The organism is Bifidobacterium hominis (assembly GCF_040095915.1).
GTDB classification, from domain to species: domain Bacteria; phylum Actinomycetota; class Actinomycetes; order Actinomycetales; family Bifidobacteriaceae; genus Bifidobacterium; species Bifidobacterium hominis.
Map to the genome: position 1 here is coordinate 1 of NZ_JBBMFR010000008.1, position 57,671 is coordinate 57,671.

The 57,671-nt window shown below is 55.4% G+C and carries 43 protein-coding genes, 4 tRNA genes and 3 pseudogenes (1 of these 50 running past the window's edge); 41 read left to right on the forward strand and 9 right to left on the reverse strand.

What is annotated here, in order from left to right; genetic code table 11:
- Both WMO36_RS06565 and WMO36_RS06570 read left to right on the forward strand, forming a co-directional pair.
- Positions 1–275: pseudogene (locus WMO36_RS06565) on the forward strand (carbohydrate ABC transporter permease); the annotation flags it as partial.
- Between the two features lie 38 nt (positions 276–313).
- Positions 314–2,383 (forward strand): beta-galactosidase, encoded by a 2,070-nt coding sequence (locus WMO36_RS06570; protein ID WP_316103564.1) that lies wholly within the window; start codon positions 314–316, stop codon positions 2,381–2,383.
- Positions 2,384–2,481: 98 nt separating this feature from the next.
- Here the strand turns inward: WMO36_RS06570 and WMO36_RS06575 are convergent, their stop codons facing one another.
- Positions 2,482–4,041 (reverse strand): alpha-N-arabinofuranosidase, encoded by a 1,560-nt coding sequence (locus WMO36_RS06575; protein WP_302147009.1) that lies wholly within the window; start codon positions 4,039–4,041, stop codon positions 2,482–2,484.
- A 277-nt stretch (positions 4,042–4,318) separates the two neighbouring features.
- Between WMO36_RS06575 and WMO36_RS06580 the strand changes: the two are divergent.
- Both WMO36_RS06580 and WMO36_RS06585 read left to right on the forward strand, forming a co-directional pair.
- Positions 4,319–5,676, forward strand: a pseudogene (locus WMO36_RS06580) (ABC transporter substrate-binding protein).
- Between the two features lie 199 nt (positions 5,677–5,875).
- Positions 5,876–7,303: an ABC transporter substrate-binding protein gene (locus tag WMO36_RS06585; protein ID WP_144164814.1), complete on the forward strand. Its 1,428-nt coding sequence runs from the start codon at positions 5,876–5,878 to the stop codon at positions 7,301–7,303.
- Between the two features lie 112 nt (positions 7,304–7,415).
- On the opposite strand, the gene WMO36_RS06590 is transcribed toward WMO36_RS06585, so the two are convergent.
- Together WMO36_RS06590 and coaBC are read right to left on the reverse strand one after the other, a co-directional pair.
- The gene (locus WMO36_RS06590; protein ID WP_099570853.1) at positions 7,416–8,189 is read right to left on the reverse strand and encodes a type III pantothenate kinase; all 774 of its coding nucleotides are present in this window, start codon (positions 8,187–8,189) and stop codon (positions 7,416–7,418) included.
- A gap of 58 nt (positions 8,190–8,247) precedes the next feature.
- Positions 8,248–9,531, reverse strand: a complete 1,284-nt coding sequence (gene coaBC / locus WMO36_RS06595) for a bifunctional phosphopantothenoylcysteine decarboxylase/phosphopantothenate--cysteine ligase CoaBC (RefSeq protein ID WP_302147007.1) — start codon at positions 9,529–9,531, stop codon at positions 8,248–8,250.
- Between the two features lie 201 nt (positions 9,532–9,732).
- Between coaBC and WMO36_RS06600 the strand changes: the two genes are divergently transcribed.
- The 11 genes from WMO36_RS06600 (at position 9,733) to WMO36_RS06650 (ending at position 24,019) form a co-directional block, all read left to right on the forward strand.
- Positions 9,733–11,388 carry an ABC transporter substrate-binding protein gene (locus WMO36_RS06600; protein ID WP_302147006.1) on the forward strand — a complete coding sequence of 552 codons (1,656 nt, stop codon included), beginning with the start codon at positions 9,733–9,735 and terminating at the stop codon, positions 11,386–11,388.
- Positions 11,389–11,577: 189 nt separating this feature from the next.
- Positions 11,578–12,558, forward strand: a complete 981-nt coding sequence (locus WMO36_RS06605; RefSeq protein ID WP_302147004.1) for an ABC transporter permease — start codon at positions 11,578–11,580, stop codon at positions 12,556–12,558.
- Entirely contained in the window at positions 12,555–13,475 is a 921-nt protein-coding gene (locus tag WMO36_RS06610; RefSeq protein WP_099570849.1) for an ABC transporter permease, read from the forward strand. The genes WMO36_RS06605 and WMO36_RS06610 overlap by 4 nt, the downstream gene beginning before the upstream one ends.
- On the forward strand, positions 13,472–14,257 hold the full coding sequence (locus WMO36_RS06615; protein WP_302147002.1) for an ABC transporter ATP-binding protein: 786 nt from the start codon (positions 13,472–13,474) through the stop codon (positions 14,255–14,257). The genes WMO36_RS06610 and WMO36_RS06615 overlap by 4 nt, the downstream gene beginning before the upstream one ends.
- A 38-nt stretch (positions 14,258–14,295) precedes the next feature.
- Positions 14,296–15,048 carry an ABC transporter ATP-binding protein gene (locus WMO36_RS06620; RefSeq protein WP_099571163.1) on the forward strand — a complete coding sequence of 251 codons (753 nt, stop codon included), beginning with the start codon at positions 14,296–14,298 and terminating at the stop codon, positions 15,046–15,048.
- A 438-nt stretch (positions 15,049–15,486) separates the two neighbouring features.
- Complete coding sequence (locus WMO36_RS06625) at positions 15,487–16,497, forward strand: cystathionine beta-synthase (protein WP_349077182.1); 1,011 nt, start codon at positions 15,487–15,489, stop codon at positions 16,495–16,497.
- A 78-nt stretch (positions 16,498–16,575) separates the two neighbouring features.
- Positions 16,576–17,757 carry a cystathionine gamma-synthase gene (locus WMO36_RS06630; protein ID WP_349077183.1) on the forward strand — a complete coding sequence of 394 codons (1,182 nt, stop codon included), beginning with the start codon at positions 16,576–16,578 and terminating at the stop codon, positions 17,755–17,757.
- 217 nt (positions 17,758–17,974) lie between these two features.
- On the forward strand, positions 17,975–20,770 hold the full coding sequence (locus tag WMO36_RS06635; protein ID WP_349077184.1) for an ABC transporter ATP-binding protein/permease: 2,796 nt from the start codon (positions 17,975–17,977) through the stop codon (positions 20,768–20,770).
- A gap of 26 nt (positions 20,771–20,796) precedes the next feature.
- The gene (recQ, locus tag WMO36_RS06640; RefSeq protein ID WP_271724565.1) at positions 20,797–22,722 is read left to right on the forward strand and encodes a DNA helicase RecQ; all 1,926 of its coding nucleotides are present in this window, start codon (positions 20,797–20,799) and stop codon (positions 22,720–22,722) included.
- Between the two features lie 166 nt (positions 22,723–22,888).
- The gene (locus WMO36_RS06645; protein WP_022245363.1) at positions 22,889–23,374 is read left to right on the forward strand and encodes an S-ribosylhomocysteine lyase; all 486 of its coding nucleotides are present in this window, start codon (positions 22,889–22,891) and stop codon (positions 23,372–23,374) included.
- Positions 23,375–23,482: 108 nt separating this feature from the next.
- Positions 23,483–24,019 carry a GNAT family N-acetyltransferase gene (locus WMO36_RS06650; protein WP_099570843.1) on the forward strand — a complete coding sequence of 179 codons (537 nt, stop codon included), beginning with the start codon at positions 23,483–23,485 and terminating at the stop codon, positions 24,017–24,019.
- Between the two features lie 197 nt (positions 24,020–24,216).
- On the opposite strand, the gene WMO36_RS06655 is transcribed toward WMO36_RS06650, so the two are convergent.
- Positions 24,217–25,644: an amino acid permease gene (locus WMO36_RS06655; RefSeq protein ID WP_349077185.1), complete on the reverse strand. Its 1,428-nt coding sequence runs from the start codon at positions 25,642–25,644 to the stop codon at positions 24,217–24,219.
- Positions 25,645–25,887: 243 nt separating this feature from the next.
- Here WMO36_RS06655 and alr point away from each other — a divergent pair, with 243 nt between their 5' ends.
- The 5 genes from alr to WMO36_RS06680 all read left to right on the forward strand — a co-directional run bounded on the left by alr (position 25,888) and on the right by WMO36_RS06680 (position 33,346).
- Complete coding sequence (gene alr / locus WMO36_RS06660) at positions 25,888–27,246, forward strand: alanine racemase (RefSeq protein WP_099571162.1); 1,359 nt, start codon at positions 25,888–25,890, stop codon at positions 27,244–27,246.
- Positions 27,247–27,352: 106 nt separating this feature from the next.
- Entirely contained in the window at positions 27,353–29,437 is a 2,085-nt protein-coding gene (dnaG, locus tag WMO36_RS06665) for a DNA primase (protein ID WP_099570841.1), read from the forward strand.
- Between the two features lie 385 nt (positions 29,438–29,822).
- Positions 29,823–31,019 (forward strand): anion transporter, encoded by a 1,197-nt coding sequence (locus WMO36_RS06670; RefSeq protein ID WP_099570840.1) that lies wholly within the window; start codon positions 29,823–29,825, stop codon positions 31,017–31,019.
- Positions 31,020–31,166: 147 nt separating this feature from the next.
- Positions 31,167–31,243: transfer RNA gene (locus tag WMO36_RS06675), tRNA-Arg, on the forward strand.
- Positions 31,244–31,333: 90 nt separating this feature from the next.
- Positions 31,334–33,346 carry an elongation factor G gene (locus WMO36_RS06680; protein ID WP_099570839.1) on the forward strand — a complete coding sequence of 671 codons (2,013 nt, stop codon included), beginning with the start codon at positions 31,334–31,336 and terminating at the stop codon, positions 33,344–33,346.
- Between the two features lie 279 nt (positions 33,347–33,625).
- Here WMO36_RS06680 and WMO36_RS06685 read toward each other — a convergent pair.
- The 4 genes from WMO36_RS06685 to WMO36_RS06700 form a co-directional block, all read right to left on the reverse strand.
- A tRNA-Gly gene (locus WMO36_RS06685) sits at positions 33,626–33,701 on the reverse strand.
- A 33-nt stretch (positions 33,702–33,734) separates the two neighbouring features.
- Positions 33,735–33,807 (reverse strand) — tRNA-Val (locus WMO36_RS06690).
- 45 nt (positions 33,808–33,852) lie between these two features.
- Positions 33,853–33,924: transfer RNA gene (locus tag WMO36_RS06695), tRNA-Val, on the reverse strand.
- 85 nt (positions 33,925–34,009) lie between these two features.
- Positions 34,010–34,618 carry a GNAT family N-acetyltransferase gene (locus tag WMO36_RS06700; RefSeq protein WP_233432610.1) on the reverse strand — a complete coding sequence of 203 codons (609 nt, stop codon included), beginning with the start codon at positions 34,616–34,618 and terminating at the stop codon, positions 34,010–34,012.
- A gap of 274 nt (positions 34,619–34,892) precedes the next feature.
- Between WMO36_RS06700 and WMO36_RS06705 the strand changes: the two genes are divergently transcribed.
- The 15 genes and pseudogenes from WMO36_RS06705 (at position 34,893) to WMO36_RS06775 (ending at position 49,425) form a co-directional block, all read left to right on the forward strand.
- The gene (locus WMO36_RS06705; protein ID WP_099570837.1) at positions 34,893–35,549 is read left to right on the forward strand and encodes an amino acid ABC transporter permease; all 657 of its coding nucleotides are present in this window, start codon (positions 34,893–34,895) and stop codon (positions 35,547–35,549) included.
- Positions 35,536–36,210, forward strand: coding sequence for an amino acid ABC transporter permease (locus tag WMO36_RS06710; RefSeq protein WP_033501376.1), 675 nt, complete (start codon positions 35,536–35,538; stop codon positions 36,208–36,210). Before WMO36_RS06705 ends, WMO36_RS06710 begins: the two co-directional genes overlap by 14 nt.
- The gene (locus tag WMO36_RS06715) at positions 36,203–37,039 is read left to right on the forward strand and encodes an amino acid ABC transporter ATP-binding protein (RefSeq protein ID WP_099570835.1); all 837 of its coding nucleotides are present in this window, start codon (positions 36,203–36,205) and stop codon (positions 37,037–37,039) included. Before WMO36_RS06710 ends, WMO36_RS06715 begins: the two co-directional genes overlap by 8 nt.
- Before the next feature lie 81 nt (positions 37,040–37,120).
- The gene (locus tag WMO36_RS06720) at positions 37,121–38,026 is read left to right on the forward strand and encodes a cysteine ABC transporter substrate-binding protein (protein ID WP_099595499.1); all 906 of its coding nucleotides are present in this window, start codon (positions 37,121–37,123) and stop codon (positions 38,024–38,026) included.
- 239 nt (positions 38,027–38,265) lie between these two features.
- Complete coding sequence (locus WMO36_RS06725; RefSeq protein ID WP_144164852.1) at positions 38,266–39,276, forward strand: ketopantoate reductase family protein; 1,011 nt, start codon at positions 38,266–38,268, stop codon at positions 39,274–39,276.
- An 88-nt stretch (positions 39,277–39,364) separates the two neighbouring features.
- Positions 39,365–40,237 (forward strand): MetQ/NlpA family ABC transporter substrate-binding protein, encoded by an 873-nt coding sequence (locus WMO36_RS06730; protein WP_294451429.1) that lies wholly within the window; start codon positions 39,365–39,367, stop codon positions 40,235–40,237.
- A gap of 129 nt (positions 40,238–40,366) precedes the next feature.
- Positions 40,367–41,428 (forward strand): methionine ABC transporter ATP-binding protein, encoded by a 1,062-nt coding sequence (locus WMO36_RS06735; RefSeq protein WP_195942827.1) that lies wholly within the window; start codon positions 40,367–40,369, stop codon positions 41,426–41,428.
- Positions 41,429–41,433: 5 nt separating this feature from the next.
- Positions 41,434–42,093, forward strand: coding sequence for a methionine ABC transporter permease (locus tag WMO36_RS06740; RefSeq protein WP_294450256.1), 660 nt, complete (start codon positions 41,434–41,436; stop codon positions 42,091–42,093).
- A 62-nt stretch (positions 42,094–42,155) separates the two neighbouring features.
- Positions 42,156–43,334 (forward strand): pyridoxal phosphate-dependent aminotransferase, encoded by a 1,179-nt coding sequence (locus tag WMO36_RS06745; RefSeq protein ID WP_294450258.1) that lies wholly within the window; start codon positions 42,156–42,158, stop codon positions 43,332–43,334.
- A gap of 301 nt (positions 43,335–43,635) precedes the next feature.
- Positions 43,636–44,136 (forward strand): annotated as a pseudogene (locus WMO36_RS06750) (PLP-dependent transferase); the annotation flags it as partial.
- Between the two features lie 187 nt (positions 44,137–44,323).
- Positions 44,324–44,584 carry a mycoredoxin gene (locus tag WMO36_RS06755; protein ID WP_302146992.1) on the forward strand — a complete coding sequence of 87 codons (261 nt, stop codon included), beginning with the start codon at positions 44,324–44,326 and terminating at the stop codon, positions 44,582–44,584.
- Between the two features lie 255 nt (positions 44,585–44,839).
- Positions 44,840–45,739, forward strand: a complete 900-nt coding sequence (locus WMO36_RS06760) for an SPFH domain-containing protein (RefSeq protein ID WP_080788323.1) — start codon at positions 44,840–44,842, stop codon at positions 45,737–45,739.
- 316 nt (positions 45,740–46,055) lie between these two features.
- The gene (locus tag WMO36_RS06765; RefSeq protein WP_294450269.1) at positions 46,056–46,790 is read left to right on the forward strand and encodes an ABC transporter ATP-binding protein; all 735 of its coding nucleotides are present in this window, start codon (positions 46,056–46,058) and stop codon (positions 46,788–46,790) included.
- Positions 46,791–46,813: 23 nt separating this feature from the next.
- Positions 46,814–47,950, forward strand: a complete 1,137-nt coding sequence (locus tag WMO36_RS06770) for a COG1361 S-layer family protein (protein ID WP_302146990.1) — start codon at positions 46,814–46,816, stop codon at positions 47,948–47,950.
- A 2-nt stretch (positions 47,951–47,952) separates the two neighbouring features.
- Entirely contained in the window at positions 47,953–49,425 is a 1,473-nt protein-coding gene (locus tag WMO36_RS06775; protein WP_349077186.1) for an ABC transporter permease, read from the forward strand.
- 88 nt (positions 49,426–49,513) lie between these two features.
- Here WMO36_RS06775 and WMO36_RS06780 read toward each other — a convergent pair whose 3' ends face one another.
- Positions 49,514–51,430 carry a 1-deoxy-D-xylulose-5-phosphate synthase gene (locus WMO36_RS06780; protein ID WP_349077187.1) on the reverse strand — a complete coding sequence of 639 codons (1,917 nt, stop codon included), beginning with the start codon at positions 51,428–51,430 and terminating at the stop codon, positions 49,514–49,516.
- Between the two features lie 171 nt (positions 51,431–51,601).
- Here WMO36_RS06780 and WMO36_RS06785 point away from each other — a divergent pair, with 171 nt between their 5' ends.
- From WMO36_RS06785 to WMO36_RS06810, 6 genes are all read left to right on the forward strand, one after another.
- Positions 51,602–52,591, forward strand: a complete 990-nt coding sequence (locus tag WMO36_RS06785) for a zinc-binding dehydrogenase (RefSeq protein WP_349077188.1) — start codon at positions 51,602–51,604, stop codon at positions 52,589–52,591.
- 63 nt (positions 52,592–52,654) lie between these two features.
- On the forward strand, positions 52,655–53,152 hold the full coding sequence (purE, locus tag WMO36_RS06790) for a 5-(carboxyamino)imidazole ribonucleotide mutase (protein ID WP_003836415.1): 498 nt from the start codon (positions 52,655–52,657) through the stop codon (positions 53,150–53,152).
- Positions 53,136–54,305, forward strand: a complete 1,170-nt coding sequence (purK, locus tag WMO36_RS06795; protein WP_099570823.1) for a 5-(carboxyamino)imidazole ribonucleotide synthase — start codon at positions 53,136–53,138, stop codon at positions 54,303–54,305. The genes purE and purK overlap by 17 nt, the downstream gene beginning before the upstream one ends.
- Positions 54,306–54,385: 80 nt before the next feature.
- Positions 54,386–54,784 carry a Fur family transcriptional regulator gene (locus WMO36_RS06800; RefSeq protein WP_180753649.1) on the forward strand — a complete coding sequence of 133 codons (399 nt, stop codon included), beginning with the start codon at positions 54,386–54,388 and terminating at the stop codon, positions 54,782–54,784.
- A 323-nt stretch (positions 54,785–55,107) separates the two neighbouring features.
- Complete coding sequence (locus tag WMO36_RS06805; protein ID WP_271724575.1) at positions 55,108–57,183, forward strand: LTA synthase family protein; 2,076 nt, start codon at positions 55,108–55,110, stop codon at positions 57,181–57,183.
- Positions 57,184–57,268: 85 nt separating this feature from the next.
- On the forward strand, positions 57,269–57,671 hold the 5' portion of the coding sequence (locus tag WMO36_RS06810) for a PfkB family carbohydrate kinase (protein ID WP_099570822.1). 695 nt of this gene lie beyond the right edge of the window; the window shows 403 of its 1,098 coding nt (coding positions 1–403); its start codon is at positions 57,269–57,271; the stop codon falls past the right edge of the window.

Below are 57,671 nucleotides of genomic sequence, written 5' to 3' on the forward strand. Positions count from 1 at the left end.
TGGCTCCGGGCATCGTTACGACGGCCCTGTTCACGATCGTGGCGACGTGGAACAACTACTTCCTGCCGTTGATCATGTTGAAAAATTCGAACTGGTATCCGTTGACAATCGGCCTGAACCAGTGGAAGGACCAGGCGAGCACCGCTGGCGGCCAGGCGATCCAGAATCTGGTGATCACGGGCTCGTTGATCACGATCATCCCGCTGGTCATCGCGTTCCTGTGCCTGCAGAAGTACTGGCAGTCCGGCCTCTCCGCAGGCGCGGTCAAGGAATGAATTTGTTAGGATAGTTGATGAAAAACAAAGGAGTGGATATGACTCAACGTAGATCCTATCGTTGGCCGCAGCCGTTGGCTGGGCAGCAAGCCCGCATCTGGTACGGCGGGGACTACAATCCCGACCAGTGGCCGGAAGAGGTGTGGGACGATGACGTTCGTCTGATGAAGAAGGCTGGCGTGAACCTCGTGTCCGTGGGCATCTTCTCGTGGGCGAAGATCGAGACGAGCGAGGGCGTGTACGATTTCGACTGGCTCGACCGCATCATCAACAAGCTGGGCGAGGCCGGTATCGCAGTGGACTTGGCGTCCGCCACCGCGTCGCCGCCGATGTGGCTCACCCAGGCGCATCCCGAGGTACTGTGGAAGGACTACCGCGGCGACGTGTGCCAGCCGGGCGCCCGCCAGCATTGGAGGCCGACCAGTCCGGTGTTCCGCGAGTACGCGCTGAAGCTGTGCCGTGCGATGGCCGAGCATTACAAGGGCAACCCGTACGTGGTCGCATGGCATGTGAGCAACGAGTACGGCTGCCACAACCGCTTCGACTATTCCGAGGACGCCGAACGCGCGTTTCGGAAATGGTGCGAGGAACGCTACGGCACCATCGACGCGGTGAACGACGCGTGGGGCACGGCGTTCTGGGCGCAGCGCATGAACGACTTCACGGAAATCGTGCCGCCGCGTTTCATCGGCGACGGCAACTTCATGAACCCGGGCAAGCTGCTTGACTTCAAGCGCTTCAGCTCCGACGCGCTGAAGGCGTTCTACGTCGCCGAGCGTGACGCGCTTGCCGAGATCACTCCGGACCTGCCGTTGACCACGAACTTCATGGTGTCCGCGTCGGGTTCGGTATTGGACTACGACGATTGGGGCCGTGAGGTCGATTTCGTATCGAACGACCATTACTTCATTCCGGGCGAGGCCCATCTGGACGAGCTCGCGTTCTCTGCGAGCCTGGTCGACGGCATCGCGCGCAAGGATCCGTGGTTCCTGATGGAGCATTCCACCAGCGCGGTCAACTGGCGTCCGGTCAACTACCGCAAGGAGCCGGGCCAGCTGGTGCGCGATTCCCTGGCGCATGTGGCCATGGGCGCGGACGCGGTGTGCTACTTCCAGTGGCGCCAGTCCAAGGCAGGCGCGGAGAAGTTCCATTCCGCGATGGTGCCCCACACCGGCGAGGATTCGGCCGTGTTCCGTGACGTGTGCGAGCTGGGCGCGGATCTGAACGCGCTGGCCGACAACGGACTGCTTGGCACGAAGCTGGCGAAGTCCAAAGTCGCCGTGGTGTTCGACTACGAGTCCGAGTGGGCCAGCGAGCACACCGCCACGCCGACCCAGAAGGTCCACCACGTCGACGAGCCGCTGCAGTGGTTCCGTGCTCTGGCCGACCATGGCGTGACCGCCGACGTGGTGCCGGTGCGCGGTGCCTGGGACGATTATGAGATGGTCGTGTTGCCGAGCGTGTACCTGCTTTCCGAGGAAACGACCCGCAGGGTGCGTGACTACGTCGTCAATGGCGGCCGTCTGGTCGTGACCTACTACACGGGCATTTCGGACGAGAAGGACCACGTGTGGCTCGGCGGCTATCCCGGATCGATTCGTGACGTGGTCGGCGTGCGCGTGGAGGAATTCATGCCCATGGGCGACGATTTCCCGGGCGTGCCGGATCATCTCGAGCTCAGCAACGGTACGGTGGCGCATGACATCGTTGACGTGATCGGCTCGGTCGACGGGTCGGCCACCGTACTGGAAACGTTCAAGGATGATCCGTGGACCGGCATGGACGGCGCTCCGGCGATCGTCGCGAACACGTTCGGCGAGGGTCGCAGCGTGTATGTGGGCGCACGCCTCGGCCGCGATGGCATCGCCAAGAGCCTGCCGGAGATTCTCGAATCGCTCGGCATGGCCGAAACCGGCGAAAACGACAGTCGCGTGCTGCGGGTCGAACGTGAGGGATCGGACGGTTCGAGGTTCGTGTTCTCGTTCAACCGCACGCATGAGACGGTCCGGGTCCCGGTGGAAGGCGAAGTCGTGGTCTCCTCGTTCGCTGAAGTGAGTGGCGAAACCATTTCGATCAAACCAAACGGCGTGATCGTCACTAAGCAGTAAGCAGACAGCAAGCAAATAATCGCAACATTATGGGTGCCGGCAGGTTGATGATTGTCAATCTGCCGACACCCATTTAATTTATACTATTCGAATAAAAACTAGGCGTGGAATTCCACTGCAGCCCAACTGATTGCTGGCAAAGTGCAGTGAACTGATCCATTGTCGATTGTTGCATGAAGCTCTTGGGGTGTCACTGCGGTTGGGTCGTCTGCGGAATTACGCTGATATGGATTGTCGTCATGCAGAATAATGGCCTTGTCTATATGGAAGTCGGATATGTCGAAATACGGCAGTTGAGACAGAGAAGCCGTAACCTTATGTGCGTCGGATGCGTCGCGATTCACCATAAGCAGAAGACCGGAATGATTCGTTTCGTCCCAAGTGATTACTGAATCAAGGGCATTGACCAAGCCGAAAGATTCAGTCTCTACGTTGGGAGAGTCGATGACTGGACTGTAGGCAATGCCATGGGCGTGTTGTGCGGCTTCGGCAAACGGATAGAAGACAGTTTGACGCCATGCGGGACCGTTCTTTTCGGCCATGATTGGCGCAATCACATTGACCAACTGCGCGCGCGAGGCAGAACGCACTCGGTCGCAGTGCTTAAGCAGAGTGATCATCAGCGACCCTTCTACCACTGCATCGGCTGCATTGTAGATATCTTCGAGCAGACGCGGTGCTTTCGGCCATGACTCATGATGAAGATCCTTGCCTGATTGGGCTTTCCATTCAGCTTCCTGCTGATTCCAGACGTCGGAATACCAGACGCCCCACTCATCAAATGACAGTGCTATATCATGATCGCCTGTGTGGGCATTTTTGGCTTCGTCTGCACATGCCGCCACGGTGGAGATGAACGTTTGCATGTCTTGTGAACTTGCCAGATAATCTTGCAACGATTTTGCTCCACGTTCGTAGTAGTAGGCATGGCAGGAGACGAAATCGAGATTGTCGTACGCTTTGGTAAGCACGCTGCGTTCCCAGGATCCAAACGTTGGCATATGGGCGCTGGAGGAGCCGCAGGCCACGAGTTCCAAGCCTGATTCCGCGAGTTTCATGGCGTGTGCGACTCGGTCCACGGCTGCGGCATACTCGTCAGGGCTCATATGTCCCACCTGCCAAGGGCCATCCATTTCATTGCCGATGCACCACATTTTGATGTCCATTGGTTCGGTGATTCCGTTACGTACGCGGCGATTGGCAAGCTCGGTGCCGGGCGCTCCGTTGACGTATTCCAACTCTTCCAGTGCGGCCTTCAATCCTCGGGTGCCCATATTGACGGCAAGCATGATTTCGGTACCGGTCTTCTTGCTCCATCGGTAGAAATCGTCGATACCGACTTCATTGGTTTCGGTGCTGTGCCATGCGAGATCTCGTCGTATTGGGCGTTGCCCCCGTGGCCCTGTGCCATCCTCCCAATTGTAGGCAGAGACGAAATTGCCGCCGGGGTAACGCACGCAGGTCACACCAAGTTCTTTGACTAGATTGATGACGTCTTGGCGGAATCCGTTTTCGTCGGCTGTGGGGTGACTTGGCTCATAAATGCCTCCGTAGACACAACGTCCAAGATGTTCTACAAATGATCCGAAAATGCGGGGTGGTATATCGGCAATTGCGCTGTTTTTTTGCACTGTGATTGTGCTGGTTCCGGAAGTCATGCCGTTCCTTTCGATGAGTGGTCTGATGAAATGTTTGCGTTGCGCGAGCTTCGACGGATATGCATCGTCCAGCATGCAATCATATCGTGTTTGCGTAGCTAAACAAAATATGCTAGGTAACTAAAAAAATACTGGAAAATCAACGATTTGCCTATTTGTTTGCGTAAACATAACTTTTGTGTTATCCTCATGATTGTCGGAAGGGTCAATGAATGATTCATAGCCGATAATGTTGGTCGATGTAGAAGGTCGGCCATATTTAAAGGAAGGAAGAACGATGAAGTTCACTGCATCCAAGAAAACAATCGCTCTGGTTGCTGCTGCTGCGATGCTGACTGGTGTCGCAGCCTGCGGGAGTTCCTCGAATTCGAGTTCTTCGGGGTGACAGAGGGTGGTAAGACTGAAATTACGGTATGGTCTTGGGATTCCACTTTGCCGCGTACCGTGAAGGATTTTGAAAAGGCCAATCCGGACATCACTGTTAAGGTGACCAATGCCGGCACGAACAGCACCGAATACACGGCTTTGAACAATGCGCTTTCTGCAGGTAAAGGTGCGCCAGATTTGGTGCAGATTGAGTATTATGCACTTCCCGAATATCAGGTTCGTGGAGAGATTGAAGACCTGAGTCAGTTTGGTGCGGACAAGTTCTCGGATTTCTATACGCCGGGCACGTGGGCTTCTGTGAAACTTAATGGCGGTGTGTATGCACTGCCGATGGATTCCGGACCGATGGCATGGTTCTATAACAAGGATGTGTTTGATAAGGCCGGGGTCGATCCGACTCGGGTGAGGACGTGGGATGAGTTCTACGATGCTGCCAAGAAGGTTCGCGCAACAGGGTCCTACATTACGTCCGATTCTGGTGATGCTGGCTTCTTCGATTCCATGACATGGCTGGCGGGTGCGACGCCGTTCTCCACTGGTTCCGATGGACAGTCCGTCACCATCAACCTCAGCAATGATTCCAAGGTCAAGACTTTTGTTGATTTCTGGCAGAAGATGATTGATGATGATCTTATTGATACCAAGACCGCAGGCTGGAGTGATGATTGGAACAAGAGTTTGAATGACGGCTCTATCGCTTCGCTGCTGACCGGTGCTTGGATGCCGTACAACTTGCTTTCCGGTGCTCCTGACGGTGAGGGGAAGTGGCGTGTTGCTCAGATGCCGACTCCGGATGGATCTGAAACCAATTCCGAGAACGGTGGTTCTTCGCTTGCGATGGTCAAGACGGATGACAAGGCCAAGGCCGAAGCTGCATACAAGTTCGCTGAATATGCGTGCCACAATGCCGAAGGCATCAAGACTCGCGTCGATGGCGGCGCATTCCCTGCCGATAACGACACTCTCGCTTCTGATGACTTCCTGAACATGACCTCTCTGACTGATTCCGATGGCAATGCGCACGAATACTTCGGTGGTCAGAAGTTCAATGAGGAGCTCGCCAAGGCTGCGGCCAATGTTTCGACTGGCTACAAGTTCCTGCCGTTCGAGGTTTATGCGCGTGGCGTATATAGCGATGATGCCGGTGGTGCATATACCGACAAGTCCGTCACCCTTGCTGAAGGTGTTCAGGCTTGGGAAAAGAATATCAAGGATTATGCATCTCAGCAGGGCTACACCGTGAAGTAGCTGCATGATTCCATAGTGGAATCGGTAAATATGAGCGTCTGTGGATTGAGGGATTGTCAATCGGCGGACGCTTTTTTGAGCTATAAGTGGATTGCGTGGCTGAATCGAAGAGATTGGAGGATTGTACGCTGGCTTTCGGGTGACTGACGTACACTCGAATGCGTATGTGTGTACGCACGTTTTCGTGTGGGAACATCAAATGGGAGGAATCGGCTTGAAACTGGTGAAACGAATCATCGCCATCTGCTGTGCGGCCATTATGGCAGTCAGTGCGGCCGCTTGCGGAGCCAACGTCGATTCCCGAACCGAAATCACCGTATGGTCGTGGGAGCCGAGCATGAGGCAAGTCATCGACGGCTTCGAAAAGGAAAATCCCGACATCCACGTTATTTGGAAGAACACAAGCGGTTACGACAATCTCAACAGTGCCATTCAAGACGGCTACGGCATTCCCGACGTGGTGCAATTGGAGTACTATGCGTTGCGCCAGTACGCGGTAAGCAGCCAGCTGGTGGCGATCACTGGGCGTACGGAAGGCTACGGCGATTTCTACACGCCCGGTACATGGGCTTCGGTACAGCTGAACGGCCGCGTGTACGGCTTGCCCATGGATTCCGGTCCAATGGCGTTCTTCTACAATGACAGCGTGTTTGAACAGGTGGGTGTCGACGCGTCCAAAATTCGCACATGGGACGACTATTACGAAGCCGCCAAAAAGCTCAAGGAGATCGGCGTGTATATCACCGCCGATTCCGGCGACGCCAGCTTTTACGACACTATGATCTGGCTTGCCGGAGGGCGCCCGTTCTCCACGTCGAACGACGGCAAAAACGTGACGATCAACCTCACCGACGACGAGGGCACCCGAACCTTTACTGAATTCTGGCAGAAAATGATCGATGAAGGTTTGGTCGCCACCAATCTGACCACATGGTCCGATGAATGGAAGGAAGCCGTAGGAGAGGGGAAGATCGCCTCCGTGTTCTCCGGCGCCTGGTTGCCGTCGTTGCTCATGTCGAACCTTCCTGGAACCGCAGGATTGTGGCGTGTGGCGCAGATGCCGACACCAGATGGCAGTGCCACCACGTCGGAAAACGGCGGATCTGCGCTGGCCGTGCTGCAACGCTCTCGCAAGCCCGAAGCGTCATATCGTTTCATTGAATACGCATGCCATAAAGCGGAAGGTATCAAAGCCCGCGTGGATGGCGGCGCATTCCCCGCCGACAACAACACGTTGTCTGATCCGGAATTCCTGCACAAAACCACCGTGACCGACGAGCGTGGCATCGAAATACCGTATTTCGGCGGTCAGGAATACAATCGTGTGCTTTCCGAAGCTGCGGAAAACGTGTCGACCGGCTACCAGTATCTGCCATTCGAAGTGTATGCGCGAAGTGACTTCCGCACTACCGTAGGCAAGGCCTACAAATGGTCGAGCCGGTTGCGCAAAGAGCAGGACAGGCTGAATATCATCGCGGCCGGTGGCAAAGTGTCCGACAAATCCGCCATCGGCGACGCGTTGAAGGAAACTGATTCCGCTGATCGTCTCAAATTGAAAAGCGGCATCGCGCTGTGGCAGAAGGATTTGAAGGAATACGGAGCCAATCAGGGCTTTACTATTCAGTAAATAGTTAATTATTTGCTATAGTTGTAAAAATAATGATGGCTGTCTTGTTTTTTTTTGAATTCAAGACAGCCATTATTATTATTATGTATTGAGATTGTATGTTGACGAAAAGTTATTGTCGTACGTTGCGTTCGTAAATATGCAGCATGCCTTTGAAAATCAGATCAGGGTCGTAAATGTCGATCATGTCGGTATCGTCGGCGAACACGCGGCTTAATCCGCCCGTCGCAACCACGCGGAAATCCTCGTCGATTTCGCGATGGAATTGCGTGATCGTACGTTCGATGCCTCCGAGGAAGTTGTAGTACAAGCCGGCTTGCATGGCTGGTTTGGTGCTTTTTGCCAGAATCGACGAGGGGCGCGTGATCTCCACTTCCGGCAACTGGGCCGTGGCGTCCCACAAGGCGGCCGCGCCTGTGCGAATGCCGGTGGTGATGAGCCCGCAAATCACTGAAGCGTCGGCTGTTACGTAATTGAATGTGGTGGCCGTGCCGAAATCCGCCACCAGAATCGGCCCGCCATACTCGTAGTAGGCTCCCGCACAGTCGGCAATGCAGTCCGCGCCCATATTCTGCGGATTGTCCATGCGAATATTGATGCCGGTTTTGACTCCCGGTCCAACAATCATCGGATCGATATTGAGGAATTTCACAATGCTGGCACGGAACGAATGCATGACCTTCGGCACCACCGACGTGATGATCACGTCGTCCACGTCGCCCGGCGTGTAGCCGCTCAACCGCAGGAATTGCGTGATCATCAGGCCATATTCGTCTGACGTGTGGTTCGCTTTCGTGGTGATGCGGTATGTGCCGGCGATATGCCCGTCATCGAGAAAGCCGATCACCACATTGGTGTTGCCGATGTCGACTGCGACCAGAAGCATGTCGAATTCTCCTTACGATTGCTGTATTGACGCTATTTCCTGTGACGTTGGTTGATAGTTACGATGCTTGCGATTCAGCGGATTCGGTATTGCGTAACGCTGCCAATTCGGTGAGGATGCGTTCCGCCAATTCCTGCTTGCTCATCTTGTTCCAATGCTCGATGATAGGCTCATCGGGGGTTGCGCCGGGCTTCAATACCGTCACCACATTCGTATCCACTGCGAAGCCGGCGCCGGGAGTGTTGAGATTGTTGGCCACCAGCATGGAACAATGCTTGGATGTGAGTTTTTTCGCTGCGTTCGATTCAAGATCCTGCGTTTCCATGGCGAAACCGCACAAGGTCTGGTCGGCGGTCTTATGCTCGCCTGCCCACGCGAGAATATCGGGATTCGATGTGAGCTGCAGATCGATATTGATGCGCCCGTTCTTCTTGATTTTCTCCGAAGACTGCTCAATCGGGCGGAAATCGCCGACGGCAGCGGCCATAATCGTCAGATCGGCCTGCGTGAAATGCTCTTGCACCGCGTTGAACATTTGCTGCGCGGTGGTGACGTGAACCGTATCAATGCCGCGGGGAGCGCTCAATGTGACAGGGCCGGATACCAGCGTCACATCCGCGCCCATATCGCGTGCCTGCTCGGCGATCGCATAGCCCATTTTTCCAGTGGAATGATTGGTGAGGTAGCGCACGGGATCAAGCGGCTCCTGTGTGGGACCGGCGGTGACGAGCACATGCAATCCGTGCAATGGCAACGTTTCTGCGGGCTGGTTCGCACGCAGCAGATCAGCTACGGCAGCTTCGATCGCAGCAGGCTCCTCCATGCGTCCTTTGCCGACATCCTGGCAGGCAAGCATACCGGATCCCGGCTCCACAATGGTCCATCCAAGTTCACGGCAGGTATTGAGATTGCGTTGCGTCACGGCATTCTCATACATGTGCACGTTCATGGCAGGGCATAGGATTTTCGGCCCTTCGCTATAGGCAAGCACGGTACTTGTCAGCTGGTCGTCGGCAATGCCGCATGCGATTTTCGCAATGATATCGGCGCTCGCGGGAGCGATGACGAGCATGTTCGCCCATTTCGCATCATCCACGTGATTGATATGCAGCGGATCGGATGGCGTATGAGCAACATCGCCGTCATTGCGCTGTGCTGCGAACATGGACGTGCGCGTCTGCGTATGCGTGAGCGAGCTGAACGTCAACGGGGTGACGAACTCCTGCGCGGCCGCGGTCATGGTCACGCGAACCTCATGTCCCTGCTTGCTCCAGTCGGAGGCGAGATGGCAGGCCTTGAATGCGGCGATGCTGCCGGTCACGCCGAGAAGAATATGCGCCATAGCCGATATTGTCCTTCCATTGACGTTGGCAAGACTTACGAAAACTGCGTCAAGTATATATCGAACCGGCTGAAGCATGCGGCATTGCGGCATTGCCGTCAGATGAATCCTGCGGGCATGGCGGATTGTAGAATCAGACTTTGGTGATCGACCCGTACAGGCGGTCAACCAGAACAAACACATAATCAAACAGGAGCAATCATGTCGCAATCTTCAGGTGCGTACGGCGAAGCCGACGCAACCGAACAGAAGAACGAACAACACAACAATCAGCCCGCAAACTCGGCAAGCACCGACGCAACTTTGAACGCGCGTGCCAAATCACCGAAATCCAAGGGGCCCAACAAGTGGATCATCGCCATCATTGCAGTGATCGCAGTGGTCGCCATCATTGTGGGCGTCGTCGTATTCCGCAACAACAGCGTATCCAGCGATACCGCGGAAAATGGCACCTCCAACACCGTGACCATTGGACTGAAACTCGCCCCCGTAAGCCTCGACATTCGCCACCAGTCCGGATCGGCGATCGAACAGGTGCTGATCGGCAATGTGTACGAAGGACTGCTGTCACGCGATTCCGACAACAAAGTGCATCCGGGACTGGCGAAAAGCTGGGATATTTCCAACGACGGCACAACGTATACGTTCCATCTCAACGAGAACATGAACTTCTCCAACGGAGACACGTTGGACGCCGAAGATGTGGCCTGGTCCATTAACCAGCTCAAAGAACAGCAGTATTACAACGCCAATCAGGTCGAAAGCCTCGAAAAAGCCGAAGCGGTCGATAGCGACACCGTGAAGCTCACGCTCAGCACCCCCGATTCCAACCTGCTGTGGTACCTGACCGGACGCCCCGGCCTGGTGTTCGATAAGGACGCCGAATACAACGCGAAAACCGAAGCCGTCGGATCGGGCCCGTACACGGTGGAATCCTTCGATTCCGCCAGCAAAATGGTGCTCAAAGCCAACCCGAAGTATTGGGGAAGCGCACACCAGGCCGCAACCGAAAACGTGATCATCAAATTCCTCACCGACGATAACGCAGCCGTCAACGCGCTGAAAAGCGGCGAAGTCGACGTGCTTTCCCCGGTGAACGCCACGCTCGCCAAATCGCTTGACGCCAACACGTATCAGGTGTCCGCGGCGGACGGCAGCGACAAATACGTGCTCGCCTTCAACTGCGCGAACAGCAAGCTTGCCGACAAGCGCGTGCGTCAGGCAATCCGTTACGGCATCAACCATGAGGAAATCATCGCTTCGCGCGGTAACGTCGACTATGCGCTCGGCGGGCCGATCCCATCCGTGGACCCGGGCTATGAGGACTTGACCGACCTGTACCCGTACGATGTGAACAAAGCCAAGGAACTCATGGCTGAAGCCGGCTATTCCACCGATAATCCGCTGAAACTCACCCTCACCTACGCCAACACGTACGGCACGGAACTCGGCGATCAGCTGCGTAGCCAGCTCGCCAAAATCGGCATTGATCTCAGCATCAACTACGTGGAATTCTCCACATGGCTGCAAGACGTGCATGCCAACGGCGACTATGAACTCTCGTTGGTGGACCACGCCGAAAGCCACGACTTCTACAAGTGGACCACGCCCGACTACTACTTCCATTACGACGGCAAGCAAGCCCAAGAACTGTATGCCAAGGCGCTCGCCGCCACCGATGAGGAATCCAGTGCAAACTACCTGAAGCAGGCTGCGAAAGCAGTAAGCGAGGATGCCCCCGCCGACTGGCTGTTCGGATATCGCGTGACGGTGGCATACCACAAGAACGTGCAGGGATTCCCCAGCAAGCTGAGCCAGACGGTGCTGCCATTGTGGCAGATCACCAAGGCGCGGTGAATCGACGAAAAACGATGGAAAATCGGCGGAAAACAAGTGATGAAAACTGATGTGTGGCGGTGTTTGCAGCGGCATCGTTGCGGCACCGCCACACATTGGCACGATATTGTTGGATAGGGTATTGACGGTGAATAGGTGCGTATCGCTGCAAACGCACGGATCGAGCGATAGACCAATGGTGGTTCAACTATGAGATTTGTAGTCAAACGGCTGGGACTGTTCGTCGCGGCCCTGTTCGGTCTATCGCTTTTGGTGTTCGTGCTACTGCGCATGCTGCCGGGCGATGTGGCTGCGGTGATCGCAGGTACGAACGCGACCCCCGAACGTATCGCGTCGCTACGTGCCGAACTTGGTTTGGACAAGTCGTACGTGGCACAATACGGCGATTGGATGCTGGGGTTGCTGCACGGCGATCTTGGTGTTTCCGCCATTGGCGGCAAGTCGGTGTCGGCGCAGGTAGCGTCTCGCGCTTCGGTAACGTTTCCGCTGATTATCGTGAGTTTGCTGATCGCATTGGCGATTGGCCTGCCGCTTGGTTGCGCTGCTGTGCTGACTCGTAATGCCCGCTTGCGTGGGCTTTGTCACGGTATTGCGATTCTTGCCGGTGCCATTCCCGCATTATGGGGCGGATTGCTGTTGATTCTGCTGTTCTCACGCGGTTCAGGACTGTTGGGATTGCTGCCGGCGCAAGGTTTTCCCGATACTGGCTGGGGTGCGCCCTTGCGGGCGTTGGCTTCTTTGATACTTCCGGCGCTCGCCACCGGCGTTACCGCAGGCGCGTCCATTATGCGTTACACGCGTGCCGCCGTGGGGGACAAGGCCTCGTCTCAGGCGGTTGACATGGCCATGGCATGCGGCATGACCCGCAAACGGGCGGTATTGCGCGTCGCTTTGCGTCTTGCCACACCGCAATTGGTGTCGGTGATCGGTTTGACGTTCGCCCAGATGGTCACCGGTGTAATGGTGGTTGAGAATCTGTTCGCGCTTCCGGGGCTTGGCACCATGCTGGTCACCGATGTTGGCAATCGAGATCTGATTGCAGTGCAGAGCGAATTGTTCCTGTTGGCTACGTTCTTCCTCTTGCTTGGATTAGTGGTTGATGTGGTGCATCGTGCGCTTGATCCGCGTCTGAAAGATGCCGGATTGGTGTCGGGGGAGGTGCTTGCATGATGAAACAATCTGCTGAGAAAACTACTTCGAAAAACGCTGTGAAAACCGTGATTCCCTCCATATGGCGTACCGCTGGTGGCAAGTATTCGCTGATCATGCTTGCGATATGGCTGGTTGTGTCGGCTATTTCGCTGGTGTGGACGCCATATTCGCTGCTTGATACTGACGGATTCAACACGTGGACTTCGCCGTCCGGCGCTCACATGTTGGGTACTGATGGTGTTGGCGCTGATGTGTTGAGCTGGCTGATGGCCGGTTCCCGTACGAATCTTGCGATCGCGCTGCTTACCGTGGTGGTTGCCGCGGCCATCGGCCTGCTGTTGGTGGCGGCCATGGTGTCTCGCCATGGCGCATTGGCTTCCACGTCGGTGGTTGTGGTGGATGCGTTGATTTCCATTCCAACAGTGCTGATCGCCTTGATGCTCTCCGTGCCGTTCGGCGCGTCGGCAGCGGTGATCATCGCAGCATGCGGACTTGCATACGGGCTGAATTTGGCGCGTATTCTACGCCCCGCGGCCATGCTCGCCGCGCGTTCTGACTATGTGGAATCGGCTTTGTGGTCGGGCGCGAGTTCGTTACGCGTGTTTTTCACGCATATTGTGCCGAATACGGTTCCGGTGTTATGCGTTCAGCTGTCGATGAGTGCGGGCACGTCGCTCTTGGCGGAGGCTGGATTGACGTATCTGGGTGTTGGCGTCGGTGCGGGAGTGCCCAGTTGGGGGCATTCGCTTGCCACGTCCGTCAAATTCATCAGCATTTATCCGATGGCTGTGGTGTGGCCGGGATTGGTGGTCACCTTGATGGTGATAGCGCTGAATCTGTTTGGCGATGCGTTGCGTGACGCCATCGATCCGCTGACGAATCCGGCATTGCGACAAAGTGAAGCCACCCATGTTGAACCGGAGGAACGCACATGAGCGTCAGCATCCGTAATCTCAATATCGTCATCAATGGAATGCCGATTGTGCATGATGTCGATATGGACATCGCCGACGGTGAACGTGTGGGTTTGATCGGTTCGTCCGGTTCCGGCAAATCCATGATCGCCAAATCCATCATGGGCTTGCTGCCGCTTTCCGCACAGGTTTCCGGCAGTATTGACATGGGTGGTACTGAAATCGTCGGAGCGTCGGATCAAGCGATCGCCGATCTGCGTGGCCGTTATGTGGGCATGGTGTTCCAGAATCCTTCCGCCGCATTGAATCCGGTGATGACCGTGGCGCAGCAGGTCGCGCTGCCACTGCGTTTGCATTACGATCTGACCCGTGACGAACGGTTGGACCGTGTCAAAGCAATGTTCGCCAAAGTCGGGCTGCCGGAAGATGTGCTGAACAAATATCCGCATGAACTTTCCGGCGGACAACAGCAGCGCGTCGGCATCGCGGCCGCATTGGTCACGTCGCCGCGCCTGATTATCGCCGACGAGCCAACCACCGCGCTGGATTCGATCACGCAACGGCAGATCGTCGATCTGCTGGTATCGTTGGTGGACGATTCCGGCGCATCCATGCTCTTCATCACCCACGATTTCGCGGTACTCAATCATGCAACCACACGCTGTTATGTACTTGCTGATGGACGTGTTGCCGAATCAGGACAAACCGCCGATATCCTGCAGTCGCCGCACACTAAAGTCGCTTCGCAATTGGTGACTTCGGCACGTGCGCTGTCGTTGCGGATCGATGCCGAAACCAAATAAGGAGAACGGTTGTGACGGGCGAAAACGAAAAAACCACAATGCTGCAAGGTCGCGGCATCAGCAAATACTACGGTGCGAAACAACAGCGTCGTCAGGTGCTGCACGATGTTGATATCGACGTACGTTCGGGGGAGTGTCTTGCGGTGATCGGCGGATCCGGATCCGGCAAAACCACCCTTACGCGAGTATTGCTGGGGCTCGAACACGCTGAAACGGGCGAGATTACGTATTTCGGCAAGCCTGTGCAAGGCGAAGTCGCCGGCGAACTGCGGCGTAGCTGCGGATTGGTGTTCCAAAGCCCATTCGGCTCGTTGGATCCGCGTTGGAGGGTCGGCAGATCCGTTGCCGAACCATTGCGGTTGCATCACCCTGATTGGTCGCAGGGGCGGATTGCGGAACGCGTGTCGGAAGCCTTCCGCATGGTGAGTCTCGACCCTGCCGCATATGAAAATCGGTTCCCCGTGGACCTCTCTGGCGGTCAGGCGCAACGCGTGGCCATCGCACGTGCCATTGCGGATCATCCGAAAGTATTGCTTGCCGACGAGCCGATGAGCGCCGTCGACGTGGCCGCACGAACGCAGATTCTCGCATCGTTCGCTGCGATTCGTAGCGGCGAACCTGATATGGCGCTGATCATGGTGTCACACGATTTGGGAGTGGTGCAGCATATCGCAGATCGCATTATGGTGTTGCACGACGGTTGCGTTGAGGAATGCGGACTTACGGAAACCGTGTTGCACCATCCGACCAGCGATTACACCAAACGATTGCTGGACGCGGCTTCGCTCTGATTTGCGACACTGCGCAAAAAGCCTGCGATCATGTTGAAATCCGCATGATTGCAGGCTTTTTGTCGCTATATGAACAGGTAAGACACGCCGATGTCGTTACGTGTGCTATTGTGTGAGCCATGTTCAATTTCTCTTGTTGTTGCTGTCGCTGACCAACCGCCCGAGGGGCGCGTGGTTCATCGAAGCATAACTTGAGACAGGGCATTCTTTTTCGGCATACGCAACTTGCGTTGCATGCCAGAGTATCGCAGAAATCATCCCATAACCAGTGCCTTACGCGGTTGGTATTACGCGGCATATGTGGATGAACCGCAGCGAAAACACCATCACAGGTCCCGTTTCAAATCATTGCAAGTGATAAACGCGAGCTTCTCGAAATCAAAACAACGAAATCATTCATCGGAAGCCAACGGAAATCACTCTTCGCAAGGAAACGTCATGACCATCCACAATTCCCTTTCAGAACTCATCGGCAACACTCCACTCGTCAAACTCAACCGTGTGACTGACGGCATCAAAGCCACCGTCGCCGTCAAAGTCGAATATTTCAATCCGGGAGGCTCCTCCAAGGATCGCATCGCGGAACGTATCATTGACGCGGCCGAACGTAGCGGCGAACTCAAGCCGGGCGGTGTGATTGTGGAGCCGACCTCCGGCAACACCGGCGTCGGACTTGCCCTCGTGGCGCAGCAGCGTGGCTACCGCACCATTTTCACCCTGCCGGACAAGGTTTCCGAAGCCAAGCGTGCGGTACTCCGCGCATACGGTGCGGAAGTGGTGGTAACCCCTACCGATGCTGGTCCGGACGATCCGCGCTCCTACTATCAGGTGGCGGAACGCCTCGCCAAAGCGATCCCCGGCGGATACCGCCCGAACCAATACGACAACCCGAACGGACCGGAAAGCCACTACCGCACCACCGGTCCGGAAATCTGGGAAGCCAGCGACCATCAGGTCACGCATTTCGTGGCGGGCATCGGCACTGGCGGCACCATTTCCGGCACCGGACGCTACCTGAAGGAAGCTTCCGACGGCGCAGTACAAGTGATCGGCGCCGACCCGGAAGGATCCATCTATTCCAATCCGAACGACGTGCATCAGTACAGCATCGAAGGTGTCGGCGAGGATTTCTATCCGAAAGCGTTCGACCGTGAACTTCCCGACGAAATCGTGCAGGTCAACGATGCCGAAGCATTCGAAATGACCCGCCGTTTGGCTGCGGAGGAAGGTCTGCTTGTCGGAGGCTCGTCCGGCATGGCCGTTATGGCGGCCCTCAAATACGCTCGCGAGCATGATTTGGATGAAAACCAGCTGGTCGTGGTGTTGCTGCCGGATTCCGGTCGTAGCTATATGGAAAAGATCTTCAACGACGATTGGATGCGTGCCAACGGATTCGCCGACGTTGTGGAACGCACGTCCAAGCCGAGCCTTGCGGAACAGTATCTGTAAACCGCCAATTCATATCTCAACATCATGTCCATCATTCGTTCAACCCAAATCATTCGCTATTTTCAAGGAGTTCCCATCATGACCATCTCGACCAACACCGAAGCCCTGAGCGCCACCGCACTCGCCACCCGCGCCATTCACGCAGGTCAGGAGCCCGACCCGACCACCGGAGCCGTGGTCACCCCTATTTATATGACATCCACGTTCAAGCAGGATGGTGTCGGTGGCCTGCGCAACGGTTATGATTACAGCCGTTCCATCAATCCGACCCGCAATTCCTTCGACGAGCAGCTCGCCGCGGTCGAAGGCGCGGACTACGCGCTGAGCTTCGCTTCCGGACTGGCCGCCATCGACGTGCTGCTGCGTGCCACCCTCAAGCCGGGCGACAATATTCTGCTTGGCAATGACGTGTATGGGGGCACCTACCGATTGCTTTCCAAGGTGTTCGTGCCGTGGGGCGTCGGCCTTGACGTGGTAGACATCACCGACACGGCGGCCGTTTCCGCGGCGCTCAGCCAGAAGCAGTACCGGTACATTTGGGTGGAAACCCCGTCGAACCCGCTGCTCAACATCACCGATATCGCAGCCACGTCAGCGGTCGCTCACGCGCATGACACCAAAGTGGTGGTGGACAACACCTTCGCATCCCCGGTATTGCAGCATCCGTTGGCGGATGGCGCCGACGTGGTCGTATATTCCACCACCAAATACATCGGCGGACATTCCGACGTGGTCGGCGGAGCTGTGGTGCTCAACGACAAGGAAATCCGCGATGAAGTGGCGTTCCTGCAGAACGCGGCCGGAGCTGTGCCATCTCCGTTCGACTCCTGGCTTGACATTCGTGGCCTCAAAACGTTGGATCTGCGCGTCAAGCAGCACAGTCATAACGCCATGAAGGTGGCGCAATGGCTGGAAACCCGCCCTGAAGTGGAACGCGTATGGTACCCGGGACTGGAATCCCATCCAGGCCACGAGATCGCGGCACGACAGATGCATGGCGGCTTCGGAGGCATGATCTCCGTACAGATCGCAGCCGGATTCGAAGCGGCCAAGAAGTTCGCCGGTGCTACGGAAGTGTTCACTTTGGCTGAGTCGTTGGGAGGCGTGGAATCCCTGATTGAGCATCCGGGCGCCATGACCCACGCTTCCGTCGCCGGTACCACGCTGGAAGTGCCCGCCAATCTCGTGCGACTTTCCGTCGGTCTTGAAGATGCTGACGATTTGATCGCGGACTTGGAGCAGGCATTTCGTCGTGTTTGAGATAAGATCGCAGCCTCGTTACGGTTTTGTGTAATCCGTCAAAAAGGCGGAACGTGCATAAATCCTCGCCATCGGATTCGCCAAAAGCGTATATTATGCTTTTCGAATCTGCTTATGGCGAGGGTTTTACCATATAATACTTTCGACAACGTTCGTGTTCATCTACCAGCGCATTCTCTGTGGAATCGAACGCCCATGATTATCGAGACGAGGCGGCATGCTGCAAATTCAAGGCATCTCCAAACAGTATAAAACCGGCGACTTCGTGCAGCGGGCGCTGAATAACGTCAGCCTGAACCTGCGTGACAGCGAATTCGTGGCCATTCTCGGACCTTCCGGCTCCGGCAAAACCACACTGCTCAACATCATCGGCGGACTTGACCACTATGATTCCGGCGATCTGGTGATCAACGGCATTTCCACCAAACAATACAAAAGCCGCGATTGGGACTCCTATCGCAACCACACCATCGGTTTCGTGTTCCAGAGCTACAATCTCATTCCCCATCAGACCATTCTGTCGAATGTGGAACTTGCCCTAACCATTTCGGGCGTATCGCATTCGGAGCGTCGAGAGCGTGCGCGCAAGGCGCTTGAACAAGTGGGTTTGGGCGAGCATGTCAACAAAAAGCCGAACCAGCTTTCCGGCGGTCAGATGCAGCGCGTGGCCATTGCGCGCGCATTGGTGAACGATCCGGACATCGTGCTCGCCGACGAGCCGACCGGTGCGCTTGATTCCGACACTTCCGTGCAGATCATGGATCTGCTCAAAGAGGTCGCCAAAGACCGCCTCGTGGTGATGGTGACGCATAACCCCGAACTGGCCTACCAGTATGCCACGCGCATTGTGGAGCTCAAGGATGGTGTGATCCGTTCCGACTCCGACCCGTTCGAACCAGCCCAGAACGAAACGGCCACCGCTCCCGTGCACAAGACCATGGGCCGCGCATCCATGTCGTTCGGCACGTCGTTGGCATTGAGCTTCAACAATTTACGCACCAAGAAGGGCCGTACTTTCCTTACGGCATTCGCAGGATCCATCGGCATTATCGGCATCGCATTGATTATGTCCGTTTCGGCAGGTGTGAACACTTATATCGACAATATTCAGCGCGAGACGATGACTGCTTACCCGATCAGTATCGACGAACAGACCTTCGACCTGACCAGCATGATGACTTCCGGTCAGCAGAGTGCGGACAATCAAGGCCAGAAGCATAAGAGCGACGCGATTTATCCGGATGATGCCGCCATCAAGGGCACCGCTTCGATGACCAGCAGCATTACCGAAAACAATCTGAGCGCGTTCAAGAAATACCTTGATAATAAGGACAGTGACATCAATCGGTATATCGGTTCCGCGGGAATCCAGTATTCGTATGATACGAGGTTCTCCGTGTTCTCGCACGATCCAGACGGCACGCTTGTCAACGCCGATGGTGTGACGGTGGGCAAAACCGGCACCAAATCGATGGCCGACCAGATGGCGGATGGTTCGCTGATGTCTGCCGACTCGTCCACCTTTACGTCGACGCGCGTGAGCATGCTCACGGGTAAAACCGACCAGAATGCTGCACCGAGCTCGTTCCATGAGATCATGCCAAGCGCTGATGGCAAAAAGAACGTCGGCAAGGTCATTTCCGACAATTATGAGGTAGTCGAAGGATCCTGGCCAAAGAACAAGAACGAGGTTGTGCTCGTACTTGACAAGAACAATTCATTGTCGTTAACCACTGTGTATGAGCTAGGCCTCAAATCCGCCAGTGAATACCACGATATGATGAACCAGCTCAATTCCGGCGACGATGTGAAAACCGATACCAAGAAGATTGACTATTCCGACGTTATCGACCGCACGCTGAAGCTGCTGCCGGCCTGCGACCAGTATGTCAAAGGCGATAACGGCCATTGGACGTACGCGGGCGACGATGTGGACCAGATTAACGCGCTGATCGACTCCGACAAGGCCATCGATCTGAAGATCGTGGGCGTGGTCAAGCCGGTAGAGGATGCTGACGCAACCCCGCTTTCCTCCGGTGTGGGCTATACGCGTGCTCTGACCAATGAGCTGATCGACCGTGCCGAATCCAGTGAAATCGTCACCGAACAGCAGTCCGATAAAGACCACAATGTACTCAACGGCATGACGTTCTCGCCGTCCGACGATGCCACCAAGGCCCAGGATGCCCGCGATTACGTCGCATCCCTCGGCGTAAGCAGCAAGGCGCAGATGGCGCAGAACATGATGGCGGCCGCAGGCGCATCCGGAGGTGACTCCCAGCAGGCCACGGCCATGGCTCAGATGGGCGAACAGCAGCTCGCCGACCAATTCGACGCCTATATCGCCACCGCCGACGAGGCCACGCTGGTCGCCATCTACAACCAGTACGTGTCCACCGGCTCCTACAATGATAATCTCGCTGATTTCGGCGTGGTCAGCCGTGACGCACCAAGCTCCATCAACATTTACGTCGACAGCTTCGAAGACAAGAATTCCATCAACGACGCCATCGACGAATACAATAAGACCGCCAAGGAAAAAGACAAGATCACCTACACCGACTACGTTGGTCTGATGATGAACTCGGTAACCACCATCATCAACGTCATCACCTATGTGCTGATCGCTTTCGTGGCTGTGTCATTGGTGGTCTCGTCGATCATGATCGGCATTATCACCTATATTTCCGTACTGGAACGTACCAAGGAAATCGGTATTCTGCGCGCCATGGGCGCATCCAAACGCAATGTGTCGAACGTATTCAACGCGGAAACCGGCATTATCGGCCTGCTGGCCGGTCTGATTGGCGTTGGTGCCACCGTGTTGCTCAACTTCCCGATCAACAGCGTGCTGCACCACTTCATGGGTACCACCGAGGTCAGTGCCGTGCTGCCGGTCGGTAATGCCATCGCTCTGGTGATTCTCAGCGTAGTGCTCACCCTGATCGGCGGCCTCATCCCAAGTCGTGGCGCCTCCAAGCAGGATCCCGCCACCGCCCTCCGCACCGAGTAGAGGCGGTGGATACTAGACTGCTGCGTATGACAGAGTTTACGTCGGCGCGTGACGCCCTACGCACCTACTTCGGATATGACGCCTTCCGTCCTGGTCAAGAAGGCATAGTCAATGCGATTATCCAAGGCCGTGATGCGCTCGGTGTCATGCCCACCGGTGCTGGCAAGTCGATCTGTTACCAGATTCCCGCCACGCTTCTTCCGGGCATGACCATCGTCATTTCCCCGTTGATCTCGTTGATGCGCGATCAGGTCGACGCGCTCAACGACGTGGGCATTTCAGCCGCGTTCATCAATACCACGCAAAGTCCCGACGAACAGGATCTGGTGTTCGCGCGGGCATTGTCGGGACGGATCAGACTGCTGTATGTGGCTCCGGAACGTTTGGAAACCGAGCGTTTCCGTACGTTCGCCAGTCGTGTGCCGATTTCTCTGGTCGCCGTTGACGAAGCGCATTGTGTGTCGCAATGGGGTCAGGATTTCCGTTCGTCATATCTTGGTATCGGCGATTTTCTGAAGGCGTTGCCGACTCGTCCGACGGTTGCCGCGTTCACTGCGACCGCGACGGAACGGGTGCGCCGCGATATTATCGGAATTCTTGGATTGCGTGATCCGTCCGTCACCGTCACCGGCTTCGACAGGGCCAACCTGTATTTCGACGTGATCAGGATGGAAAGGAAACATAAGGCTTCGTGGGTGGCTTCGTATATTGCGGATCATCCTGACGAATCCGGTATCGTGTATTGCGCGACCCGTAAGGAAGTGGAGTCGCTTGCCGAATCATTAAATATCGCCGTGCGCGAGCTGCGTGCGGCGAAAGGTGAGGATGCGACGCGACTTGGCATGGTCGCGGTCGCCTATCATGGCGGTATGTCGGCCGAAACGAGGGAGCGGGCGCAACGTGATTTCGTAACCGACCGTGTGCCTGTGGTGGTTGCCACGAATGCGTTCGGCATGGGAATCGACAAGTCGAACGTGCGTTATGTGATTCACCATAATATGCCGGAATCGATCGAAGCGTACTATCAGGAGGCCGGTCGTGCGGGGCGTGACGGCGAGCCTAGCCGGTGCACGTTGCTGTGGAACGAGTCTGATATTGCTACGAGGCGAAGGCTGCTTGATTCGGATTATGAGAACGAGCGTTTGACCGTCGAAGAGCAGGAGGTCGTGCGCGCGTCGAAACGGCGTCTGCTCAACGCCATGATCGGTTATTGCCGTACCACGGATTGTCTGCACGAGTATATGACCAGGTATTTCGGTGAGGCCGGGGGAGCGGCCGTCCGTGATGACGGCGCATGCGTGGGAGGATGCGCGAACTGCGAGCACACGTTTGAAACCGTTGATGTTACTGAGATCGCGCGGGCCATCAGCCGCTGCGTGCATGACGTGAACCAGAAGGTCGGTTCGGGGAAGATCGTCAAAGTGCTGCGTGGGTCGAAAGCGCAGGATTTGAATTATCTCCATCCTGCCGATCTGCCGACGTACGGCATGTTGAGCGCGACTTCGGAGGCGCAGATTCGTGACGTGCTCAGCCAGATGGCGACGGATGGTTTTCTTTCCATTTCGGAAGGCTCCATGCCGATTGTTCGCTTCGGTGAACGTGCGGCGGAAACGGTCGCGCCGAATTTTCATTATGAAATCAAGAAGATCGAACGGAAGCACGCTGCGAAACGTGCGGAATCGCCGTCCGTAGGTTCTCAGGCCATGGGGGCATATGTGCCGGGCGACGGAGACGAGGAATTGTTCGCCAAGCTGCGTGCGTTGCGGCTTGACATCGCCCGCGAACTCGGTAAACCCCCGTATATCGTCTTTTCCGATAAAACGTTGCGCGACATGGTGCGTATCAGGCCGGTCTCTGGCGAGCAGTTTTCGCAAGTCAACGGCGTGGGCGCGCTTAAATTGAAAGCGTATGGCGAACGGTTCATGGAAGTGATCCGCGATTTCGTTGCATGAATCATGTGACGTATCAGCTTGAAGAATAATCGTATCGATTATTGCAAAACCATACGTTGTATATGATGTGTAACGCATTATCGGCAACATGTATGGCGGTGCGGTTGACGTATGCCGGCAAAACGGCGACAGTAGAGACGAACGGTTGTTGAAGAAAGGATTGATGATGGCAGAAGACAAGCCGGTTGTGGAAAGCTTCCAGCTCGACCACACCAAGGTGAAGGCTCCGTATGTGCGCTATATCGACACGCAGACCGGTCCGAATGGCGATGTGATTTCCAATTATGATTTGCGTTTGGTGCAGCCGAATGAGAATGCGATTCCGACCGGTGGCCTGCACACCATCGAACATACGATTGCGGTGCTGTTGCGGGAACGTATCGACGGTTATATCGATTGCTCCCCGTTCGGTTGCCGTACCGGTTTCCATTTGCTGACGTGGGGTGAGCATTCCACGGAAGAAGTGGCGCGCGCGTTGAAGGAGGCGTTGGAATTCATCGCATATGAGGCCACATGGGATGACGTTCCTGCCACCACCATCGAAAGCTGCGGCAATTACCGCGACCATAGCCTGTTCACGGCGAAGGAATGGTGCAAGGATATTCTTGCCAAGGGCATCAGCTCTGACGCGTTTGAGCGCCGTCTGGTCTGATTCGCGTGCGGTTGCAAGTCTGCTTTTCGGGCATATTGCGAACACTGTGCCGTGGGCATGGTATTTTTAACGCTCGGAAGAAGACAAGGCGATGCAAAGGTGAACGAGATGGGTGAGGAGAGCGTCATTACTTCTGAACGGCGGTTCCGCCGCGCCACTATGGCTGATTGGCCGACCATGCAGAAGATTTATGAGCATGCCCGCAAGTTGATGGCCTCCAATGGCAATCCCACGCAGTGGGGTGATAAGTTCCCGCGTGAGGAAGTGGTTCGTGACGATATCGAATCGCAACGCACTGTGCTGCTTGTTGATACGGTTGATGGCGAGGAACGTGTGCTCGCCCAGTTCGCATTGTGTCCGGGCATCGACCCGACGTATGTGAATATCGATGGTGCCTGGCTGGATGATGATCCGTATGTGACCATCCACCGGATTGCCTCGTCGGGTCTCGCCAAGGGTGCGGCGAAGGACTGCATCAACTGGTGCATCGAACATTACGGCAATGTGCGTGCGGATACGCATCCCAACAACAAGGCCATGCAGCATGTGCTTGAATCGAATGGTTTTGCGCGCTGCGGCTTGATTCAGTTGCTTGACAGGCCGTTCGATACCACTCGTATCGCCTATCAGCGTCATGAATGGTGAGATTTGCGGATTTGTATGGATTGATATCAATCAATATAAATTTCATTGCAAATAATCACAGATAATCTGCGATATTGAGAAACAAAAATCCCGTTGAATATCATATTTCAGATGTTCAACGGGATTTTTATATCCGATTGTGTTGCTTTCGATATATTTTATGAAAGATATGTCGAAAGCAACAGTATTACCGGTTTTTAGAACAGTCCTGGCTTGTTCAATGCGGAATGCTTGCGGCTGTACGTGAAATACACGATCAAACCAAGGGCGAACCAGATTGCGAAACGCACCCAGGTCTCCCAATTCAAACCGCAAATCAGAATGAAGCAGAAAATGATCGCGCAGATCGGCGTGAACGGCACGCCCGGAGCGCGGAAGCCGCGGTGTGCGTCCGGCTGGGTCTTACGCATCCACAGAATGCCTGCGGACACGATGATGAACGCCGACAGCGTACCGATGTTCACCAATTCGAACAATACGTTGATGTTGATGAAACCGCCGGCGATGGCCGTCAGGATGCCGAAGAACCAGGTGCCCTTGTAGGGGGTGCGGTACTTCGGGTGCACTTCGCCGAAGAACTTCGGGAACAGGCCGTCGCGGCTCATGGCGTAGCAGATGCGGGACTGGCCGTACAGCTGCACCAGCATCACCGTGGTCATGCCGATCAGAGCGCCAAGATTGACGATGAACGCCAGCCAGTTGAGGCCGGTTTCGAGAATCACGCCGGCCACCGGAGCGTCAATGAATTTCGCGAACTCCTTGTATGGCACCACACCGGTCATAATCAGCGTCATGATGATGTACAGCACAGTCGACACGGCCAACGAAATAAGAATGCCGCGTGGCAGTGTCTTGTTCGGATTGATGGTCTCCTCGGCGGAGGAGGAGACGGCGTCGAAGCCGATGAAGCTGAAGAACACGATCGACGCCGCCGGAACAATGCCGTACGGCTGCGTCGAGCCCGGCTGGAACGTGTAAATGCCGTACGGGGAGAACGGCTTCCAATTGGCAGGATTGATGTACCAGACGGTGCACACGATGAACAGCACGATGATGGCCAATTTGATCATCACCATAATATCGTTGGTTTTCTTCGTCTGGTTGATGCCAATGGCCAGCACCCAAGTGATGATGAGCACGATTACGAAACCAGGCAGGTTGAAGTATGTGGTTACGCCTGGTGTGGTGCCGTATGCCGCGGTCAGCTCAACTGGCAGATGCAAGCCGAAACCTTCCAACAGTTTGTTGAAATAACCGGACCATCCGGCGGACACGGTGGCCGCCTGCAATGCGTATTCCAAAATCAAATCCCAGCCGATCACAAATGCGATCAGCTCGCCGAACGCCAAATACGCGTACGAATATGCGGAACCGGACACTGGTGCCATTGCTGCGAACTCTGCATAGCACAATCCTGCGAAACCGCAGCAGATCGCGGCCAGGAGGAAGGAGACGCACAATGCCGGACCTGCGGTGAGGGCGCCCTTGCCGGTGAGCACGAAAATGCCGGTGCCGATGATGGCGCCGATTCCCAGCATGGTAAGGTCAAACGTTTTCAATGTGCGTTTCAGTGGAGTTGACTCGGATACGAGCTGGTCCACTGACTTTTTGCGAAAAAGATCCATGGTCTTAATTCCCTAAAAGTGGTTTTGTATGGGCTGGACCGGACGGATTTCCGGGACTCTGGCACGCCTCAAACGCCAGAAATCAAAGAAGGGCTGAACGCCTCATGTATGGGAGGTATACGCGCCTTATGTAAAGAGAGTGTAAAAACCTGGCGCGGACAAAAACGTGAAAACCCCGTGAATCGTCTCACCATGTGTGCGCGTCTTTTCGAAGCCGTCATATGGGAGCGCAACAATAGAGCCATGACTTTCAATGCTGCCCGTGAATGGAAATTCTCATCCGAACAAGGCAAGGCCAATTATGAGGCCGCCCAAAAGCAATACCCGGCGCAGGCCATCGTCGATATGGCCGCATTGCGAGACAATATGCGTCATTTGGTGAGCGTGGTTGGCGGCCCGAATTCCGGCACTGCCGTGATGGGTGTGGTCAAGGCTGACGCGTACGGGCATGGTCTTATTCCGGCTGCGCTTGCGGCGCTCGCAGGAGGCGCGACATGGCTGGGCACGGCGCAGTCGCATGAGGCGCTGCTGCTGCGCAAGGCCGGTATTGGACCAGACCGCTGCCACATTCTGACATGGGTATATAACGGCACGGCTGTGCCTTTTGACGAGCTGATCGACAATGACATCGATATTTCCGTAGGCTCATTGCCGGGTATTGACGGTGTTGCGGCCGCGGCGCGTCGTCTTGGAAAAACCGCGCGTGTGCATGTGAAGGTCGATTCTGGTTTTGGTCGCAATGGATTCACTCCGGCCACGTTCGATGCGGCGCTTGCCAAGCTGGTGCCTCTCGCCAAGGAGGGTGTGCTGCATATTGTCGGCCAGTGGAGTCACCTGGCGGTGGCCGACGCTCCCGACGTGCCTGAATTCGTGGCGGCCACTGATAGGCAGGTCGAGAATTTCAAGGATTTCACCCGTCGTATGGAAGTTGCTGACATTGCACCGGAGATTCGCCATCTTGCCAATACGGCGGCCACGCTTTCGCGTCCGGAGATTCATTTTGAGCTCACCCGCCCGGGTATTGGCTTGTATGGTTATGAGGCTGATCCGGCCATGGGCACGCCTGGCACGTATGATTTGACGCCGGCCATGACATTGCAGGCGCAGCTTGGCACGGTCAAGGATGTGGAGGCAGGCCATGGCATTTCCTATGGCCGCACGTACTTGACTCCTACGGACACGTCCACCGCGATCGTGCCTGTAGGCTATGCGGACGGCATTCACCGTTCCGCTTCCGGTTTCGATATGGAAGGCGCGAAGCATGTGGCCAAGCCTGGCGGTCCGGTGCGTGTGATGACTACGGAAGGTCCGCGCCTGTACCGTGTGTCTGGCCGCGTGTGCATGGACCAGTTCATGCTTGACCTGCACGGTTCCGCGGAAAAGCTTGGCGTGCATGAGGGCGACACCGTGCAGCTGTTCGGTCCGGGCCGTGGCGAGGATTATGCCGAACCGACCGCCGACGATTGGGGTCGTGCCGCAGGTACCATCAGCTACGAGATCTTCACCTGTCTGTGCAACCGCATTCCGCGCCTGTACGAGCACGCCACCGACGTGCTGCCGGCCGAGGATCTCGCCAAGCTCAATCCCGCAACCATTCTGTAAGGAAACGGGCGTGGGGAAACAAGGCACGCCGTGAAAGTCAATATGGTGGGCGCGGCACGTTCGATGGTTGGTCAACGTGCCGCGCTTGCTGTTAAGGTGGTGAGCTATGCCAGGAATGATTTTGAAGGAAGATATCGAAAAAGTTCGCGCCACCGCCGATTTGTATGACATTGTGTCCGCAACGGTTTCGCTCAAGCCTTCCGGAACTGGCGCTTATGTAGGGCTGTGCCCTTTCCACGATGAAAAAACGCCAAGTTTTTCCGTGCGCCCGGCGCTGGGTGTATGGCATTGTTTCGGTTGCGGTCTCGGCGGTGACGTGTTCGGCTATGTTGAGCATCAGGAGAACGTCGACTTCCGCGACGCCGTCGAGCTTTTGGCCGACAAATACCATATTGAATTGCGTTATGACCAGTCGAACGCAAAGAAGGAGCATACCGGTTCGAAACGTGCCCGTCTGCTGGAAGCCAATGAGGCTGCACAGGAGTTTTTCGTATCGCAGCTGATGACCAAAGACGCGCTTGCCGCACGCAAATTGCTTGACGGTCGTAACTTCAGCCAGGCCGATTGCCAGCGTTTCGGTTGCGGATACGCTCCGCAAGGCTGGGACAATCTGGTGCGCTATCTGGCTGGTAAGGGCTTCACGCAGCAGGAGATGCTGGACGCGGGATTGGCTCGCCAAGGTCAGCATGGGGTGTACGACTATTTTCGAGGCCGCGTAACATGGCCGATTCGCGATTCGACCGGTCGTGCGCTTGGTTTTGGCGCACGCAAATTGTATGAGGATGATTCAATCGGCGCGAAATACATAAATACGCCGGATACGGCGTTGTATCGCAAAAACCAGGTGCTCTATGGCATTGACATGGCGAAGGCTGCGATCGTCAAGAAACGTCAGGTGGTGATCGTCGAAGGCTATACCGACGTGATGGCCATGCATCTGGCCGGAGTCGACACTGCGATCGCCACATGCGGTACCGCGTTCGGTACTGAGCATGCCAAGATCGTGCGTCGTTTGATTGCGGACGATTCGTTGGGGGCGGTGCAGCTGATTGGCCCATTGAAGGTCGATGGGCAGCAGTTGAGTTCCCGCATCGTGTTCACTTTTGATGGTGATGCCGCTGGTCAGAAGGCCGCGATTCACGCGTTCGGATTGGATGCCGCGTTTTCGACGCAGGCGTTCGTCGCCGTGGCCGATGACAATCTCGATCCGTGCGATCTGCGCATCAGACGTGGCAATGAGGCGGTTCGCGCGCTTATTGCGAACGCCGAGCCTCTGTATGATTTCGTGATCAAAACCGCCATCGGGCGTTTCGACACCACCTATACCACGGGGCAAATGGGGGCAGTCAAGGCCGTGGCGCCACTGATCGCACAGATTCGCGACCGTTCGCTGCTTGACCTGTATTCACGTAAGGCGGTACGTCAAATCGGCGTCGATCTCGACATTATGCAGCGCGAAGTACGTGACGCCCGTCGCAAACTCAATGTGCGGGACGAGGACGCGTATGCGCCGAAACGTCGCTTTGCCGCCAATGCCGCAGCGGCGGCGGAACCTCGCATGGATCAGGGCATGAATCCATATGCGAATCCTTCCGCGCGCAAGGCACTGGAACATCGTGACGCGGCGGAACAATCCTATTACCGTATTGACGATGCCGTGTTCATCTGTGAACAGCAGTTCATGGCGACCTTGATCCAGATGCCGCTTGCCGTGGATCCGACATTGTTCGCCAGCCTCACGCTGTCGAGCTTCATGACTCCCGTGTTCCGTACGCTGTTCCAAGCAGTCGCCGCCGCTGGTGGTCTGCCGTCCGCGGACACCCCGCAAGGACTGTGGATGCATAATCTCACTAAAGCAGGCGGGCCGATGTTGGAATCCGTGATCAACGAGCTTGCCGTCATGCAACTGCCGTTGCCGCCGAGTGACGCCGATACGGAACGCGCGTCGCAACAATCGCAAGAAATCAACGTGCAATTGCGCAAACCGACGGATGATGAGCGCAGATACGCGTCCGAACTCATCATTCGACTGCTTGACACGGGCATCATGCGCAAAATCGGTGCGGACAAGCGTCGCATGGCGCAACTGCCAGACGGTGCCGAGAAAATCGAGTTGCTCGGTCAGATCACCAAACTTGAGACCTTGCGTAAGGATCTGCAGGCGAGGGTGTTTGGCAATAACGTTGCCTGAACATTTGTCGTGTACCTAAGTGTCTGCCGCGTGCCAGAACGTCCGATAACTCCCGAACGTCTTTGTCTTGCACCTGGATCTGCCGCATATCCAAGTGCTGTATGAACGGTCAGCGAACATGCGGTGAACGAGGTGAGAATACTTAACAAATTCTTAGTTGACATACGGTATCCCTCGGCGTGTTTTGCAATTGCAAAACAGTTTTGCCGGTTTGCAATTGCAAAGAACAGTAAGGCGTAGTGGCTGAAAAACGTTGGAATGGTCGGAAAAATCGTATGCCAAAGGTATGTGCTATGCGATTTTTCGGGTAAAGTGAGTACGGCGTTTCTTGAGAAAATCGCCCGGGTCTGCAAACGGTTTGCAAACTGGATTCACGGAGGAATGAATGCGACGATTGGTCGTTAAAATCCTGAAAAACGAGACCATTCTCGTAGTTGCTTCCATACTTGCTCTTATTTCATGCTTTATCGTGCCTCCCGACAAGGAGTACGGCGGATATATTCATGCAAGCACCATTTCGCAGTTGATCTGCCTGATGCTGGTGGTGTGCGGTTTCCAGCGCATCGGTGTGTTCCGTATTATCGGCTCACGATTGCTGCATCATGTGAGCACCGCACGCGGATTGGTGATCACGCTGATTTCGCTCACGTATTTTTCCGGCATGCTGATCACCAATGATGTGGCGTTGGTTACGTTCATTCCGTTCGCGATCGCGGTGCTTACCATGGCTCATATGGAGGAGCATGCGGTGCTGGTCGGCACCTTGATGACCGTCGGTGCGAACGTGGGCAGTATGTTGACGCCAATCGGCAACGCGCACAACCTGTATCTGAAAGCGTTGACCGGCATGCCGTCCGCTGAAATGATTGGCATTATGGCGCCGTATTCCGTTACCGCGGCGGTATTGCTGGTGCTTATCGCCTGCGTGGTATTCGGCAAGAAACCTGTTTCCGAATTTTCCTCTATCGACGGCAGCGGCATCGAACAGAATGTGCTCGCTCCGAATTCCGACCAGCCACGGCCGGATGAGATTCGTGTGACCGGCTATGGCGCCGGTTATGGAGGTTGGCGCGCGATCGTATATTGCGCATTGTTCATCGTGTGTTTGCTGGCTGTGAGCGATTTCATTCCGCTATGGGCCATGTGCGTGATCGTGGTGGTGGCATTCCTGTTCTGCGATCGCCGCGTGTTCCGCAATATCGACTGGGGATTGCCGCTGACCTTCTGCATGTTCTTCATTTTCATCGGCAATATGAAACGCGTGCCGGAATTCTACGAGCTGGCCGCCTCCTTGGTGGGGGCGCATCCGCTGGAAGTGTCCGTGGTGTCCAGCCAGTTCATCTCCAACGTGCCGACCACGCTGCTGCTGTCAGGCTTCTGCGATCAATGGCGTGCGCTGATCATCGGCACCAACCTTGGTGGCATGGGTACGCTGATCGCATCCATGGCGTCGCTGATCGGCTACAAGAACGTGACACGCAAGTATCCTGACAAGAAGGGACGCTATCTGGCTGTGTACTCGGCGGTGAACGTGCTGTTCCTCATTGTGCTGGTCGGTTTGAGCTGGATCATCGAACCGTGATCTTTCACTCCCCGGTTTTGCGGGCTGTCCGCTCGTTTCAAGGTCGGGAAATGGTAGGTTGTCATAGTTTTGCCATCGGTATGATGGTCTTGTTCCGCGCGTTCAAGTTGGCAAGAACGCGCGAACTGACTATACTGAATCAAGTTTGGCCCTGTAGCTCAGCTGGATAGAGCATGTGACTTCTAATCTCAAGGTCGGGAGTTCGAGTCTCCCCGGGGTCACCACCAAGCCCTTACGTCAATAGACGTAAGGGCTTTCGCATATTGATAGGCGGCTGCTGCTTCGGCGGTAGCTCGGGGCAATGGGAGGAGCCCATGAAACGAATCGTCACCGGCATTCTGGCGCATGTTGACGCCGGCAAAACCACGCTGTCGGAAGCGTTGCTGTATGCCACGGGCAACGTACGCAAACTCGGCCGTGTCGACCATGGCGACGCGTTTCTCGACACCAACACGATGGAACGGCAGCGAGGCATCACCATCTTCACCGAACCGGCGATCATCACCACGCCGGATCTCACCCTCACTTTGCTTGACACTCCGGGACACGTCGATTTTTCGGCGGAAATGGAACGAACCCTCGCCGTGCTCGACTATGCGATTCTGGTCATTTCCGGTGCTGATGGCATTCAAGGGCATACCGAAACGTTATGGCGATTGCTGAAACGTTACAACGTGCCCACTTTCATCTTCGTCAATAAAATGGACGCTCCCGCAGCTGACAAAACGAAACTTCTGCAGCAACTGAAAAGACGCTTTTCCGACGGCTGTATCGACTTCACCGGAGAGCAAGATGGTGACGAGACGCTTGCCAATAGTATGGAAGACGTCGCCATGCAAAGCGAAACCGCCATGGAATCGTATTTGGAAAGCGGAACGATTCCGGATGAGACCATTCAGGAGATGATCGCTGATCGTGCCTTGTTCCCATGTTTCTTCGGATCCGCGTTGAAAATGGACGGTATTGACGAGTTCGTCGCGGGATTCGAGCGATATGTGCGCGAGCCGGAGTATGACAGCGCATTCGGCGCGCGCATATATAAGGTATCGCACGATACGCAAGGCAATCGCCTGACATGGCTCAAGGTAACGGGCGGTGAATTCAAGGCGAAGACGATGCTTTCCGGCACTGAGCGGGTCGGCGCCGACCTTGGCGAGTCGAAAATTGGCGACGATGGCATGTGGCATGAGAAGGCCGATCAGGTGCGCGTGTATTCCGGTGCGAAATTCGCTACGGTCGATTCGGTTGTTGCCGGCACCGTGTGTGCCGTCACGGGCTTGACTCGAACATTTCCCGGTGCGGGGCTTGGAAAAGAGCATGACGGTGCGAATCCGGTGCTTCAGCCGGTGCTCACGTACACGTTGCTGCCGGGGGAGTGCGATATTCACGCCTGCTTGGTTGCGTTGCGCGAGCTTGAGGATGAGGATCCGTTGCTGCATGTGGTGTGGCAGCCGCATCTTGAGGAAGTTCATCTGCAGTTGATGGGTGCGGTGCAGTTGGAGGTCATTCAGCAGATGATGCACGACCGGTTCGGCTTGGACGTGTCATTCGGCCCGGGCGGCATCTTATATAAGGAGACGATCGCACATCCGATTGAGGGTGTCGGCCATTTCGAACCGTTGCGCCATTATGCGGAAACGCATGTGCTTCTCGAGCCATTGCTCGCCGGCAGCGGCATGCGGTTCGCGAGTGTGTGCAGCGAGGACGTGCTCGACCGTAACTGGCAGCGGCTGATTCTGCAGCATTGCCGGGAACGTGAGCATTTGGGTGTGCTTACCGGTTCTCCGGTCACCGATATGAAGATCACATTGCTGGTTGGCCGTGCGCATTTGAAACATACAGAGGGGGGCGATTTTCGTCAGGCCACGTATCGTGCGATTCGGCAAGGCTTGATGGAAGCGAAGGAGCGCGGCGACTGCCGTTTGCTGGAGCCGTGGTATGGCTTCCGTTTGGAGGTTCCGCAAGATATGGTCGGCCATGCGATGGCCGATATTCAGCGTATGAGCGGTTCGTTTGACACGCCTTCCGGCGATGGCGAGTATATGGTGCTTGAAGGTGAGGCTCCGGTCGCTCAAATGCGTGACTATGCGATGGACGTGAATGCCTACACGCATGGGCGTGGACATTTGAGTTGCGTGTTCGCAGGGTACAGGCCATGCCACAACGCCGACGAGGTGATTGAACAGTCCGCATACGATCCGGAATCCGACTTGGAGAACACGCCGGATTCGGTGTTCTGCGCACATGGAGCCGGCTACCCGGTCAAATGGTACAAGGTTCCCGAATTCATGCACCTCGACTATGCCTGGCATGGTGAGTGTATGTAAAAAGGGTTCTAAACTCCCGCACCTAGGGGTGTTTGGGCACCTATCTCGTCTATATATGGCAGACGACTCGCGTATTTTTACCCCCGAAGTGGCTGTTTTCGGCAGTTTTGCGAAAGTGACGTGCCATATATAGGCGAGAAGCCTCCGGACGGAAAGCGAAATCTGCCATGCATAAGCGAGATAGACCGCCTCAGGCGGTGCGTTGCTTGTAAGACGGGTGCCCCGAATGCCTGTTGAGGATGTGTGGAAAAAGAAAACCCCACGCGAGGTGGGGTTTGATGGAGCGGACAACGGGACTCGAACCCGCGGTCTCAACCTTGGCAAGGTTGCGCTTTACCAACTAAGCTATGTCCGCAAAGAACTTCCGCCGTGAGAAGCGGAAATTCAGTGGGTGATATAGGAATCGAACCTATGACCCCTTCCGTGTGAAGGAAGTGCGCTAGCCGCTGCGCCAATCACCCGTGGGATAATTCCGCCGGTTTCCCGGCTTCGTTACCCGCTTCGCGTGGGCGATACAAGATTCGAACTTGTGACCCCTTCCGTGTCAGGGAAGTGCGCTACCTCTGCGCCAACCGCCCGAAGCGAGTGCTAACTTACGTGGATTTTCGGCGGAATGCAAATCGTCGGCGTGTCGCAGTGGTGTTGCGAGAAAACGACACGCCATCAATTAGCGATTGAAACCACTGGAATTTCCATGGTTTTTGCGTCTGGATCGGACTCGACGAACGTTTCTTCAGAAGGAGATTGCGCCAACGTCAAGCGCATCTGACGCCACGCCACATTGCCGTGCGTCGAAGCGGACGTGCCTTCGTCCACGAATCCCAGACGGGCGTAAAAGCCGACAAGACGTTCCTTGCATGTCAGCACAATGCCTTTGCGCCCGGCAATCGTCGAATCAAGAATCACGCGACGGAGCAGATAACTGGCGCAACCGCGATGCTGGTAGACGGGAGCCACGTCCACGCCGAAGATCATCTGCCAATCGCCATGTTCGTCGTGCAGGGAAACATCCTCATACATGACGTCAGCCAAATCCTTCTCATTGGTCGTCATACCGTTGACGAAGCCAATCAGTGTGCCGTCTTTCACAGAAGCGGGGAAGCAGGCATCGTCATCGGCATCAGTGTTGATCAAAAGCCAGAAATGTTCCGGATATGTGGCGACGCGTGCAGTCAGGCTCTCGTTCGTTGCGGCCTCCGCAGGTGGGAAACAGGCAGCCTCCACAGCCTCAATCGCGTCCAAATCCTCCATCGTTGCATGTCGAATGAGCATGTGCATACTCTCTCGCAAGGTATACCCAATCTTCACATTTCAATATGGGCGAACAGTGGAAACGCCAGCGTGCAATACTGTGAAAGGATCACCGGACGTATTGTCGGAAGCTGATAAACGCTTATATGAAAAACCGATAACGACGTGGCCTGTTCCGCGATTGTTGCGCGGTACGATGGGGCGCATCCACGGCGAAAGCCTGGAAAAGCCTGAAAAAGGTTCCGAGGGATCCGTAGAGCATTCGAAAACCTAAAGAGAAAGATGGGAGGCGCGTGTGTTCGATTGGACATTTGTGACGCACTACGCGCCGTTCTTCGTCAGCGGCGCGGAGATGACGCTGTTCATCTCCGTGTTCGGCATCGTGCTTTCGATCGTGGTCGGACTTATCTGCGCAAGCATTGAAATCGCGCGCATTCCAGTGCTGAAGCAGATCGTGCGCGTCTACATCGAACTCAGCCGTAACACGCCGTTGTTGGTGCAACTGTATTTCCTGTATTTCGGTCTGCCGAAACTTGGCGTCGTCTGGTCCGCGGAACAATGCGCGATCGTGGGACTCGGATTCCTTGGCGGTTCGTATATGGCCGAAGCGATGCGCGGCGGCCTCGAAACCATTCCGACCGTGCAGCGCGAATCCGCGTATGTGCTGGGCCTAAGCCAATGGCAGACGTTGAGCCGCGTGGTGATACCGCAGGCCATCAGCACGTCCATTCCGGGCGTTGTGGCCAACGTGATCTTCCTGATCAAGGAATCGTCCGTTGTGTCGGCCATCGCGCTCGCCGATGTGATGTACATGGCCAAGGATCTGATCGGCATGTATTACAGCACGTATGAATCGTTGTTGATGCTGGTTGTCGCATATCTGGTGATTCTGCTGCCGATTTCATTGTTCGGCACTTGGCTGGAACGGAGGTTCGACTATGAGCGGCGCTGAGATTCTGCTCGAGCCGGGCGTGTTTCCGCGCCTGTTGCAGGGCCTGTGGGTTACGGTGTGGATCGCCGGTGTGTCGGTGGGTCTTTCCGTGCCGGTTGGATTGGTTGTCGGCTGGCTGATGACGATGAAAAATCCTGTCATTCGTGTGTTGACCAGGATTTATTTGGATTTCATTCGTATCATGCCGCAATTGGCGTTGCTGTTCATCGCATTTTATGGCTTTGCCCGTGCGTGGAATTGGAATTTGGATGCAACCGGCGCATGCGTGTTCGTGTTCGTGCTGTGGGGCGGCGCGGAATTGGGCGATTTGGTGCGTGGCGCGCTTGAGTCGATTCCGAAAGCCCAGTATGAGTCCGCATATGTGCTTGGGTTGAGTGGCTGGCAGACGTTCGTCAAAGTGATTCTGCCGCAAGCGTTGCGTAGGCTTCTGCCAGCTTCGGTGAATCTGGCGACACGAATCGTGAAAACGACATCGTTGGCCGTGCTTCTCGGCGTGGTCGAGGTCATCAAAGTGGGCCAGCAGATCATCGACGCGAACCGTTTCCAATATCCGACCGGAACCCTGTGGATTTACGGGGTGATTTTCTTCATGTACTTCATTGTGTGCTGGCCGCTGTCCATCGTGGCCCGCCGACTGGAAAAGAGGTGGTCGCATGACTGACGCGACAGGCAAGCAGGCTCAGGTGGGTCAGACGAGTCTTGAGATTGTGCATCTGGTCAAGCAGTACGCCAATGCCGACAAGCCGGTATTGAACGATATTTCGTTCGACGTGCCGCATGGCAAGGTGTTTGTGATCGTCGGGCCTTCCGGCTCCGGCAAGTCGACGTTGTTGCGCACCATCGCCGGCCTTGAGCCGATTCAGGGCGGTACCATTTCTCTGAACGGCGAAGTGATCGAAACGGGTAAGCCGGGCACCGAATCCGCCGGCCGCAGCAAGCGCAGCAGCGAACTGCGTACCCGTGTTGGCATGGTGTTCCAAAGCTACGACCTGTTTCCCAACAAAACCGTGCTTGGCAACATCACACTGGCGCCGACCTTGGTGCAGAAGCGAGATAAGGTCGAAGTCGAGCAGGAGGCGATCAAGCTTCTGGAACGCGTCGGTCTTGCCGACCGCAAGGATTCCTGGCCTCATGAGCTTTCCGGCGGCCAACGCCAGCGCGTGGCCATCTGCCGTGCACTGATTTTGCATCCGGAAGTGCTGCTGTTCGACGAAGTCACCGCCGCGCTCGATCCGGAAATGGTGCGCGAAGTGCTCGACGTGATGCTCGAACTCGCTGATTCCGGCCAAACCATGCTCATCGTGACGCATGAAATGCAGTTCGCGCGAGCCATCGCCGATCAGGTGATCCTGCTTGAAGACGGCGGCATTGTGGAACAATCTGACAATGCCGAACAATTCTTCACGAATCCGACCACTGAACGAGCCAAGCAGTTCCTGCGCACGTTTGAATTCGACAGGCATCGCAAGTCCGCCGATCAATCCGAATAATCCAGGCAATGGCGAAGATCGGCGAAAATCGGTGCAATTCAAGATTTTGATAGCAGTCATCTTTGCAAGAGAGGAGAAACCATGACCGCATCAATCATCAACAAAACATTCAAGAGCATCGTGGCCGCATCGGCCGCGTTGATCATGGCAGCCTCGGTGGCTGCTTGCGGCCCGTCCGCGGCCACTCCGAGCGACGAAGGCTCCGCAAACAACGATTCCAGCTCCAGCAGTAGCGCCACCGCCCGCACTTTGGATGAGATCAAGAAGTCCGGCGAACTCAAGGTTGCCGTCTTCTCCGACAAGGCTCCGTTCGGCTACATTGACAAGGAAGGCAAAAACGCCGGCTACGACGTTTACTTTGCCGAGCGTCTCGGTAAAGATTTGGGCGTGAAGGTCAAGTACACTTCCGTCGACCCGGCTGCCCGCGTGGACGTGCTCACCGCCAACAAGGTGGACATCACGCTGGCCAACTTCACCGTCACCGACGAGCGCAAGGAGAAGGTTGATTTTGCCAAGCCGTACATGAAGGTGGCACTCGGCGTGGTTTCCCCGGAAAATGCCGAAATTACTGACGTGAGCCAGCTTAAGGGCAAGACGCTGATCATCGCCAAGGGCACCACCGCCGAAAGCTACTTCGAGAAGAACGAGCCCGATGTCAAGCTGCAGAAGTACGACCAGTACGCCGACGCCTACAATGCGCTGCTCGACGGTCGTGGCGACGCTTTCTCCACCGACAACACCGAGGTACTGGCTTGGGCCAAGTCCAACAAGGGCTTCAAGGTCGGCATCACCAAACTCGGTGATGAGGACACCATCGCTCCGGCTGTACAGAAGGGCAACAAGGAGCTGCTCAACTGGCTGAACGACGAAATCGTGAAGCTGGGCAAGGAGAACTTCTTCCACAAGGATTACGAAGAGACCCTGAAGCCGGTGTACGGTTCCGATGTCGATCCGGATGACATCGTGGTCGAGGGCGGCAAGCTCTGACAATCACCTGACCTGACGGCGACCTGCCGTCCGTCAATTCTGTTTCCAAGCCTTCCGTGCATGTGCCGCGGGAGGCTTTTTCATATCCTGATAACCGTTCATAAAAAAGAATTATTACGATTTGCGCCTTCCATAAAAATCGCATATAGCCACGCTGGCATGGGAAAGGATTTTTACCGATATCTTGTGATTATCGCTTAAAAAGCCATACGAAAACACACAAGAGAGAGGGGCGTCGTATGAAATACGCAGTGATCGGTGCAGGCGGAATGGGCGTCCAGTACGGTGTGCTGCTGCAGGAATTCGCACACAAGGATGTTGATTTCATCGATACGTGGAAGCCGAATGTCGAGAAGATCCGCGAGCAGGGCGGTGCCTACGTGTCTCAAGATGGTGAAGACCGCCATCTCGTACCGATCAACGTGTACTACCCGGAGGAATACGCCGGCCAGCCGGACGTGTGGATCGTGTTCCTCAAGCAGATGCAGCTTGACGGCGTGCTCAAGCGCTGCGCCCACCTGTTCAACAAGAAGCAGATTGTGTTCTCCGCCATGAACGGCTACGGACACTTCGAAAAGCTCAACGAATACTTCTCCAAAGACCGCATTTACGGCGGCACCGCACTGATCGGTGCCTACGTGTACGGCCCCGGCGATTTCAACTTCACCGGCGGAGCACATGCCAAGGCCATGAACCTGTGCGCCTACGCGGATGACGTGACCGACGAGGTGCGCAAACACGAGCAGGCGCTGTACGAGGATTTCGCAACGGCCACACTCAACCCGACCATCGTCGACAACTTCATCGGCATGTGCATGGCGAAAATCGTATTCAACTCGGTGTTGAACACGCTGTGTACCATGTACCAGATCCGCTTCGGCGAATTCCATGCGCATCCCGACGCGCGTTGGCTCACCGAACAGCTGGTCGATGAAGCTTACAGTGCGGCCGAAGCAGCCGGATACCAACTGTTGGGCACGCGCGAAACGGAAGTCGAAACCATTCTGCACACCGCGGGCGTGGCACATCCGCTGCATTATCCGTCTATGTATCAAGACCTGACCAAGGGACGTCCAACGGAAGTCGACTACATCAACGGCTATATCGCCAAAGTCGGACGCGATAATGGATACGTGTGCAAACTGCACGAGTTCCTGACCCGCGAAGTGCATCTCGCCGAACAAGCCTTCGCCATCCACAATCCAGACATCGTGAAACAAGCTGAGGCAGACGCCGAAGCAAGCAAATAAACGGTCAATCATCAATCGCAATGAACGGCAGGTAGCTGCCAATTGCTGCGAAACAAACTTTTCGCACACCAATAAGAGAGGGGAAACCATGACCATCACCATCGCCAAGAAGAGCGGCATCAAACGAATCGCCGCAGCAGTACTCGCCGCTGCAACACTTATTTCCGTTGCAGCATGCGGTTCCGGCAACAGCACATCCGTGTCCGACAGTCTGAACACCACGAAGGGCAAGACCACCACAGTCACCGTCGGCGTGTGCGCAGGACCATATGGCGACATGGTCAAGAAGGTCATCGCGCCACTGCTAAAAGAGGACGGTTTCGAGCTGAAAACCAAGCTGTTCAACGATTATGTGCAGCCCAATAAGGCACTTGCATCCGGTTCCATTCAGGCGAATCTTTTCCAGCATGGCAACTATCTGAAGAAGTTCACCGCCGATAACAAGCTCGACCTGACCTCCCTTGGACAGACCCCAACCCTTGGCTTGGGCATTTACTCCAAGAAATACAAGTCCATTAAGGGCATCAAGGACGGTTCCACCGTGTCCATCGCGAACGATGGCTCGAACCTGGCACGTTCTCTCGGCGTGCTTCAGCAGCAGGGCTTGGTGAAGCTCAAGGGCGAGGTCGATGCCACCAAGGCCACGGTCGATGATATCGCATCCAATCCGAAGAACCTCAAAATCAAGACGATCGATGCGGCGCAGCTGGCCCGTTCCTTGGACACCGTCGATGTGGCTTTGGTGCCGGGCAACTACTCTTGGGCAGCCAAACTCGATCCGAGTTCCGCGCTCGCCTTGGAAAAGCAGGATGATGGTGTGATCGAAGTGTTCGTGGTCCGCACCCAGGACGTCGATTCCGACTTCGGCAAGGCCGTCAAGAAACTGCTTGTCAGCCAGAAATTCAAGGACGCCATCGCCAAGAGCGAGTTCAAGGATTTCGGCAAGCCGACCACTTGGTGACGCTATAGCGTGCGGTAATACAAAGGCCCGTATGGATTGGAAACTCATACGGGCCTTATAACGAGATTCATCGAACAAAACGTATTGAACGAACTTGAACAAGTGCTCGAATGAAGCGAGGAACGAACCATGAGCGTTATTGAACTCAACGACGTGTCTGTGACTTTTCATGAAGGCGGGCGAACCGTCGAAGCGGTCAAGCATGTGAACATCAGTGTAGAAAAAGGCGAGATTTTCGGCATCGTGGGTTTTTCCGGAGCTGGCAAATCCACTTTGGTGCGCACCATCAATTTGCTGGAACGACCAACAGGCGGCCATGTGATAATCGACGGCAACGATATCACCGCACTCAAAGGCGGCCAATTGAGTGACCTGCGCAAGAACATCGGCTTTATTTTCCAAGGATTCAACCTAATCACCAACGTTACGGTCGGCAAGAACATTGAATTCGCGCTGAAAGCCGGCGGATATCCGAAAGCGCAGTGGCCGGAACGTGTCCGCGAACTGCTGGCACTGGTCGGTTTGGAAAACAAGATCGACAGCTACCCATCAAGCCTGTCGGGCGGGCAAAAGCAGCGCGTGTCCATTGCGCGTGCGCTCGCCAACAAGCCGGAAATCCTGCTGTGCGACGAAGCCACCAGCGCACTCGACCTGGAAACCACGGAAGGTATTCTGGCACTCTTGCAGCGCATCAACCGCGAACTGGGCATTACCATCGTGTTCATCACGCATCAGCTTGACGTGGCGAAGCAGATTTTCGACCGAGTGGCCGTTATGGAAAACGGTGTGGTAGTGGAGCAGGGCAACACGTTCGACGTGTTCAGTGCTCCGAAACATCCGACCACCAAAGCGTTGGTGGAACGCTACCTTGGCATTGCCGTGCCACCGCAATTGGTGCCATCGCTGCCGGCCGGCACCATCGTGGAACTGCGATACAAGGGCGATGCGGCACTCGAGCCGCTCATCAGCCAGGTTGCGCAGGATTACGGTGTGAGCATCGACGTGCTGCATGCGAATGTGGAATATTTCGGTTCGCAGGCCATCGGCATTCTGATTGTGCTTGTTTCCGGCGCGGGGGAGCCGCTGCTGCAGGCGTTGAACACGTTGAGAACGCATGTGTTCAGCTATCGGGAACTTGATCGTGGGCAGCTGGTTGTGGCCGCCGAAGCTGCGGATAATCAGGAGGCGTGAGAACAATGGAAGAAACTCTGGAAATCCTTCAAGACAATCTTGGGCAAGCACTGATCGACACGGCATATATGGTTGTGGTGTCGGCGATTATCGGCGTGGTACTGGGCACGCTGGTGGCATTGCTGCTGTATTTGACTGAAAACCGCTTGTTTACGCCGAATCATGCGCTGAACGTTATTGTAGGGTTCATCGTAAACGCGATTCGCTCGCTGCCGTTCCTGATTCTCATGGTGGTGCTTATTCCGGTTGTGCAATTGATTTTGGGTGACCCTTATACGCCGACCGGTGGCGCAATCTCCCTGTCGATCGCCGCAGTGCCGTTCTTTGCGCGAATCGCGGAAAGCACGTTCTCCGAAGTTGATTCGGGCTTGCTTGAGGCTGCCATCTCCACTGGCGCCACCACACGCCAAATCATTGTGGATGCGGTATTTCCGCAAGCTTTGCCGTCGTTTATTCGCGGTGTGGTGCTCACTATCATTTCGCTGATCGGCTATTCTGCAATGGTCGGCACCATCGGAGCCGGCGGCATCGGCGATATGGCCATTCAATACGGCTATAACCGTTACGAAACCGGTGTGCTCGTTGTGATTGTTATTATTCTGATCGTCATTGTGCAGATCATTCAGTGGATTGGTGATTGGTTCGCGCGCAAGGTGACGCACTGATGGTTGCATATATGCGTGAATATGCGCATATACAGTCGCGCAATGATAGGGAGGGTTGATTAATGACTTCGTATGTTTCTCCTGTTGCGTTCACTACGGTGGCGCAGTCGATTCCGCCGAATGTGTTCGCCGATATGGATCGTAAGGTTGCTGCCGCGGTTGCCGGTGGAGCGGATGTGATTGATCTGGCCAAAGGCAATCCGGACGCATTTCCTGCTGATTTCATTCGGGAAGTGGCCAAAAAGGCGGTTGATGATCCGGGCAATGCCCGTTATTCGCCGTTTGATGGCAAGCCGAGCTTCCTGCGAGCCGCCGAAAGTTGGTATCGCAATACTTATGGTGTCGAGGTTGATTGGAAGACGCAGCTTTTTGCCGTGGAAGGCGCGGTCGATGGTTTGGCTGCGTTGTTCGCCGTGCTGGTTTCCCCGGGCGATGCTGTGGCATATGCGGATCCGTATTACCCTTCGTACCATTGCATGACGGTGATGAGCCGTGCCGAGGAGATACTGCTGCCATCGTTGCCGGAGCGCGGTTTCCTGCCGGATTTGGACGCGGTTCCTGCACGGGTGTGGGATCGTGTGAAAGTGCTGGTGCTCAACTATCCGAACAATCCGACGGGTGCGCAGGCTCCGCGTGAGTTTTTGCAGCGTGCCGTTGATTTGGCTCATGAGTATCATTTCGCGATCGTGCAGGATTTTGCATATGCGGGATTGGGTGTCGATGCGCAGCAGATCAGCATACTGTCACTGCCGGGCGCTTTCGAAGTTGCGGTGGAAGTGTGTTCGCTGTCGAAAATGTATGCGATGGCCGGTTGGCGTGCCGGATTCATCGCGGGCAACGACGACATCGTGTCTCATGTGAAGCAGTACCACTATCAAATGGGTTCCATGGTTACGTCCAGCATTCAAGACGCGGGCACTGCGGCACTGCTGTCGGATCAGAGCTGTGTGGCCGAACTTGCGGAACGGTATGCGTCTCGTCGCGAAATCGTTGCAGGTGGATTGCGTGAAGCCGGTTTGGATGTGTTCGATTCAGACGGTGGCATCTACGCTTGGGTGCACGCTCCTGAAGATCAGACGGGTGAACAGTTTGCCGACACGCTGTTGGAACGTGCGGCCGTCGCCGCGCTGCCGGGCACGTGTTTTGGCAAAGTGGGCAAGGATTACGTACGATTCAGCCTGCTCAAATCTGAGGACCAGTTGCGTGAGGCTGTGCTCCGGGTGGCTGCTGTGCTAGCGTAATTTTTCCTGCGTAGCCTTTTATGTATGAACTGGCGATTGCGGTGCGATGCCTTGCATCTCCGCCGTTTGATAGCCGCTTACAAGAAAACGTTATGGCGATTCGCGCGTTCTATAACAAACGTTGATAAGGCGCGGCGCGCGTTGAAACGCAGGATGCGGTTTAGTGGGTACCAGTGACCGCGTGAATGGCATGCGGCAATGAGCCACAACCCGAGGGGGTGCGCACCATGACCAGATTCAACACTCAGTTTGTCCACGGACTGCCGGTCAACGATAACAACACCGGAGCCGTGAACCCGCCGACTACGAAGCGCTTGATGCCGCTGTTTCCAGGCACTCCGCCAAGGGACCCGCGCATGGTTGTCCGGCGAAGGCCGTGTATTTCGAAGTTCTTACCAATCCGTTGCTGCAGGTCAACAATGTGACGAAGATTGCTGAAATCGCTCATCGCTATGGTGCGATTTCCATTGTCGACAACACATTCGTTACCCCGTATCTGCAGCTGCCGCTCGACCAAGGTGCCGACATCGTCATCCATTCCGCTACCAAGTATCTGGCCGGCCATTCCGAAGTCAACGCCGGTCTTGTGGTGGTCAAGGACGACGGGTTGGGCAAACGTGTCTACTTCGCGCAGAATCGTTTGGGTGGCGTGCTTGCGCCGAACGAATGCGATTCGGTGCGTCGTGGTATTCAGACGCTCGCCCTGCGCATGGACCGCCAGCAGGAGAACGCGCGTGCGATCTCCAGCTATCTGTTGCTGCATCCGCTGGTAAAATCCGTGCATTATCCGGGATTGTCGGGGCATGAGTATGAGATTTGGACATTGTTCAGGAAGTTGCGGATGAGGTGACGGTAATGAAAGACGGCCATCTTGTCGAATATGGAGCTGTCGGTTCCGTGTTACGACACCCTAAAGATGCGTATACGAAGATGTTGCTTGAGGCATCGCCTAAATTTGATGAGATTAATGCCTCGTAAGGAGTGATTTTATGATTGACAATGCGGCAATTGATTTCTATGGAGCCGACTGGTGCGGCGACTGCCATCGAGCCAAGGCAGCATTAGACCGTTTCGGGGTCGCCTACAGCCTTCATGATATCGAGCATGAGGATGGTGCTGCAGAGAAGGCCATTGCGATCAGCGGACAACAGCACATTCCCGTGATTCGGTTCGCTGCCGATGGCTCATGGCTGGTGGAGCCTTCGGCCACGCAGTTACAAGCCAAATGCAAGGAGCTCGGCCTGATCTGATTCAACATTGCGTATGCCATCTCACGAGCCGGACAAGGAGAATTGTCTCCTGTTCGGCTCGTAGACGTATGTGGGTCGGCTTCCGGACGGTCGATGTCCGGCTTCCGAATGGACTTTGCCCAACTCGCGGACATTGTCTGCACGTGATTGCATTCTTTGGTAAGTTTTTGCTTGGGTTTGGCAATGGTTGCAGAACCTACGGAAAGCCGTCAATCAACAGGCTTTCGAGAGAAAACCAAAGAAGGGAGTAATGTCATGCCGTTCCTTATTACGCTCCTTGTCATTGCACTTATCGTCGCTTTCCTGTTCTTGTCCACGTTGTTTATCGTGCCGCAGCAGCAGGCCTACATCATCGAACGTTTCGGCAAGTTCAACAAGGTGCAGTTCGCCGGCATTCATATTCGAATCCCGTTCGTGGACCGCATCGCCATGAAAACCAACATGCGTGTCAACCAGCTCAACGTGCAGTTAGAAACCAAAACGCTCGACAACGTGTTCGTCACCGTGGTGGCCTCTACCCAGTTTCGTGTCGATCCCAGCAATGTGGCGACCGCATACTACGAGCTGCGCGACCCGGCCGGTCAGCTGCGTTCCTACATGGAGGATGCGCTTCGTTCCGCCATTCCTGCATTATCTTTGGACGATGCATTCTCCCGCAAGGACGATGTCGCTTTTGACGTGCAGAAGACCGTCGGCAATGAAATGTCCCGCTTCGGCTTCACGGTGGTCAAAACGCTGATCACGGCAATCGATCCGAGTCCACAGGTCAAGAATGCCATGGATTCCATCAACGCGGCACAGCGCGAAAAGGAAGCCACGCGTCAGCGTGCCGAAGCCCAGCGTATTCAGATCGAGACCCAGGCGGCCGCCGAAGCTGAGAAGACACGCCTCCAGGGTGAAGGCCAGGCCAATTATCGTCGTGAGATCGCCAACGGTATCGTCGATCAGATCAAGAGTCTGCAGGCTGTCGGCATGAATGTGAACGACGTGAACAATGTGGTGCTGTTCAACCAGTATCTCGACACCATGCGTAATCTTGCCTCGTCGCAGAACGCGAAGACGGTGGTGTTGCCTGCTTCGACGCCTGGTGGCTTCAATGAGATGCGCGACCAGATCATCCAGGCCATGATGTCCGCGGACGAAGCTGCGAAATAGTCGCACAATAACCGCAACGTCATATTGAATGGCATTGGCACCAAGTGGGGACGTCCCGTAAAGGACGTCCCCACTTGCCGTGAGTTGTTGAGAGATGATATTCTCCATGAGTATGTCTTTGAGGACCAGAAGAACGCTTCGACGCACGTCATGACATGCTGACAAGACCTTCCTTTGTATTTGAACTTGGCTATCTCGAGGTTGAGCTTGGCTATCTCGGGGTGTTCCCCTAAGGGATGCGAAGAACGGGGAAACAGTATAAACTCGGTCACAAATCAAGCGCGTCAGACGCCGTATGGGGGAGGCAAAGAAGACTATGGCGAATATTGGAGGGCAAGAGTCGGTGATGGGAACGCGCAGACCCATCATCGAAGTGAAGAACCTGCGTAAGGAGTATCCGGTGCTCGACGAGACCGTCGTGGCGTTGGACCGTATCAATCTCACCATTCCGCAAGGTCAGATCTGCTGTATCTATGGCGAATCCGGTTCCGGCAAATCCACTCTGCTCAACCAGCTTGCCGGTATGGAAAAACCAACCAAGGGCGGCGTGCGCATCAGGGGAGTGCCCATCTCCCGTCTTGACGAACGGCAGCTGGCGGAATTCAGACAGAAGCATCTCGGTTTCGTATTCCAGTCATACAATCTGCTGCCCAATCTGACCGCCGTCGAAAACGTGGCAATGCCGTTGATGTTCCAAGGCATGCCAAAAAACAAACGCGAGACAATCGCCAAGAAAATGCTGAAACGAGTAGGGCTCGGCAAACGCATGAACCACTATCCGACGCAAATGTCAGGCGGTCAGCAGCAGCGCGTCGGCATTGCGCGAGCGTTCGCATCGCGGCCGCAAGTCGTATTCGCCGACGAACCGACCGGCAATCTCGATTCCAAAACCAAAAACGACGTGATGGACATGATCTGCACGTTCGCACGAGACCTGAACCAAACCATCGTGCTCGTCACGCACGATGACAATATGGCGCAATATGCCGATCGTATCGTAACGCTGCTTGACGGGCGCATCATCGATGACCGTCTGGTGAATAACGCATGACAGCAAGAAGAGAAGGGGAAACCATGAGCAATGGCAGCCATTCCGCAAAATTCATCAACATGGTCATCGCACTGGTGGCATCCGCCGTCATCGCGTTGACCTGCATCGTGCCGACGGCGCTCGCAGAAGACGGCGATGGCACGGACGCCGGCAACGGCGGTTCCACCGTGCAGCTGGCGGGGCCGGTGCCGAATATCATCATCACCAACTACACGTATGGCGACGGTTCCGTGGCGGTGGGCACGAATTTCGATCTTGGCTTCACTTTCCAGAATATGGGCAAGGTTGCGGTCAGCAATATGGTCGTGACTGTTGACGGCGGCGAGAATTTCGCCATTTCCGGCGGTACGAACACGTTCTATTACGAGTCGCTATGGGCGGGTTACTCGCTGACGCAGACCGTGCCCATGCAGGTGCTGTCGAGCGCGAAGAACGGCGCGCAGGGCATCGATATCAACTTCAAATACGAGTATGTCGATGGCGACACCCGCAACTCCAACACTTCGGATATTAAGATTTCCGTACCTGTTTCGCAGCCTGACCGCTTCGAACTGGGTGATCCCGTGCTTCCCGACACCGTCAATGCTGGTGAAGAATCCACTATTTCCATGGAATATGTGAACAAAGGCAAGGGGGATGTGTCCAACGTCGAAGCGTCCATCGAAGGTGACGGCATCACCGCCACGCAAGCCACGCAGTACATCGGCAATGTGGCATCCGGCGCTTCCGGCTCCATTGGATTCGCTTTCACCGCTGATGCGGCCGGCGAATATGATGCCAAACTGAAGGTGACATACGAGGATGCCAATGGCCAGCAGCAGAGCAAGGAATCGCCGGTGAAGATCACGGTGTCTGAGGCACCGGCCCCCGTCGATCCCGGTGCGGATGTTGACCCACAGACAAACCAGGGCATTCCGGCTTGGGTGTGGATTGTCGTTGCCGTGGCTGTCGTTGCTGTGATCGCCATTGTGGTCGTAGTGGTTGTACGTCGCCGTAAGAAGGCGAAGAAGGCGGCCGAAGATGATGATTGGGATTGGGATCCCACCGATTCGCATGCCGGAACTGATACTGATGGCATTGCCGATACGGCTGGTACCACGGCAGGCGCTATTGATGCGCCGACCCAGGTGATTGATTCCGTGCCCTCCGTCAAGGAGTGAGCATGCGTTTTTCGGATATCGCACGTTCGTGCATGCAGAATCTGCTGCGTCGCAAATCGCGTACGGTTCTTACGGTGCTTGGCGTGATCGTCGGCTGCTGTTCAATCGTGCTCATGATTTCCATTGGACAAGGCATCAACGAACAGAACGAGCAGATGCTCAAAAACATGGGCAACCTGAACGACATCACCGTATACGCGGACGGCGGAAGTTCGCATTCCACGGCAACGTCATCCAGCGTGAGCGGTGCTGGCAGCGAACAGGCGAAACTCGACGATGACGCCGTGCAGAATTTTCGCAGCATTGCCGGTGTGGCTGGAGTGCTTCCGCAGAAAACGATGTCATACAGTGTGGATGCCACGCAAGGAGCTGGCTCCCGATACGTGTCGCAATATGTCAACGTGGTGGGAGTCGATGCCACGCAATTGGAAGAATCCGGCTATAAATTGGCCAGCGGACGTCTTCCGATGCGTGCCGGCGAAGTGTTGGCGGGCAAATCCTTCGTGTATTCGTTCTACGACAAGTATGCGTCAGATCCGAGCAATCATCGTATAGAAGCGGGCGGTTATTACTGTGATGAGCATGGTTGCGCCCAATCCGAAGGCGAAGACCCGTTCTTCGATATGCTGAACTCCAAAATCACACTGATTACCGGAGCCAACTATCAAAGTCCCGACGACTACCGCAAGGTGGGCAGAGGATCCGTGGCGCCATCCGATTCCAGCAGTGGCGAGAGTCCCACCATTACCATGCCATACACTGTGGTGGGTGTCATTGATTCCTCCGCCAACAACTATGATGCGTTCACTTCCGGCATTGTGATGAGCATCGACGATATGAAAACGTTGAACGCCAAAATATCGGGGGATACCAAGACCAACATGTCAAGCAAGGTCGTTTACGATCAGGTATTGGTGCATACCCAAGACATCAAAGACGTTGCCGACGTTGAAGCACAAATCAAGGGTGCAGGTTATCAGACTTCCTCGTTTGAGCAAACGCGTAAGGAAATCGAAAAGCAGTCGCGGGGCATCCAGCTGGCTTTGGGCGGCATCGGCGCGGTGTCGTTCTTCGTTGCCGCGATTGGCATTGCCAACACCATGATCATGTCGGTATCGGAACGTACTCGCGAAATCGGCATTATGAAGGCTCTCGGCTGTTATGTGCGCGATATTCGCATGATGTTTCTCTGCGAGGCTGGCGCGATCGGCCTAGTTGGCGGTGCGATCGCCTGCCTGATTTCCGCAATTGGCTCGATAGGCATCAATATGGCGTCTTTGGGTGGATTCAGTATTGAGAATATCGGCAAAGCGATTATGGGCGGCGACGATGTGAGCCGTATCTCAGTGATTCCATGGTGGCTTTTTGTGGTGGCCATGCTGTTTTCGATTGCCGTTGGCGTGGTCGCAGGTTTCGGCCCTGCCAATAAGGCTGTGAAGATTCCGGCTTTGGATGCCATCAAGAACGATCAGTGATTGCCGGCTGTGCAATGCTGATTGCTGATTGGCGGGAATGGTTCGTGGATGCAGCGGCCAGTCCCGCCAATTCGTTTATGCGTATCATTTATTCGTCAAGAACACCACGAATTCGAGAGACGATGGTTGCCGCGGTCAATCCGTAACGTTCATTAAGCTCGTCCAGCGGCACCCGGTCGGTGAACTCCTTGGATGCGCCAAAAATCAGCACACGAACATGAGAAGCCTTGGCGTTGCTGGAATTCGCGTAGAATGCGGTGACCTTCTCACCCCATCCTCCTTCCAACTGACCATCCTCCAACGTAACGACCAAACGATGCCCGTCGGCAAGCATCGTCAGCAATTCGGCATCCATCGCAGAATACTGCAATGCGTCAACCAGCGTCGCAGTGATCGCAGCATGCGTCCCATCATCTTCCGCAAGTGCCGACATGACTTCCGCAGCCAACGGCATAGTGTTGCCGAGTCCAAGAATCGCCACATCCCTGCCGGGCTGAACGATTTGATAGCGCGTGAATGGGCACTCTCCGGCGATATTGACGGCCGGATCATGCTCTTCGGCGCGTTGCAACGGATCGAACGCCATATCGGCGGCACGTTCGAGCGCAAGAATCTGCTCGCCGGGCATACGAATCGCCACCACACCATGCTCGGATGGGCCGGTAGCCCAGGCCAGCATGTCAAGCATCTGCTCGCCGCTTGCAGGAGCCAAACAGGTCACGTCGGGAACATTGGCGAACATCGTCATATCGAATGTGCCTGAATGCGTGTTATCCGCACCGGAAATTCCCGCACCGAAAATCAGCAGCGTAGCGGGAACGTGATTCAACGCCAGCTCTTGCTGCAACTGGTCGAACGTACGCTGGAAGAACGTGGCGGAAGTCGCAAGCACCGGGCGGCCGCCTGCTTTGGCGATACCCGCTGCAAATGCGGCCGCATGCTCTTCCGTAATGCCGGTATCAACGTAATGCGCGCTTGCACGCTCGCGAAAATCTCGTGTGATGCCGTTCGAACCGGGGGTTGCGGGGGAGATGACCACCAATCCCGGTTCGCTGCTGAAACGGCGTTCCAACGATGCCATGGCCATTTCGCCATAGTATTTGCGTGCGTCGAGCGGCTTGCCGAGCGAGGACTCCGGATCCTGCCAATGATTGGCCTCGCATTGGCCCGCATGAGGTTGAGGATTGGTCTGATTGCAGCCATCCGAACCATTGCCGGACTCCGTGTCATCGTCGAAGCCCAAACCTTTGGTGGTGTGAACATGCACTACGATCGGGTGGTCGATGCCTTTGACCTCGTTCAACACCTCCACCAGCGTGTCAACATCATTGCCCTGCTCCACATAGCGGTAATCCAAGCCGAATGCCTTGAACAGGTTCAGTTCCGCAGTACCATTTGACGCACGCAATTTGGCAAGCTGGCCGTACATGCCACCGAAATCCTCAGCGATCGACATTTCATTGTCGTTGACGATGATAATGAGATTGCCGCCCTGCTCAGCCGCGTTGTTCAGCCCCTCGAAAGCGATTGCTGAACTCAAGGAACCGTCTCCGATAATGGATACGACATTGCCGATAGCGCTTTCGCCTGTTGCAGCGCGTTGCATATCGCGGGTTTTGGCGAGACCGCACGCGAGTGAAATCGAAGTGCCGGTATGACCAAGCACAAACGAATCATGCTCGCTTTCCAACGGATTGGTGAAACCAGTCACCTCGCCGAATCGGGATTCGTCGAGATACGCTTCGGCACGTCCGGTAAGCATCTTGTGCACGTAGCTTTGGTGCGACACGTCGAAAATAAAACGGTCGTGAGGCGAGTTGAACACGCGGTGCAATGCCACGGTGAGTTCAACTACGCCAAGATTCGAGCCGATATGCCCACCATGCTTCCTGCCGTAATCAAGCAGCGTGGTGCGGATTTCAAAGCATAAGTCGCGTAATTGTTGGGCTGAAAGGGCATGTACGTCCGCAGGAGTGTGAATCGAACTCAAAATGCCAGCGGTCATCGTGTGCAATTACCCTTCCCTACAACCAGTGCAATCAACTGCGAAATCCTATCCCACTGTATGCCCCGATGAGGGTGTTTGCAGGCAAAGGAGTGCAAAGTCTTCTCAACTTGAGGCACAATAGAGGTGTTTGCAATCGTGAAAGGCTGTTATTCGCAAAGGAGCGCGAACATGAAAGCCGTATATGCTACCGGAACGAATTATAATGATCCGTTGTCTATGCTCGAAGTGGGCGATATGCCCAAACCCGAAACCAAGCCATTCTGGTCCACCATTCGTGTGAAATCAGCGAGCGTGAACCATCATGACGTGTGGAGTCTGCAAGGAGTGGGGCTTGCCGACGAGCAGACGCCGATGATCCTCGGCACCGATGCGGCAGGCGTGCTGCAAGAAGACATTCCCGTGCGTAAGGGGCTTAAGGCCGGCTCCGAAGTGGTGCTGTACACGTTCATCGGCACCGATGGGGCCGGAGTCATGCCGGGGGAGCGTCGTTCGATTCTTTCCGAACGGTACGCGGGAACCATGGCCGAATACACGCAGGTGCCCAGCGCCAACGTGTTTGCCAAGCCTGAGAATCTCAACTTCGATGAGACTGCAGCATTGGGCACCAGCTGGCTTACCGCATATTCTTTGCTGTTCACGTCGGCGAATGTGAAGCCGGGGGATACGGTGCTTGTTCAAGGTGCTGGCGGAGGTGTGTCAACCGCTGCGATCCAGCTTGCCCATGCGGCTGGATTGGAAGTGTTCGTTACCTCACGTAGCGAAGACAAGCGCAATCGTGCATTGGAAATCGGCGCCGACGCGGTGTTTGAATCGGGTGCACGACTGCCTCACAAGGTGGATGCCGTCATCGAATCCGTCGGAGCGTCCACTTGGAGCCATTCCGTCAAATCCGTGCGTCCGGGAGGCTCCATCGCCATCTGCGGCGCGACCACGGGCGATCAACCTGGCGCCGAACTTACGAGAATCTTCTTCCAAGATATTCGTGTGCAAGGCAACACCATGGGCTCTCGTGAGGATTTCGCACGCCTGTTGAAATTCGTGGAACATGCCGATCTGCACCCGGTTATCGACTCCGCATATGCGATCGATGATGCGCGACTTGCGTTTTCCAAGATCGTGAAAGGCGACGTTTTCGGGAAAATCATGTTGCACATCTAGCCGATTGCGTAAAGTAAGCGGTGTTCAAGAACATGTTCTTTTGGATTCTTTCGGAGGTCCTTAATGGCAGACAACAAGCCTGAAGTCGCAGTGATTATGGGGTCGGCGAGCGATTGGGAAACCATGAAGCACGCCTGCGAGATGCTTGACCAGTTCGAAGTGCCGTACATGAAACAGGTGATTTCCGCGCACCGCACCCCGGAATTGATGGGTGAGTTCGCGCATAATGCCCGTGCCAACGGTCTGAAGGTCATTATCGCCGGCGCTGGCGGCGCGGCACACCTGCCGGGCATGGTGGCGGCCCAGACCACCCTTCCGGTCATCGGCGTGCCGGTGCGTTCCCATGCGTTGTCCGGCTGGGATTCGCTGTTGTCCATCGTGCAGATGCCGGGCGGTATTCCGGTCGCCACCACTGCGGTCGGCAATTCCGGTGCCACGAACGCGGGCCTTTTGGCTGTGAGCATTCTGAGCACCACCGATGAGCGTCTGGCCAATGCCCTGCAGGAATACCGTGACTCGCTGAAGGAAAAGGTGGCTGAATCCAATGCCCAGCTTGTCTGAGGAAACCAACGGCCGTGTTGAAAGGCTGATGCCGGGCGCTACCATCGGCATTATCGGTGGTGGTCAGCTTGGTCGCATGATGGCGTTGTCTGCCCGCTATATGGGCTTCCGCATCGGAGTCCTCGACCCGACTCCGGACTGCCCGACCGCGCAGGTGGCTGATTTCCAGGTCACTGCCGAATATGACGACATCACCGCAATCCGCGAACTGGCCGAAAAATCCGATGTACTCACGTACGAGTTCGAAAACGTGAACGCCGACGCCATCGACAAAGTGCGTTCTTTGGCTGCTGCTCCGCAGGGCACGGATTTGCTGCGCGTCACGCAGGATCGCGTCAACGAGAAGCAATTCATCAACGACCATGGCACGCCGACCGCACCGTGGAAGGCCGTCAACAGTGTTGAGGAGCTTGACTCGGCACTCGATGAGATTCACTACCCGGCCGTGCTCAAAACCCGTTCCGGCGGTTATGATGGCCATGGCCAGACGGTACTGAAATCCGATGCCGATCTTGAAAAGGTGCGTGCCCGTGCCGATCGCGGCGGCGGATTCCCGCCAAGCATTCTCGAAGGCTTCGTCGACTTCGCATTCGAAGCAAGCATTCTCGTTGCGGGCAACGGCAAGGATTACGTGACCTTCCCGATCGTGCGCAACGAGCATCGCAACAATATTCTGCACATGACCATCGCTCCTGCCGAAGTCAGCGAAGCCGTGGCGAAGGAGGCGCACGAACTCGCGTTGCGACTGGCGCAGGGCTTCGAATTGGCGGGCATTCTCGCCATCGAACTGTTCGTCACCAAGGATGAGCGGGTCATCGTCAACGAGCTTGCGCCTCGCCCGCATAATTCCGGCCATTACACCATCGAGGCATGCTCGTTCGACCAGTTCGATGCGCATATTCGAGGCATCGCGGGTTGGCCGCTCGAACAGCCTGAACTGCTCAAGCCGGCCGTTATGGTCAATGTGCTCGGCCAGCATGTGGCACCGACCCGTGCGCTGATCGCCGAGCATCCGGAATGGAGCATGCACGACTATTGCAAGGCCGAAGTACGCCATGACCGCAAGATGGGTCATATTACCGTGCTGACCAACGACACTAAGCAGACCGTGGCCGATCTTGAGCAGACCGGCTGCTGGGATGATTTGAAATAAAACCTAGACGGTAGGTTTCGCGCGCTGGCCTTTCCTTCAAGGATCGGCCGGCGCGCGAAGTCATCAAGGATGGACGTAGATTGGCAGACGGACGCGTGGAGCGCAATACCAAGCAAAAAGAACTGATTCATGATGCTCTGAAGGCGAGTGATGAATTCATTTCCGCACAGGATTTGCATCGCAAGCTGGAAGACGAAGGCGTGAAAGTGGGACTCGCCACCGTATATCGTCAGTTGAACGCGCTGGCCGAGGCTGGGGAGGCCGACACCGTGCGTTTGGAAGGTCAGCAGCTGTTCCGTCTGTGCGGCGATGATGGACATCACCATCATCTCGTATGCACGAACTGCGGCAAAACCGTGGAAATCGAATCACCATCCGAAACATGGCTACGTGGCATCAGTACAAAATATGGTTTTACCATCGAACGGCATACGCTGGAAGTATTCGGACTCTGCTCCGACTGTCAGCGGCAGGCATGAATCATAAAACATACGGTTTCAAGCGCAATGTCTATTCGAATGTCGTTTCTTTACGTTTATGGCTGAAATAGACAGGAAAAATCAAAAGAAACTGTGAATGTAATTTCGACAGTACGATTTTTGGCAGGATAGTAACGTGGCATAATCCAAGCAATATCTGAGAAAAGTTGATACTTGAGGATGATGCGGGCGGTACAGGCGTAAGTGATAGAGTCTTGGGCAGGGAAGGGCCGGCCAAAACTCTTTGACGTGCAGTCGCAAGAGAGCGTTGGTGTCGGCAAGAAGGTTAGAAGCGAACCAATGCGTTATGAGTGGAGAAACTTTTGACGAACGAATCCGTGAGCAACGAGACGATTGAGGAATTGCGTATTTCGACAGTGGATCCCAATGCTCCCAAAAAGGAGCGGAAGGAATTCCCCGGGTGGCTATACGGCGTGCTGTTCATAGTGTTTGATGCCATCGGCGTGGCCGCGCTGCAGATCGGCGTTAGCCAAGCCACCACACGCGTCAATCTATCGAACAACATGTGGCTGACCGGCTGGGGCTTCGTCACCAAAATGTTCACCAGCCTCAACTTCGTGGCAGTGCTCAACCTGATCCTGTGGGGCGTGCTCTATGTGATACTGCTCATGCTCATCAACCGTTTCTGGATTGCCACGCCGATATTTCTGGCCATGACATTCATCGTTGCGGTAATCGAACATTTCAAAGTATCCATACGATATGAGGCGATTCTGCCCAGCGACTTGAACTTCCTGAAAGCCGATACGGGTAATCTCATGAGCTTCATGCCGGCCGGAGCACATTGGACGATTTTGCTTGCGGTTGGAATTTTTGCCTGTTTTGTTGCGTTGTTCGTGTTTTTAAATCACCGCGATGGACGTCATGGCAAGCTGTTCCGTGGGGATGACAAGCAGTCGCGTTCGTTGAATGCGATTGTTCGACTGCTGCTGATCATCGTACCGGGAACGTTCTTCACACTGTATTCCATGCAGGTGAGCACCGTTGGATCTTGGGCGAAAACATTTGCGTCGGCAATGGGAGACAAGCCGTCCATGTGGGATTCCGTCTACGATGCGCAGCGCAATGGTTCGCTGGTCGCTTTCACCAGGCAGCTGAATCCGAAAGTTATGGTGAAACCGGACAACTATTCCGAAAAGGCCATGCAGGAAGTCGCGGCACGATATGAAAAAGCCGCGACGAAAATCAACGCGTCGCGTACCGAAAATATGACCGACAGCACGGTGATCTACGTGTTGTCTGAATCGTTCTCCGACCCGTCTCGTGTGCCGGGATTGAAGGTCAACAAGGATTCCATGCCTAACATCCGCTCCATCAAAGAAAACACGACTTCCGGTTTGATGCTTTCGTCCGGATACGGTGGAGGAACCGCCAATCTCGAATACATGGGATTGACGGGTTTGAGCATGTCGAACTTCGATTCGTCGCTTACCAGCCCGTATCAGCAACTCGTGCCGAACGAGCATTGGGCGCCGACCATCAACCAGCTGTGGGGTGCGGCGAAGAATTCCATCGGACTTCATCCATACGAATCGTCCATGTATTCGCGCGCCACCAACTATAAGAAGTTCGGATTCTCGCATTTCTACACGTTGACCGGTCCAGACGTCATCTCGCATCAAGACAAGATCGACGATTCGCCGTACGTGTCTGACGAAGCGACGTACGAGAGCACCATCGAAGAAGTCAAGAAAACCGATGGCGACCAGTTCCTGCAGGTCATCACCATGCAGAACCACATGCCATACCATGATTGGTATAAGAATAACGATTTCAAGGCAGAATCCACTACGGGCACTCCTTTGGAGGACGATGAGAAGGAGTCCATCGAAACCTATCAGAAGGGTGCGGCTCTGACCGACGAGGCGACCGCCGACTTCCTTGACAAGCTCGACGCCATCGACAAGCCGATCACCGTGGTGTTCTACGGCGATCACCTGCCGGGCATTTATTCGTCCGCTTCCGAAGACGACAACAATTCGCTTGCCTTGCATCTGACGGATTATTTCATCTGGTCCAACAAGGCGTCCAGCTCGCAAGGCAACGAGATCGACAACGCCGACTATTCGTCGCCGAACTTCTTCGTGGCGCAGGCCGCCGAGCATATGAACGCCAAGGTGTCCCCGTATCTGGCGTTCCTCACGCAAATGCATGAGAAAATCTCCGCCATGGAGCCGCCAGTCGTCAATAATATCCAGGGATGGGACCGTATTCCTGAAGGCCAGAACATTTATCTTGATGCTGACGGCAATCCCATGGCTGAAAGCGATTTCAATACGGAAACCAAGCAGCTACTGGCTGACTACCAGCTTATCCAATACGATATTACGACAGGAAAGAACTATCTGAAAGATACGGATTTCATGCAATTGCCGTGACCGGAACGACGCCCTTCCACATGGTCTCCTTGTGGGAGGGCGTTATGCTGGAATAAGAAATTCCGAAGCCAGGTGAGGAGACGAGATGACCGCAACTGACCGCGAGCAGCAGATTTTGGCGTGGATCAAACAGAATCCGCTGATTAGTCAGAATGAACTTGCGCAGTTGTGTGGCATCACCCGTTCAGGGGTGGCCGCACACATCTCCAACCTGATGAAAAAAGGGTACATCCAAGGCAAAGGGTATATCGTCACTCCGCCCAGCTATGTGGCTGTTGTTGGCGCCATCAATATAGACCATTACGGTGTCGCCACGCAGGATGTGGTTGGAGAAAGTTCCAACATGGGGCGCATTGTGTCATCCGTGGGTGGCATTGGTCACAATATCGCCTACAATCTGAACCGGCTTGGCGTGCCGAATTATTTGATTTCCGTCTATGGTGATGATGAGAACGGCGAACGCGTCAAGCGGGACGCGTATGCCAACG

Excerpts from the sequence above, each read along its gene's own strand:
- WMO36_RS06725 (WP_144164852.1), top strand. The coding sequence starts at position 38,266 with ATGAAATACGCAGTGATCGGTGCAGGCGGAATGGGCGTCCAGTACGGT.
- WMO36_RS06655 (WP_349077185.1), bottom strand. The coding sequence starts at position 25,644 with ATGGATCTTTTTCGCAAAAAGTCAGTGGACCAGCTCGTATCCGAGTCA.
- WMO36_RS06760 (WP_080788323.1), top strand. The coding sequence starts at position 44,840 with ATGCCGTTCCTTATTACGCTCCTTGTCATTGCACTTATCGTCGCTTTC.
- WMO36_RS06680 (WP_099570839.1), top strand. The coding sequence starts at position 31,334 with ATGAAACGAATCGTCACCGGCATTCTGGCGCATGTTGACGCCGGCAAA.
- WMO36_RS06575 (WP_302147009.1), bottom strand. The coding sequence starts at position 4,041 with ATGACTTCCGGAACCAGCACAATCACAGTGCAAAAAAACAGCGCAATT.
- WMO36_RS06770 (WP_302146990.1), top strand. The coding sequence starts at position 46,814 with ATGAGCAATGGCAGCCATTCCGCAAAATTCATCAACATGGTCATCGCA.
- WMO36_RS06745 (WP_294450258.1), top strand. The coding sequence starts at position 42,156 with ATGACTTCGTATGTTTCTCCTGTTGCGTTCACTACGGTGGCGCAGTCG.
- WMO36_RS06715 (WP_099570835.1), top strand. The coding sequence starts at position 36,203 with ATGACTGACGCGACAGGCAAGCAGGCTCAGGTGGGTCAGACGAGTCTT.
- WMO36_RS06585 (WP_144164814.1), top strand. The coding sequence starts at position 5,876 with ATGGGAGGAATCGGCTTGAAACTGGTGAAACGAATCATCGCCATCTGC.
- WMO36_RS06625 (WP_349077182.1), top strand. The coding sequence starts at position 15,487 with ATGACCATCCACAATTCCCTTTCAGAACTCATCGGCAACACTCCACTC.
- WMO36_RS06775 (WP_349077186.1), top strand. The coding sequence starts at position 47,953 with ATGCGTTTTTCGGATATCGCACGTTCGTGCATGCAGAATCTGCTGCGT.
- WMO36_RS06720 (WP_099595499.1), top strand. The coding sequence starts at position 37,121 with ATGACCGCATCAATCATCAACAAAACATTCAAGAGCATCGTGGCCGCA.
- WMO36_RS06780 (WP_349077187.1), bottom strand. The coding sequence starts at position 51,430 with ATGACCGCTGGCATTTTGAGTTCGATTCACACTCCTGCGGACGTACAT.
- WMO36_RS06755 (WP_302146992.1), top strand. The coding sequence starts at position 44,324 with ATGATTGACAATGCGGCAATTGATTTCTATGGAGCCGACTGGTGCGGC.
- WMO36_RS06740 (WP_294450256.1), top strand. The coding sequence starts at position 41,434 with ATGGAAGAAACTCTGGAAATCCTTCAAGACAATCTTGGGCAAGCACTG.
- WMO36_RS06590 (WP_099570853.1), bottom strand. The coding sequence starts at position 8,189 with ATGCTTCTGGTCGCAGTCGACATCGGCAACACCAATGTGGTGATCGGC.
- WMO36_RS06635 (WP_349077184.1), top strand. The coding sequence starts at position 17,975 with ATGCTGCAAATTCAAGGCATCTCCAAACAGTATAAAACCGGCGACTTC.
- purE (WP_003836415.1), top strand. The coding sequence starts at position 52,655 with ATGGCAGACAACAAGCCTGAAGTCGCAGTGATTATGGGGTCGGCGAGC.
- WMO36_RS06650 (WP_099570843.1), top strand. The coding sequence starts at position 23,483 with ATGGGTGAGGAGAGCGTCATTACTTCTGAACGGCGGTTCCGCCGCGCC.
- WMO36_RS06615 (WP_302147002.1), top strand. The coding sequence starts at position 13,472 with ATGAGCGTCAGCATCCGTAATCTCAATATCGTCATCAATGGAATGCCG.
- WMO36_RS06630 (WP_349077183.1), top strand. The coding sequence starts at position 16,576 with ATGACCATCTCGACCAACACCGAAGCCCTGAGCGCCACCGCACTCGCC.
- WMO36_RS06735 (WP_195942827.1), top strand. The coding sequence starts at position 40,367 with ATGAGCGTTATTGAACTCAACGACGTGTCTGTGACTTTTCATGAAGGC.
- WMO36_RS06605 (WP_302147004.1), top strand. The coding sequence starts at position 11,578 with ATGAGATTTGTAGTCAAACGGCTGGGACTGTTCGTCGCGGCCCTGTTC.
- WMO36_RS06700 (WP_233432610.1), bottom strand. The coding sequence starts at position 34,618 with ATGCTCATTCGACATGCAACGATGGAGGATTTGGACGCGATTGAGGCT.
- WMO36_RS06610 (WP_099570849.1), top strand. The coding sequence starts at position 12,555 with ATGATGAAACAATCTGCTGAGAAAACTACTTCGAAAAACGCTGTGAAA.
- WMO36_RS06765 (WP_294450269.1), top strand. The coding sequence starts at position 46,056 with ATGGCGAATATTGGAGGGCAAGAGTCGGTGATGGGAACGCGCAGACCC.
- WMO36_RS06645 (WP_022245363.1), top strand. The coding sequence starts at position 22,889 with ATGGCAGAAGACAAGCCGGTTGTGGAAAGCTTCCAGCTCGACCACACC.
- WMO36_RS06710 (WP_033501376.1), top strand. The coding sequence starts at position 35,536 with ATGAGCGGCGCTGAGATTCTGCTCGAGCCGGGCGTGTTTCCGCGCCTG.
- purK (WP_099570823.1), top strand. The coding sequence starts at position 53,136 with ATGCCCAGCTTGTCTGAGGAAACCAACGGCCGTGTTGAAAGGCTGATG.
- alr (WP_099571162.1), top strand. The coding sequence starts at position 25,888 with ATGACTTTCAATGCTGCCCGTGAATGGAAATTCTCATCCGAACAAGGC.
- dnaG (WP_099570841.1), top strand. The coding sequence starts at position 27,353 with ATGCCAGGAATGATTTTGAAGGAAGATATCGAAAAAGTTCGCGCCACC.
- WMO36_RS06600 (WP_302147006.1), top strand. The coding sequence starts at position 9,733 with ATGTCGCAATCTTCAGGTGCGTACGGCGAAGCCGACGCAACCGAACAG.
- WMO36_RS06670 (WP_099570840.1), top strand. The coding sequence starts at position 29,823 with ATGCGACGATTGGTCGTTAAAATCCTGAAAAACGAGACCATTCTCGTA.
- WMO36_RS06620 (WP_099571163.1), top strand. The coding sequence starts at position 14,296 with ATGCTGCAAGGTCGCGGCATCAGCAAATACTACGGTGCGAAACAACAG.
- recQ (WP_271724565.1), top strand. The coding sequence starts at position 20,797 with ATGACAGAGTTTACGTCGGCGCGTGACGCCCTACGCACCTACTTCGGA.
- WMO36_RS06730 (WP_294451429.1), top strand. The coding sequence starts at position 39,365 with ATGACCATCACCATCGCCAAGAAGAGCGGCATCAAACGAATCGCCGCA.
- coaBC (WP_302147007.1), bottom strand. The coding sequence starts at position 9,531 with ATGGCGCATATTCTTCTCGGCGTGACCGGCAGCATCGCCGCATTCAAG.
- WMO36_RS06785 (WP_349077188.1), top strand. The coding sequence starts at position 51,602 with ATGAAAGCCGTATATGCTACCGGAACGAATTATAATGATCCGTTGTCT.
- WMO36_RS06570 (WP_316103564.1), top strand. The coding sequence starts at position 314 with ATGACTCAACGTAGATCCTATCGTTGGCCGCAGCCGTTGGCTGGGCAG.